At 70.1% G+C, this 54,357-nt stretch carries 46 protein-coding genes and 2 pseudogenes; 24 read left to right on the top strand and 24 right to left on the bottom strand.

The genetic code is table 11. The features are described 5' to 3' along the window. Positions 1-90: 90 nt before the first annotated feature. On the bottom strand, positions 91-348 hold the full coding sequence (locus STRIP9103_RS52250; protein WP_009329776.1) for a LamG domain-containing protein: 258 nt from the start codon (positions 346-348) through the stop codon (positions 91-93). Between the two features lie 16 nt (positions 349-364). Further along, positions 365-1,264 carry a sugar kinase gene (locus tag STRIP9103_RS35175; RefSeq protein ID WP_078614159.1) on the bottom strand — a complete coding sequence of 300 codons (900 nt, stop codon included), beginning with the start codon at positions 1,262-1,264 and terminating at the stop codon, positions 365-367. A gap of 179 nt (positions 1,265-1,443) precedes the next feature. Here STRIP9103_RS35175 and STRIP9103_RS35170 point away from each other — a divergent pair, with 179 nt between their 5' ends. Both STRIP9103_RS35170 and STRIP9103_RS35165 read left to right on the top strand, forming a co-directional pair. Continuing rightward, positions 1,444-2,715 carry an amino acid deaminase gene (locus STRIP9103_RS35170; protein ID WP_009329746.1) on the top strand — a complete coding sequence of 424 codons (1,272 nt, stop codon included), beginning with the start codon at positions 1,444-1,446 and terminating at the stop codon, positions 2,713-2,715. Positions 2,716-2,859: 144 nt separating this feature from the next. Continuing rightward, positions 2,860-4,500, top strand: coding sequence for an N-acyl-D-amino-acid deacylase family protein (locus STRIP9103_RS35165; protein WP_009329782.1), 1,641 nt, complete (start codon positions 2,860-2,862; stop codon positions 4,498-4,500). 34 nt (positions 4,501-4,534) lie between these two features. Here the strand turns inward: STRIP9103_RS35165 and STRIP9103_RS35160 are convergent, their stop codons facing one another. Beyond that, positions 4,535-5,458, bottom strand: coding sequence for a S1 family peptidase (locus STRIP9103_RS35160; RefSeq protein WP_009329714.1), 924 nt, complete (start codon positions 5,456-5,458; stop codon positions 4,535-4,537). A gap of 207 nt (positions 5,459-5,665) precedes the next feature. Continuing rightward, a complete protein-coding gene (locus STRIP9103_RS49375) occupies positions 5,666-6,316 on the bottom strand; it encodes a hypothetical protein (protein ID WP_158696936.1) in 651 nt (216 codons plus the stop codon). 269 nt (positions 6,317-6,585) lie between these two features. On the opposite strand from STRIP9103_RS49375, the gene STRIP9103_RS35150 reads away from it, so the two are divergent. The 6 genes from STRIP9103_RS35150 (at position 6,586) to STRIP9103_RS35125 (ending at position 13,119) form a co-directional block, all read left to right on the top strand. Next, positions 6,586-7,797 carry a pyridoxal phosphate-dependent aminotransferase gene (locus STRIP9103_RS35150; RefSeq protein ID WP_009329762.1) on the top strand — a complete coding sequence of 404 codons (1,212 nt, stop codon included), beginning with the start codon at positions 6,586-6,588 and terminating at the stop codon, positions 7,795-7,797. A 191-nt stretch (positions 7,798-7,988) separates the two neighbouring features. Beyond that, positions 7,989-8,417, top strand: coding sequence for an SCO4983 family protein (locus tag STRIP9103_RS35145; RefSeq protein WP_009329720.1), 429 nt, complete (start codon positions 7,989-7,991; stop codon positions 8,415-8,417). Between the two features lie 268 nt (positions 8,418-8,685). Further along, a complete protein-coding gene (locus STRIP9103_RS35140) occupies positions 8,686-9,765 on the top strand; it encodes a substrate-binding domain-containing protein (RefSeq protein ID WP_048821547.1) in 1,080 nt (359 codons plus the stop codon). A 21-nt stretch (positions 9,766-9,786) separates the two neighbouring features. Next, positions 9,787-10,968 (top strand): toxic anion resistance protein, encoded by a 1,182-nt coding sequence (locus STRIP9103_RS35135; RefSeq protein WP_009329751.1) that lies wholly within the window; start codon positions 9,787-9,789, stop codon positions 10,966-10,968. Then, a complete protein-coding gene (locus STRIP9103_RS35130; RefSeq protein ID WP_009329747.1) occupies positions 10,965-12,521 on the top strand; it encodes a substrate-binding and vWA domain-containing protein in 1,557 nt (518 codons plus the stop codon). The genes STRIP9103_RS35135 and STRIP9103_RS35130 overlap by 4 nt, the downstream gene beginning before the upstream one ends. Then, positions 12,508-13,119 carry a hypothetical protein gene (locus STRIP9103_RS35125; protein WP_009329784.1) on the top strand — a complete coding sequence of 204 codons (612 nt, stop codon included), beginning with the start codon at positions 12,508-12,510 and terminating at the stop codon, positions 13,117-13,119. The genes STRIP9103_RS35130 and STRIP9103_RS35125 overlap by 14 nt, the downstream gene beginning before the upstream one ends. A gap of 50 nt (positions 13,120-13,169) precedes the next feature. Here the strand turns inward: STRIP9103_RS35125 and STRIP9103_RS35120 are convergent, their stop codons facing one another. From STRIP9103_RS35120 to STRIP9103_RS35095, 6 genes are all read right to left on the bottom strand, one after another. Further along, positions 13,170-14,336, bottom strand: a complete 1,167-nt coding sequence (locus tag STRIP9103_RS35120) for a hypothetical protein (RefSeq protein ID WP_009329739.1) — start codon at positions 14,334-14,336, stop codon at positions 13,170-13,172. Next, positions 14,333-15,133, bottom strand: coding sequence for a PP2C family serine/threonine-protein phosphatase (locus tag STRIP9103_RS35115; RefSeq protein ID WP_009329757.1), 801 nt, complete (start codon positions 15,131-15,133; stop codon positions 14,333-14,335). Before STRIP9103_RS35115 ends, STRIP9103_RS35120 begins: the two co-directional genes overlap by 4 nt. Before the next feature lie 10 nt (positions 15,134-15,143). Next, the gene (locus STRIP9103_RS35110; RefSeq protein WP_009329726.1) at positions 15,144-15,905 is read right to left on the bottom strand and encodes a vWA domain-containing protein; all 762 of its coding nucleotides are present in this window, start codon (positions 15,903-15,905) and stop codon (positions 15,144-15,146) included. A gap of 227 nt (positions 15,906-16,132) precedes the next feature. Beyond that, positions 16,133-17,311 carry a hypothetical protein gene (locus STRIP9103_RS35105; protein ID WP_009329760.1) on the bottom strand — a complete coding sequence of 393 codons (1,179 nt, stop codon included), beginning with the start codon at positions 17,309-17,311 and terminating at the stop codon, positions 16,133-16,135. Between the two features lie 166 nt (positions 17,312-17,477). Then, a complete protein-coding gene (locus tag STRIP9103_RS35100) occupies positions 17,478-17,996 on the bottom strand; it encodes a hypothetical protein (RefSeq protein ID WP_009329712.1) in 519 nt (172 codons plus the stop codon). Continuing rightward, complete coding sequence (locus STRIP9103_RS35095; protein WP_009329787.1) at positions 17,983-18,981, bottom strand: serine/threonine-protein kinase; 999 nt, start codon at positions 18,979-18,981, stop codon at positions 17,983-17,985. The genes STRIP9103_RS35100 and STRIP9103_RS35095 overlap by 14 nt, the downstream gene beginning before the upstream one ends. Before the next feature lie 254 nt (positions 18,982-19,235). On the opposite strand from STRIP9103_RS35095, the pseudogene STRIP9103_RS52245 reads away from it, so the two are divergent. After that, positions 19,236-19,331 (top strand): annotated as a pseudogene (locus STRIP9103_RS52245) (PIN domain nuclease); the annotation flags it as partial. Positions 19,332-19,469: 138 nt separating this feature from the next. Here STRIP9103_RS52245 and STRIP9103_RS35090 read toward each other — a convergent pair. Then, positions 19,470-21,296, bottom strand: a complete 1,827-nt coding sequence (locus STRIP9103_RS35090) for a phosphoenolpyruvate carboxykinase (GTP) (protein ID WP_048821538.1) — start codon at positions 21,294-21,296, stop codon at positions 19,470-19,472. A gap of 348 nt (positions 21,297-21,644) precedes the next feature. On the opposite strand from STRIP9103_RS35090, the gene trhA reads away from it, so the two are divergent. The 6 genes from trhA to STRIP9103_RS35060 all read left to right on the top strand — a co-directional run bounded on the left by trhA (position 21,645) and on the right by STRIP9103_RS35060 (position 26,851). Further along, positions 21,645-22,394, top strand: a complete 750-nt coding sequence (trhA, locus tag STRIP9103_RS35085) for a PAQR family membrane homeostasis protein TrhA (RefSeq protein ID WP_048821544.1) — start codon at positions 21,645-21,647, stop codon at positions 22,392-22,394. A 166-nt stretch (positions 22,395-22,560) separates the two neighbouring features. Beyond that, entirely contained in the window at positions 22,561-24,126 is a 1,566-nt protein-coding gene (locus tag STRIP9103_RS35080) for an MFS transporter (protein ID WP_009329717.1), read from the top strand. A gap of 4 nt (positions 24,127-24,130) precedes the next feature. Then, positions 24,131-24,772 carry a TetR/AcrR family transcriptional regulator gene (locus STRIP9103_RS35075; RefSeq protein WP_009329758.1) on the top strand — a complete coding sequence of 214 codons (642 nt, stop codon included), beginning with the start codon at positions 24,131-24,133 and terminating at the stop codon, positions 24,770-24,772. Positions 24,773-24,805: 33 nt separating this feature from the next. Beyond that, positions 24,806-25,537 carry a Mut7-C RNAse domain-containing protein gene (locus STRIP9103_RS35070; RefSeq protein ID WP_048821536.1) on the top strand — a complete coding sequence of 244 codons (732 nt, stop codon included), beginning with the start codon at positions 24,806-24,808 and terminating at the stop codon, positions 25,535-25,537. A 48-nt stretch (positions 25,538-25,585) separates the two neighbouring features. Beyond that, positions 25,586-25,954 (top strand): hypothetical protein, encoded by a 369-nt coding sequence (locus tag STRIP9103_RS35065; protein ID WP_009329731.1) that lies wholly within the window; start codon positions 25,586-25,588, stop codon positions 25,952-25,954. Between the two features lie 354 nt (positions 25,955-26,308). Beyond that, positions 26,309-26,851: a DUF4232 domain-containing protein gene (locus STRIP9103_RS35060; protein WP_009329740.1), complete on the top strand. Its 543-nt coding sequence runs from the start codon at positions 26,309-26,311 to the stop codon at positions 26,849-26,851. A gap of 327 nt (positions 26,852-27,178) precedes the next feature. Here the strand turns inward: STRIP9103_RS35060 and STRIP9103_RS35055 are convergent, their stop codons facing one another. The 6 genes from STRIP9103_RS35055 to STRIP9103_RS35030 all read right to left on the bottom strand — a co-directional run bounded on the left by STRIP9103_RS35055 (position 27,179) and on the right by STRIP9103_RS35030 (position 37,030). Further along, a complete protein-coding gene (locus STRIP9103_RS35055; RefSeq protein WP_199790601.1) occupies positions 27,179-27,679 on the bottom strand; it encodes an SRPBCC family protein in 501 nt (166 codons plus the stop codon). Positions 27,680-27,932: 253 nt separating this feature from the next. Continuing rightward, positions 27,933-30,377 (bottom strand): galactose oxidase-like domain-containing protein, encoded by a 2,445-nt coding sequence (locus STRIP9103_RS35050; RefSeq protein WP_009329742.1) that lies wholly within the window; start codon positions 30,375-30,377, stop codon positions 27,933-27,935. Positions 30,378-30,489: 112 nt separating this feature from the next. Continuing rightward, a complete protein-coding gene (locus tag STRIP9103_RS35045; RefSeq protein ID WP_009329783.1) occupies positions 30,490-31,821 on the bottom strand; it encodes a glycosyltransferase in 1,332 nt (443 codons plus the stop codon). Beyond that, positions 31,818-33,470: an ArnT family glycosyltransferase gene (locus tag STRIP9103_RS35040; RefSeq protein WP_009329716.1), complete on the bottom strand. Its 1,653-nt coding sequence runs from the start codon at positions 33,468-33,470 to the stop codon at positions 31,818-31,820. Before STRIP9103_RS35040 ends, STRIP9103_RS35045 begins: the two co-directional genes overlap by 4 nt. Continuing rightward, complete coding sequence (locus STRIP9103_RS35035) at positions 33,467-34,729, bottom strand: glycosyltransferase (protein WP_048821535.1); 1,263 nt, start codon at positions 34,727-34,729, stop codon at positions 33,467-33,469. The genes STRIP9103_RS35040 and STRIP9103_RS35035 overlap by 4 nt, the downstream gene beginning before the upstream one ends. Positions 34,730-34,978: 249 nt before the next feature. Next, a complete protein-coding gene (locus tag STRIP9103_RS35030; protein WP_048821534.1) occupies positions 34,979-37,030 on the bottom strand; it encodes a thioredoxin domain-containing protein in 2,052 nt (683 codons plus the stop codon). Between the two features lie 383 nt (positions 37,031-37,413). On the opposite strand from STRIP9103_RS35030, the gene STRIP9103_RS35025 reads away from it, so the two are divergent. Further along, positions 37,414-40,614 (top strand): tetratricopeptide repeat protein, encoded by a 3,201-nt coding sequence (locus STRIP9103_RS35025; RefSeq protein WP_048821533.1) that lies wholly within the window; start codon positions 37,414-37,416, stop codon positions 40,612-40,614. A gap of 81 nt (positions 40,615-40,695) precedes the next feature. On the opposite strand, the gene STRIP9103_RS35020 is transcribed toward STRIP9103_RS35025, so the two are convergent. Both STRIP9103_RS35020 and mca read right to left on the bottom strand, forming a co-directional pair. After that, positions 40,696-40,947, bottom strand: coding sequence for a hypothetical protein (locus STRIP9103_RS35020; RefSeq protein WP_009329741.1), 252 nt, complete (start codon positions 40,945-40,947; stop codon positions 40,696-40,698). Between the two features lie 21 nt (positions 40,948-40,968). After that, entirely contained in the window at positions 40,969-41,841 is an 873-nt protein-coding gene (gene mca, locus STRIP9103_RS35015; RefSeq protein WP_009329756.1) for a mycothiol conjugate amidase Mca, read from the bottom strand. A 228-nt stretch (positions 41,842-42,069) separates the two neighbouring features. Between mca and STRIP9103_RS35010 the strand changes: the two genes are divergently transcribed. Further along, positions 42,070-42,468: a DUF4307 domain-containing protein gene (locus STRIP9103_RS35010; RefSeq protein ID WP_009329752.1), complete on the top strand. Its 399-nt coding sequence runs from the start codon at positions 42,070-42,072 to the stop codon at positions 42,466-42,468. A 210-nt stretch (positions 42,469-42,678) separates the two neighbouring features. Next, positions 42,679-43,179: a transcription elongation factor GreA gene (gene greA, locus STRIP9103_RS35005; RefSeq protein ID WP_009329780.1), complete on the top strand. Its 501-nt coding sequence runs from the start codon at positions 42,679-42,681 to the stop codon at positions 43,177-43,179. Between the two features lie 135 nt (positions 43,180-43,314). Here greA and STRIP9103_RS35000 read toward each other — a convergent pair whose 3' ends face one another. The 3 genes from STRIP9103_RS35000 to ilvA form a co-directional block, all read right to left on the bottom strand. Then, positions 43,315-44,160 (bottom strand): ABC transporter permease, encoded by an 846-nt coding sequence (locus STRIP9103_RS35000; protein ID WP_009329770.1) that lies wholly within the window; start codon positions 44,158-44,160, stop codon positions 43,315-43,317. Then, positions 44,157-45,173, bottom strand: a complete 1,017-nt coding sequence (locus STRIP9103_RS34995; RefSeq protein ID WP_009329713.1) for an ATP-binding cassette domain-containing protein — start codon at positions 45,171-45,173, stop codon at positions 44,157-44,159. The genes STRIP9103_RS35000 and STRIP9103_RS34995 overlap by 4 nt, the downstream gene beginning before the upstream one ends. Before the next feature lie 238 nt (positions 45,174-45,411). Next, positions 45,412-46,641 (bottom strand): threonine ammonia-lyase, encoded by a 1,230-nt coding sequence (gene ilvA, locus STRIP9103_RS34990; RefSeq protein ID WP_048821531.1) that lies wholly within the window; start codon positions 46,639-46,641, stop codon positions 45,412-45,414. 164 nt (positions 46,642-46,805) lie between these two features. On the opposite strand from ilvA, the gene STRIP9103_RS34985 reads away from it, so the two are divergent. The 3 genes from STRIP9103_RS34985 (at position 46,806) to STRIP9103_RS34975 (ending at position 48,244) form a co-directional block, all read left to right on the top strand. Beyond that, positions 46,806-47,300 carry a MarR family winged helix-turn-helix transcriptional regulator gene (locus STRIP9103_RS34985; protein WP_181800220.1) on the top strand — a complete coding sequence of 165 codons (495 nt, stop codon included), beginning with the start codon at positions 46,806-46,808 and terminating at the stop codon, positions 47,298-47,300. Between the two features lie 225 nt (positions 47,301-47,525). Beyond that, a complete protein-coding gene (locus tag STRIP9103_RS34980; protein WP_048821530.1) occupies positions 47,526-47,999 on the top strand; it encodes a sigma factor-like helix-turn-helix DNA-binding protein in 474 nt (157 codons plus the stop codon). Next, the gene (locus STRIP9103_RS34975) at positions 47,996-48,244 is read left to right on the top strand and encodes a hypothetical protein (protein WP_009329778.1); all 249 of its coding nucleotides are present in this window, start codon (positions 47,996-47,998) and stop codon (positions 48,242-48,244) included. The genes STRIP9103_RS34980 and STRIP9103_RS34975 overlap by 4 nt, the downstream gene beginning before the upstream one ends. Positions 48,245-48,298: 54 nt before the next feature. On the opposite strand, the gene STRIP9103_RS34970 is transcribed toward STRIP9103_RS34975, so the two are convergent. Continuing rightward, complete coding sequence (locus STRIP9103_RS34970; RefSeq protein WP_009329765.1) at positions 48,299-49,447, bottom strand: cystathionine gamma-synthase; 1,149 nt, start codon at positions 49,445-49,447, stop codon at positions 48,299-48,301. Positions 49,448-49,812: 365 nt separating this feature from the next. Here STRIP9103_RS34970 and STRIP9103_RS34965 point away from each other — a divergent pair, with 365 nt between their 5' ends. From STRIP9103_RS34965 to STRIP9103_RS34955, 3 genes are all read left to right on the top strand, one after another. Next, positions 49,813-50,931 carry a hypothetical protein gene (locus STRIP9103_RS34965; protein ID WP_009329754.1) on the top strand — a complete coding sequence of 373 codons (1,119 nt, stop codon included), beginning with the start codon at positions 49,813-49,815 and terminating at the stop codon, positions 50,929-50,931. 188 nt (positions 50,932-51,119) lie between these two features. Further along, positions 51,120-52,766 carry a M48 family metalloprotease gene (locus STRIP9103_RS34960; RefSeq protein WP_009329788.1) on the top strand — a complete coding sequence of 549 codons (1,647 nt, stop codon included), beginning with the start codon at positions 51,120-51,122 and terminating at the stop codon, positions 52,764-52,766. Then, a complete protein-coding gene (locus STRIP9103_RS34955) occupies positions 52,763-53,854 on the top strand; it encodes a hypothetical protein (protein ID WP_009329767.1) in 1,092 nt (363 codons plus the stop codon). The genes STRIP9103_RS34960 and STRIP9103_RS34955 overlap by 4 nt, the downstream gene beginning before the upstream one ends. Positions 53,855-53,939: 85 nt before the next feature. Here the strand turns inward: STRIP9103_RS34955 and STRIP9103_RS52240 are convergent. Beyond that, positions 53,940-54,357, bottom strand: a pseudogene (locus STRIP9103_RS52240) (site-specific integrase); the annotation flags it as partial.

The raw sequence follows: 54,357 nt of genomic DNA, 5'->3' as shown, positions 1-54,357 counted from the left end.
ATCGGTCCACGTGAGTTCACGCGGATCAGATCACGCGGATCAGATCAGGCCGATCAGTTCACGCGGATCAGATCAGTCGCGTACGCGGACTTAGACCTGCTCCGGGCTTGCCATCGCCCCCGCCCACAGACGGACTTCAGAGACACGGGCGGGCAGGTAGTGCTTCCATGTGCCGTTCGTGAAGCCCTTGCCGATGGCGAAGTCGCCGCTGCCCAGCTGGACGGTGAACGCCTTGGCGTCGCCGTTCTGCCCATAGCCCAGATAGAGGCTGATCGTGCCGTACACCGAGTCGTAGATGCCGGTCAGCCGTACCGGACTGTCCAGGGCGGCCACTTCGTCGGAGACCACGGAGGAGAAGGTGCCGTCAGCGTTCAGGCGGCAGAAGTGCCAGACGCCGACGGGCCTCGTGGTCTCCTCCAGCGTTTCCTCGTCGAGGACCGTGTCCTTGCCGGTCAGCTCGTACCAGAAGCCCCAGGCCGAGCCGTCCTCCGTGCGCTGGCCCAGGACCTGGCCGGTGTATCCGATGTCGTCCCCCGGCACACCCCCTTGCCGCCGTACGCGGGTGATCCGTGTGTGGGGGCGTGCGTTCGAACAGCGTGGCTCCCCTTGCGCCCTGCTTTACGACCAGTGTCGCCGGCTGCGGGAGCAGGGCGCGGATCGCTGTGGGGCCGCCCTTGATGCCCCAGGTCTCCTCGGCCTCGTCCTCTCCCACGAAGACGATGTCGGCGGACCGGGCGAGGTCCAGCAGGGTTTGTGGGCCCTCGTCGGTCTGCCACAGGGCCGGACGGTGGTTGACGTCGAAGGAGATGAGGGGGGCGCCGGTGGGGCGGGGGGCCGTCAGGGTTCGCAGCAGTTCGCGGCAGTTGTCGGACAGGGCGGCCGTGATGCCGGAGAGGTGGAGGACGCGGGCCGCGTGTATCGCGTCCAGGTCCATGTTCTCCGCCGTCATCGCGGAGGCGGCCGAGCCCGCGCGGTAGTACGCCACCTCGTGCGCGTCGGTGGCCCGGTCACCCGCCGTGCGGAAGTAGACACCTGTCGGGCGGGTCGGGTCGCGTCGTACGGCCGAGACGTCGACGCCGTACTCCCCGATCGCCTCGACCAGGTGGTCCCCGAAGCCGTCGGCGCCGACCCGGCTCACCCAGCGGACGGTGTGGCCGGCGGCGGCCAGTACGCAGGCCACGTTGGACTCGGCGCCCCCGATGGCGCGCTCGAAGGAGGGGACGTCGGCGAGGAGGCCGGGGCGGGTCGGGAGGAAGGTGACCATGGACTCGCCCAGCGCGACGACGTCCACGACGTCGGGGGCGGTGGTCACGATGGTCGGGGCTCCTCGTCGTCGGGGGCTGCGGCGCCGTTGACCCGGCGTTGGCTGGGATGTTAGACAGCAGTGAGCGACATACGCAATAAACGTTGCATATATTGCAAAATCCCTTGTCAGGAGGTTTCGTGGGTACCGAAGCGCTCGACCGTCTGGTCGCCGAACGCGTCGATCACCGGTTCAAAGGCCTCCCGCCGGACGCCGACGGGATGACGGTGGGGGAACTGGCCGCTCAGCGCCGGAACCTGTTCGACGGTGGATTCACGACTCCTGTGCTCGCGCTGTCCGCCGAGCGGCTCGAACACAATCTGGCGTTGATGGAGGCGTACGCCTCGCGGCACGGGCTGTCCTTCGCGCCGCACGGGAAGACGACCATGGCGCCGCGGTTGTTCTGGCGGCAGATCGAGCGGGGGGCGTGGGGGATCACGCTCGCCGTGCCTCATCAGGTGCGGGTGGCACGGGAGTTCGGGATCCAGCGGGTGTTCCTCGCCAATGAGGTGGTGGACCCGGCGGCGCTGCGCTGGATCGCGGGCGAGTTGGCGGCCGATCCGTCGTTCCGGCTCGTCTGTTACGTCGACTCCGTGCGCGGTGTGGAGCTGATGGACGCGGCGCTGAAGGGTTCCCCGCGTCCGGTGGACGTGGTCGTGGAGCTGGGGGCGGGCGCGGGCGCGCGTACCGGGATTCGCACGGAGGCGGAGTGCGCTGCGGTCGCCGACGCCGTGGCGGGCGTCGACACGCTGCGGCTGGTGGGGGTGGCCGGGTACGAGGGCGAGGTGCCGGAGGCCGATCCGGAGCGGGTGCGGGCCTGGTTGCGGCGGCTGACCGCTCTGGCCGTCGGCTTCGACAAGGCGGGACGGTTCGAGGGGCTGGAGGAGGTGGTGGTGAGTGCGGGCGGCAGCGCCTGGTTCGACGTGGTGGCGGAGGTGTTCGACGAGATTCCCGAGTTGTCGGTGCCGGTACGGAAGTTGTTGCGGTCGGGCGCCTATGTCTCGCACGATGTCGGGCACTACCGCCGGGTGACTCCCTTCAACCGGGTGCCCGATGAGGGGGCCCTGGAGCCCGCCTTCCGGCTCTGGGCCCAGGTCGTCTCCCGCCCGTCCGACGAACAGGCCTTCGCCAACGCCGGCAAGCGTGACGCCGCGTACGACCTCGGTCTGCCGGTGGTGGAGGTGGTGCGGGACGCCGACACGGGCGTGGTCCGGGACGCGGACGGCATCTCGGTGACGGCCCTCTCCGACCAGCACGCCTGGTTGCGCACGGCTCCGGGGACGAGCTTGGAGGTCGGCGACTGGGTGGGGCTGGGGCTGTCCCACCCCTGCACGTCGTTCGACAAGTGGCAGCTGATTCCGGTGACGGAGGGGGACGGGACGGTAGTGGACTACGTCCGTACGTTCTTCTGAGGCTGGGGGTGCGTACAGCGCTCCGGCCGCCGGCCGCGCGAGCGACCACAAAGAACCCGCAGCCGCAAAGCGTCCTCAGTCACCCTCCCCATTGGGCAAGTCCTTATCGGCACCCCAGGGCGCAGCCCGGAAAGGTGGCAGCACGTGGACCTGGTCTTCCGTGACGCCGAGGTCGTGGACGGCACCGGCGCCCCCTCCTACCGCGCCGACGTGGTCGTGGCCGACGGCCGCATCGTCTCGGTCGTCAAGGAGGCCGCCGCCGCGGGGTGCCAACGGCCCAGCTCCGGGCGGATGGTCGACGCCGAAGGCCTCGCGCTCGCCCCGGGGCTCATCGACATGCACGCGCACAGCGATCTCGCGCTGCTGCGGGACCCGGAGCACACCGCGAAGGTGGCGCAGGGGGTGACGCTGGAGGTCATCGGGCAGGACGGGCTGTCGTACGCCCCCGTGGACGACCGGACCCTGGAAGAGGTGCGCCGGGCGATCACCGGGTGGAACGGCTACGGCGAGGACATCGACTTCACCTGGCGCTCGGTCGGCGAATACCTGGACCGGCTCGACCACGGGTTCGATGGGGAGGGGATCGCGGTCAACGCCGCGTATCTGGTTCCGCAGGGCACCGTACGGATGCTCGCCATGGGCTGGGAGGACCGGCCGGCCACGCCCGAGGAACTGGACCGGATGCGGGAGTCCGTGGCCGCCGGGCTGCGGGAGGGCGCCGTCGGCATGTCGTCGGGGCTGACCTACACGCCCGGCATGTACGCCGAGGACGCCGAACTCACCGAGCTGTGCCGGGTGGTGGCGTCGTACGGCGGCTACTACTGCCCGCATCACCGTTCGTACGGGGCGGGCGCGCTGGAGGCGTACGAGGAGATGGTCGCCCTGACCCGCGACGCCGGGTGCGCCCTCCATCTCGCCCACGCCACCATGAACTTCGGCGTGAACGAGGGGCGCGCCCCGGAACTGCTCGCCCTCCTCGACGAGGCGCTGGCCGACGGCGCCGACATCACCCTCGACACATATCCGTACACCCCGGGCTGTACGACCCTCGCGGCGATGCTGCCCAGTTGGGCGAGCGAGGGCGGCCCGGAGGCGGTCCTCGCGCGGCTGGCCGACGAGGAGACCGCCGCGCGCATCCGGCACGACATGGAGGTGGTGGGGGCCGACGGCTGTCACGGGGTGCCCATCGAGTGGGACACCATCGAGATCTCGGGGGTCGCGGACTCGGCGCTGTCGTCGTACGTGGGCCGGACGATCGCCCGGTCCGCCGACGCCCGTGGCGAGGAGCCCTGGGTCACCGCGCGCCGGCTGCTCGTCGAGGACCGGCTCGGGTCCACGATCCTCCAGCACGTCGGCCACGAGGAGAACGTCCGCACGATCATGCGCCACCGCGTCCACACCGGCGGCTCCGACGGCATCCTGCGCGGCGACAAGCCGCACCCTCGCGCGTACGGCACCTTTCCGCACTATCTCGGCCGGTACGTACGGGAGTTGGGCGTGCTCTCCCTGGAGGAGTGCGTCGCCCACCTCACCTCACGCCCCGCCGCCCGGCTCCGGCTCCCCGACCGCGGCCTCGTCCGCGAGGGCCACCGCGCCGACCTCGTCCTCTTCGATCCGGCGACGGTCGCCGCCGGATCGACGTACGAGAACCCGCGCGTCCTGCCGACCGGCATTCCGTATGTCCTCGTCGACGGCCGTTTCGTCGTCGACGAGGGGCGTCGGACGGATGTGCTGGCGGGGCGGGCGGTCCGGAGGGCGGGGGATTCCCGAACGGCCGCCGGATGACCACCCGCCCACCGAGTGCTGCGGTTACCGCTGCTTACGGCTTGGGGAGTACGCAGCCGCTGCGGCTGAGGTCGAGCTTGTTGTCGAGGCCGAAGCAGGCGGGGATCTGGTAGGTCTGCTGGGCGTAGTTGATGCCCTGGCGGACGGTCACGGTGCCGTTCTCGGCGACCTCACAGGGGTTGTTGACGGTGCAGCGCTCGCCGTCCTCATTGCCGGTGTTGTTGACGGCGACGACCTTGCCGGTGGCCTGGTCGACGACCGGGGAGCCCGAGGTGCCGCCGATGGTGTTGCAGGCGGAGGTGTAGCGGAGGGAGTCCTTCCAGGTCCAGTCGCCCTCCTTCAGGCGGTACGCGAACCCGTCGACGCTGCAGTTGTAGATCCGCTTCCAGTAGCCGGAGACCACACTGATGGCCGTCCCGGCGGTCGGGTGCGTGTCGTTGAGGGTCAGCGCCTCGATGCCGTACGAGCTCCTGATCTGCGCGTACGTGGTGGTGAGCTGGTAGAGCGCGACGTCCGTGTCGGTCATCGTGCCGTACGCGATCTTGCTGGCGCGCAGTGTGCCGACGCGGGTGCCGGCGGAGTTCAGCAGGCCGAAGGTGCGGCTGGACGCCTCGTCGACGATCACCTCGCCCGGTTCCGGGAAACCGGCGGAGAGACAGTGGCCATTGGTCATGACCAGCGCGGGGTCGTTGTCCTCGGAGGCGGGCATGCGGACGACCGAGCCGGAGCAGTTGCTGAGCGAGACGGTGCCGGCGAAGTTCACGGCCTGGACGCTCGGGCCGGCCAGGACGCCGTTCACCAAGGAGGTCGCGGACTCGACCACGTCCGTCACCGCGCTCCCGGGCTCGGCCGACTTCCCCGGCGACCCGGCCGCGCCGTCCGGCGCCGCGACGGCGGGCGCCGCACCCGTCCCGGTGATCACCAGGGCGAACAGTGCGGCTACGAGAGGCTTTCTCATGTGGGGGTCCCCTCTTGCGACGTAGGTGACTTGAGTGACGGGAGATCGTCCTGCCACCGCAGTTTGTCATGCGCATTGTGAGGGTCATGTGATGACCGAGCAAGGAGTTGGTTCCGGCCGGGGGTCTTCGGCCAGGGGATCGCGCGGGTCGACTGGGCCGCCGGGCAACTTCCGCTCTTCCGGCCCTCCTTGGACGGCCGTATGGAGCTACCTGGGCTTCTTCGTGGCTCCTTGGCCGCGGCCTTGGCCGTTACCGGAGTTGCCGGGGGACGAGGTCGCGGTGGGCGTCGCGGCGGAGGGGGAGGCGGGAGAAGTGGTGGAGGGGGACGTGGGCGAGGTGGACGCGGTCGGGGACGGGGGCGCCTCGGAAGCACCCGGCGAGGTGGTGGGCCGTGCCGTCTCCGTCGTACCGGAGGACTCGGCGGTGGACGACGAGGGGTCGGCTCCCGTGCCGGCGGAGCGGTCGGCGGCCGGGGCCGAACTTCTGGACGCCGGGCCGTTCGGGTCCTCACGCTCCGAGGAGCCGAGACCGGCGAGGCCCGCGATCGTCACGCCCGCGAGCACGGCGACGCCGACACCGCCCGCGACGAGGGCCCTGCGCCGCCGGGCCCGACGCCGCCCGAGCGTGGCCCGCCGACCGCCCGCCGGGCGCGCACGATGCCCGAGCGAGGGGTCGGAGCCGCCGGGCACACCCGGGTCGCCCACCGCGTCCGAGCCACCGACCGTGTGATCGTCAACGACGATCTCGTCCAGTTGGACGGTGTCGTCGTAGGCGTTCACCCAACCGTGGGCGGTCGCCGGATCGTTGAAGATCTCGTACGCGGGTGTCGCGTCGGTCTCCGCGAGCGGGTGATACACCTTCGGCAACCCTTGGGTGTCACCGTCGCCCTGGCCCGTCCCACCGACACCGTTCACCCGGTCGGCCCCGTTCGCCCCATTCATTACGATCTGTCGCCCTCATGTCGTACACCGTGCGGCCATGTGTGGGGGAAAGGCCTCATCTGGGGGCGAATTCTAGATACCGAAGATGTCCGCGGGGCAGTCGGGGCGCGGATCGGAGTGTGACGGGCGTCCCACGTGAGCGAAAACACGACGCGGGAGTCGTTACCGGTCGTAAGCTCGCGGGCATGCAGGTGATCCAGTCGACCAAGCTCGCCAACGTCTGTTACGAGATCCGGGGCCCGGTGCTCGAGGAGGCGATGCGGCTTGAGGCGGCGGGGCATCGGATCCTCAAGCTGAACACGGGGAACCCGGCCGCGTTCGGCTTCGAGTGTCCGCCCGAGATCCTGGAGGACATCCTCCGCAATGTGTCGTCGGCCCATGGCTACGGCGACGCGAAGGGACTGCTGGCCGCGCGCCGGGCGGTCGTCATGCACAACCAGACCCTCGGCATCGAGACGGACGTCGAGCACGTCTTCATCGGCAACGGCGTCTCCGAGCTGATCGTGATGGCCATGCAGGCCCTGCTCGACGACGGCGACGAGGTGCTCGTACCGTCCCCGGACTACCCGCTGTGGACGGCGGCGGTCTCGCTGTCCGGCGGTACGGCCGTCCACTACCACTGCGACGAACAGTCCGACTGGATGCCGGACCTCGCGGACGTGGAGCGGAAGGTCACCGACCGCACCAAGGCGATCGTCATCATCAACCCGAACAACCCGACGGGCGCGGTGTACGACGAGGCGATGATCCGCGGCCTGACGGACATCGCGCGCCGCCACAACCTCCTCGTCTGCTCGGACGAGATCTACGACAAGATCCTCTACGACGACGCCACGCACACCCCGACGGCGGCGGTGGCCCCGGACCTGCTGACGCTGACCTTCAACGGCATGTCGAAGGCGTACCGGGTGGCGGGGTACCGGGTCGGGTGGATGTCGATCTCCGGGCCGCGCGCGCACGCCGACTCCTACATCGAGGGCCTGACGATCCTGGCGAACATGCGCCTGTGCGCGAACATGCCGGGGCAGCACGGGGTGGTCGCCGCACTCAGCGGGCGGCAGACCATCAAGGATCTGGTGCTGCCGGGTGGGCGGCTGAAGGAGCAGCGGGACGTCGCGTACGAGCTGCTGACGCAGATCCCGGGTGTGACGTGCGTGAAGCCGAAGGGGGCGCTGTACCTCTTCCCGCGCCTCGACCCGCAGGTCTTCAAGATCAAGGACGACCGCCGAATGGTCCTGGACCTGCTCCGACAGGAGAAGATCATGGTCGTGCAGGGCACCGGCTTCAACTGGACCGAGCCCGACCACTTCCGGGTGGTGACACTGCCGACGACCGGGGACCTGCGGTCGGCGATCACTCGGATCGGGAACTTCCTGGACGGGTACAGCCAGCCGTAGCGCCGCGCCGGCTTTGACCGATGGCCGGTCGTGCCCATGCGGCGGAGCCGCATGTCGACACAGACCCGCGCCCCCTTTCCGGGGCGCGGGTCTCGCCGTCCGGAGTCAGGGCCGAGCGAGAGCTTCGGACTTCGCTCAACTTTAGACGGAATCTAAGGTAGGCTGGTCTCCGAGAGCTTGGAGGCCATCCCATGTACGAACCGATCCGTACCAAGTCGGTCCACACGATGGCCGGCACCACCTCCTCCGACTTCCCTCATCGTTCGCGTGAGGAAGAGCTGGACATCCAGCTCGCGGGTCATCTGGCGGCGCTGCTGGCCGTGACCGACGAGCTGCGTACGCTGACTCCCTCCGCCGACCTCGACGTGGCCGCCGAGCGGCTGTCCGAGCAGGTCAGGCGGTTGCGGGGAGGGCGGGCGCCGGTACGTTCCCCGATGCCGGCCGGTGGTCGCGAGTCGGAGCCCGCCGGGCTCCACCGGCGTGCCCACGCCCTCGCGGGGCGTGCCCTTGTCGTCGCCGCGTCCCGAGCGGACACGGCGGTCGCGATCCTCGCCGCCGAGCGGATGGACGCGCACGCCGCCGCCGAGGCGGAGCCGCGGGAGCTGGCGCCGACCCGCTGAGCCCCGCTGGGTGAGGGGGTGGCTGCGGTGAGTTTGTCCGTGCGGGTTGTGTGTGGTTGCTCGCGCCCCCGCGACTTCCGGAGGGCCGGAGTACGGATGACGCGGAACCGCGTCGAGGGCCGGTTCGACGGGGGTCGGTCACGACAGCGCACACTCCCGCCGACCTAAGCGGCAGACGCCGTTCCGGTTGTGTTCCGGGACCGCCACTTCACCCGGCGTTCATCGATGACCGCCGGGAATGTTGGGTTCCGGGAGCACGCTCACCGATGTGAGACGTATCGCTGGAATCGTCCTTGCGGTCCTGCTGATCGGCGGCGTGGTGGCAGCCGTCGTGGCGGGGCGGCAGTCAGAGGACAACGGCACGGCAACGAAGACCGTGCGCGGAGTGATCGGGTCGGAGAAGGCGGAGTTCTTCGCCGACCCAGAGGTGGTGAAGGCCCTGGCCGCCAAGGGCTACACCGTGCGGACCGAGACATCCGGTTCCTGGGCCATGGACGGGCTGGATCTGAAGGGGTACGACTTCGCGTTCCCCTCCAGCCAGGCCCCCGCCGACGAACTGGCCGAGAAGTACGACGTACGCGAACCGCTGCCCCGGCCCTTCTACTCGCCGCTCGTCGTGGTCGCCCACAAGAACGCCGCCGAGGTGCTCGCGAAGAACGGGCTGGCCACGGTCGAGAAGGGGCGTGGCGTCCTCGACATGGGCGCGTACCTCAAGGCGGCCGAGGCGGACCGCACCTGGCAGGACCTCAAGGGCGCCGAGAAGTACGGCGAGTTGACCGGGCTCCTCTACATCGCCACCACCGATCCGACCACCTCCAACTCGGGGGCGCTCTATCTCGCCGCCACCTCCAATGTCGCCAACAAGGGGCGGGTCGTGGCGGGCGAGGCGGACATCGACAGGACCGCGCCGCTCCTGCACAAGCTGGTCAGCGTGCAGGGCGCCCAGCAGACGAGCACCGACGCGGCGTTCCGTGACTTCGTCAGCGGGGTCGGCAATCCGCTCGTCCTCGTCTACGAGTCGCAGGTCGCCGCCCTGCTCACCGAGAACGCGGGCCAGAACGCCGACGATCTGGTCGTCCTCTACCCGGACACCACGGTCAACAGCGACCACACCGTCGTACCGGTCACCGACGCGGGCCGGGAGCTCGGTGAACTGCTGGGAAGAGACCCGGAGTTGCGGAAACTGGCCGCCCGGCACGGGTTCCGGCCGCAGGGCGCGCCCACGGAGTTCTCGGCGGCGACCGCCGAGTACACGACCCATCTGATGCAGAAGCTGACCGTCCGGCAGGCGCCCGTGCCCACCTCCGAGGTGCTGCACGAGATGGCGCGCCGGGCACGGGGTCAGTAGGACTACGGGGGATCACCACACATGACTACCGAAGACAGCGGCGCCACCTTCACGCTCACTCCGCCCGAGCCGGTCGCGGCCGTGCCCCGGGAGAAGGCCGGCGGGCTCGTGCCCGTCGAGGAGTCCGTACGGTCGGACATGGCCAGGAAGGCCGGCGAGTACGTCCAGGGGCTCGCCGCCCTCGACGCGCGGTCCCCGGAGTTCGCGGGCCGCGTCAGGGAGATCACCGCGCTCGGCGCCGGTGAGATGCGTACGGCCGCCGCCCAGTCCAACCGCATGCTGGAGCGGACCGTGCGCAGCCTGCCGGACAAGGGCGGGGACGCCCAGTCGCAGGTCGCGGGCTCGCTCGTGGAACTGCGGCGGGTGGTGGAGGACCTGGACCCGCGCGACCTGCCCGCGAACAAGGGCCGCAAGTTCCTGTCCCGGCTGCCGGGCGGCAACAAGCTGCGCGACCACGTCGCCAAGTACGCCTCCGCGCAGGGCACCCTCAACAAGATCGTGGGGTCGCTGCGCGGCGGGCAGGACGAGTTGCGGCGCGACAACGCGGCGTTGCAGACCGAGCGCGTCCGTCTGTGGGAGACCATGGGCAAGCTCCAGGAGTACGTGGTCCTGACGGAGGCGCTGGACACGGCCGTCGAGGAGCACATCGCCGGCGTCGAGGCCACCGACCCGGCCGCCGCCGACAGCCTCCGCGCGGACGTGCTCTTCCCCGTCCGGCAGAAACATCAGGACCTGCTCACCCAGCTCGCCGTCTGCGCCCAGGGCTATCTGGCGATGGACGTCGTACGGCGCAACAACGAGGAGCTGATCAAGGGCGTCGACCGGGCGGCCACGACCACGGTGTCGGCGCTGCGCATCTCCGTGATGCTGGCCTCCGCCCTCGACAACCAGAAGAAGGTCGTCGACCAGGTCAACGCCCTGCGCGGCACCACCGAGGACCTGATCCGGGGCAACGCCGAGATGCTCGCCACGCAGAGCGGCGAGATCCAGCGCATCGCCGCCGACCCGGCCGTCGGCGCGGAGACGCTCCGCTCGGCCTTCCAGCAGATCTACCGCACCCTGGACGCCATCGACACCTACAAGGCCCAGGCGACCGAGACCATGGCCGCCACGGTGGAGTCCCTGACCAGCGAACTCCAGCAGGCGAGCCAGTACCTGGAGCGGAGCCGGTCGCAGGGGGCGCTGGAAGGGGGCCTCGGATGAGAGTGCGTACGACGGTCGCCGTCGCCCTCGTGACCGTGGCCGCCCTGCTGACGACGACCGCCTGCACCGCCGAGGAGAAGACGGACCCCGGCGAGGCGACCAAGTACGTCCCCGGCACCCTCCGCGTCCTCGCCTCCAGCGAACTCGCCGATATGAAGCCGGTGTTGGCCCAGGTCGAGAAGGACACCGGGATCAAGATCCGGCCCACCTACATGGGCACCCTCGACGCCGTCGAACTGCTCGCCGAGGGCCGCGCGAAGGGCTCGTACGACGCGCTCTGGCTCTCCTCCAACGACTATCTGCGGCTGCGCCCGGACGCGGCGAAGCAGGTGGTGTCGGAGACGCCGGTGATGTCCAGCCCGGTGGCGATCGGGGTGAAGTCCGCGACCATGCGGAAGCTGGGGTGGAAGCCGGAGGACGTCACCTGGGCGGACATCGAGGAGGCGGTGGCGGACGGCGACCTGACGTACGGCATGACCGACCCGGCCCGCTCCAACTCCGGTTTCTCCACGCTCGTCTCGGTGGCGTCGGGCCTCTCCGACGCCCAGTCGGCGCTCACGGACGCGGACGTCGAGCAGGCCGCACCCCGGCTGAAGGAGTTCTTCGAGGGCCAGAAGCTGACATCGGGCTCGTCGGGCTGGCTGGCGCAGGCGTACGACCGGCGCGGTGACGTCGACGCGCTGCTCAACTACGAGTCGGTGCTGAAGGGCAAGAAGGACCTGACGGTGATCCGCCCGCGCGACGGCGTGATCACCGCCGACTACCCGCTGTCCTCGCTGGCGTCGACGAGCCAGGACGTACGGGAGGACGTACGCCGTCTCTCCGAGGCCCTGCGCACCCCGGACACCCAGCGGCTGATCACCGAGGAGACCCTGCGCCGCCCGGTCGTCGCCTCCGTCCCGCCCGCCGAGGGCCTCGACACCACCCGGCGCCGCGAACTCCCCTTCCCCGGCACCCGCTCCGTCGCCGACGGCCTCCTCGACGCGTACGAGAACGAACTGCGCCGCCCCTCCCGCACCGTGTACGTCCTGGACACCTCGGGCTCGATGGAGGGCGACCGCCTCACCCGTCTGAAGACCGCCCTCACCGAGCTGACCGGCGACTTCCGCGACCGCGAGGAGGTCACCCTGATGCCGTTCGGGTCGGAGGTGAAGAGCGTACGCACCCATGTCGTACGGCCCGAGAACCCGAAGGCCGGCCTCGACGGCATCCGCGAGGACACCCGGGTGCTGTCCGCCGAGGGCGACACCGCCATCTACACCTCCCTCCAGAAGGCGTACGAGCATCTCGGCACCGCCGACCGGGACACGTTCACCTCGGTCGTGCTGATGACGGACGGCGAGAACACCACGGGCGCGGGCCCGGCCGAGTTCGACGACTTCTACCGCCGGCTCCCGGCCGCACAGCAGCAGATCCCCGTCTTCCCGATCCTCTTCGGCGACTCCGACAAGGACGAACTGGAGCACATCGCCGACCTGACCGGCGGCCGGCTCTTCGACGCCCAGCAGGGCTCGCTGGACGGCGCCTTCGAGGAGATCCGTGGCTACCAATGACACCAACCGGGTCCTGCGCTATCTGGAGTCCCGCAAGAACCTCACCGGCGGCGCCCTCGGAGTGGCCGGGCTCGTCCTGACCTTCGCGGGCGTGGCGGGACCGTACTGGCCGGTCGTGGTCGTCGGGCTGTACGGCGCGGGCGCGCTGATCGCCCCGCCGGAACGGCCGGCGCTGCCGGACTTCCCGGACCCGTCCGCCCAGCTGGACGAACTCCGCGCCGACTTCGGCCGGCTCGGCGACTATCTGACCGGCATCGACCTGCCGCCCGCCGCCGCCGGGCACCTCACCGAGCTGACCGAACTCCTCACCGCCCTCCTCGACCCCGGCTGGGTCTCCGAGGTCCTCGCCCAGGACCCGGAGGGCGTGCACGCGCTGTCGAGGGCGGTACGGCAGGACGTGCCGGAGGCGGTCGACACGTTCGTACGCACCCGGTGGTGGACCCGCCTGACCCCGGGCACGGAACCGCCTGAGCGGCACCTCGAACGCCAACTCGGCCTCCTGCACGACGAGTTGGGCGCCCTGGCCGCCGCCCTGCGCGACACGGAGGCCCGGCGCCAGGAGTCCCACACGCGGTACCTGGAGGACCGCTCGGGCTGAGCGGAGGGGCTGCACCGCTTGGCCGGGCGCCTGAGAGCTCGGCACCGACCTCAGCCGGCGCTCGCCAGGATCACGATCAGGAGGACCACCGCCACCACCACCGCCACCACCTTCAACGCGGCGTACGGGGCCGGAGGCTGTGGCGGCTGTGGGAGGGGCGGGCCGGCGGTGGTCCCCGGCGGCCGGGGGCTGTTGAACACGTCGTGGCCGGTCACCGCCGCCCGGGTGCACCAGGGGCAGGTCGGCAGATGGGAGCCGAAGGTGTGCAGGGGCCGTACCGTGCAGGACCGCACCTGTCCGCGCTCCTTGTCGAGGGCGCGCAGCCAGGCCTCGGCCGGGGGTCGCACGGTGGGGTCCTGGACGCCGGGGCCGAAGGCGGTCCTGGCGAGGGTGAGGAGTTCGGGCGGCAGGACGGACGGGTCGATGGTGCCGCGCGGGATGGTGACGATCTCCGGGCGGACGACGTACGAGATGCTGGCGGCGATGTTGTCCTTGACGGTCGACTCGGAGGGGCTTTCGTTCGGGACGCCGCCGAAGGGATGGTTGCCGGCGGTGAGCAGCTGGTAGATGAGGACGGCGAGGGCGAAGTCGTCGCTCTGCCGGGTCGCGGGACCGCCCGCCTGCCGCTCGGGGGACGAGTAGTCGGTGGTGTGCATCAGACACGGGAAGAGTTCGCCGGTGACCGGGTCGGTGAAGGCGATGGAGTCGCAGTCGAGGAACGTGACGAAGCCGTTGGCGTCGACGACGACGTTGCTGCTGGAGAAGTCGCCGATGACGAGGTTGTCGTAGTGCATACGGGCCGTCATGAAGGCGAGGTTCCAGGCGACGCCGAGGAGGAACCGCCAGTCGGCCCGGTCGGGGAAGAGCTTCAGACGCTGGACCCGGGTGAACAGGCCGACGAGCTGGACGTGTTGGGGCTCGCCGAAGCGGCGCATGGCGTAGCCGATGAACCGCCCGTTCTCGTCCCGGGCGATCGCGGTCGGCCAGGCCAGCTCGGGCGGCTGACTGGCGTCGGTGGGCCGGGCGGCCAGGGGTGACATGGTGAGCATGCGGGTGAGCCGCCGCTCCTGGTCCGCGCCGGGTGTCTCCCGGTAGATCTTCACGACGATGCCCGGGTCCCCCTCCACCGGGAACACGGCCGCCTGCCCGCCACCCTTCAACGGCAGCTCCGCCAGCGTGACCGCCCTGCCGTCGAGAAAGACCGTACGACCGCTCATCGTCCGTCCTCGTGTGCGTGTGCGTGGCGTCGGGTGCGTACCGCTCGCAGCAGGGTCTTGTCGTCGGCGTTCAGGGCCGTGAGCCGGTCCGAGCGTAGGAGGGCCGCGAGGCCGCTGTCCCGGCCGTCCTCGGGTGCGGTGTCGAGGGAGCGGAACACGGCGTCGGCGAAGGACGTGTTCGGGGCGGGCGCCCCGCTCGCCGACCGGTTGAGCATGGCCTGCGCGAGCCCGTCCGTGGACAGCAGCACCCCGTCGACACCGTCGTCCGCGACGCACTCGGTGTGGACCCAGCGGGCCATGTCCGGCGAGGTCAGGAACACCGTCTCGTTGCTGTACTCACTCGCCGCCGCGGCCTGCGGCAGCACATGGAACTGCCGCTCCCCGTCCTCCGTCCCGGCCCGTACGACGACGAACCCGTCCCCCACGCTGAGATGTCCGAGCCACCCGGGCGCGAGCACCACCACGGTCAGCGTCGTCGCGAAGTCCTGCGCGTCCGGGCCGGTCCGGTCCAGGAACTCCTTGCTGACGTCGTGCAGCGCGTCGCGCAGCAGCTCGTGCACGGCCTCCCCCGGCCGCACCTCCACCGCCGCTCCGGCCCGCCGCGCGAAGTGCTCGGCGGCGAGCTTCACCGCGAGCTGCGACCCCTCCTCCGAGCGCGGCCGGCTCCCGGCCCCGTCGGCGACGGCGAGCACGGCGACGGAGGAGGTGGTGGCGTAGGCGCAGGCGTCCTGGCAGGGCAGGCCCTGGCGGCGGTGCCGATAGCCCTCGACACTCAGCCCGTGGATACGCCACGGCACGGCGGTCAACTCACGCCTCCCAGGCGGGGCGTTGCGTCTTGAACTGACTGAAGATCTTCTCGAACACCTCGTCCCCCGCCCCCTTCTGCTCGGCGTTGGCACTGGCGGACATCATCTGGAGCAGCTCCCGGAACGGAAACCCCTGCAACCGCGCGTTGAACTTGGGCGCGAACGCCCGCAGCACCTGCTCCCCCATGTCCGTGATCCCGCCGACCCCGATGGCGTACAGCCGGAACCGCCGCGCCCGCTGCTCCTCGGCGAGCACGGGGACCAAGCGGTGCCAGGAGTCGGTGAGATGACCGGTCGGGTCGGTCGGCAGCCCGTCCGTGACCAGGCAGATCTGCGGCCGGTAGTACTGCAGCCCCGAGGCCCGCAGCTCCGCCTTCCGGGCCGCGACGATGTGCATCGACAGCTCCAGCGCCTCCGTCATCAGCGTGACCCCGGCGGCCGTGAGCAGCGGCGCCTGGAACGCGTGCGCCGGGATGAACGGGCTCGTCCTGGTGCGCGGATCGAGCAGGTGAGGCCCCCGCCAGGCAGCCACGCCCTGCCCGCCGAAGGTGACGACGGCGACCTCCACGCTGTAGCTGAGGCTGACGTCGTCGTGCAGCTCCCGGGTCCACTCGACCAGCGCGTTGTTGAGCGTCTGTATCGGCGGGCCCGCCATCGAGCTGGATGTGTCGAGGCACAGGACGAGCGGCATGCGCTGCGCGTTGTTCTCGAACTCGATGTCGGCGTACTCCGCCGGCACGGTGGGCGGGTATTCGCTGTGCATCGCTCGTCCCCCTGGTGTTTCTGGTGTTCGTGGTGCGTGTGGTGTGGAGCTCGGCCGCTGGTGTGCCTGGGGCCTCTGGTGTTGCCGGTCGTCCGCCGGTGCTCTGGTGTTTCCGGTGTGCTGCCGGCCGTCCGCCGGGGCCTGTGGTGCTGCCGGTCGTCCGCCGGTGTTTCTGGCGTTTGCCGGTCGTCCGCCGGTGCCTCTGTCGCTCGTCCGCTCGTCGTCCGCTAGCGGGGTGTGCCCTTGGCGTGCCTCGCCGCGGTGGGCGGGAAGGCGTACAGGACGTCGGAGTCGCGTTCGCGCGCCTCGGTGACGTCGACGAGTCCGCCGGGCGCCGGTGGCGGCCGGCCGGGCTCGGCCCACACCGCCCGGTAGAGCACGCGGTCGAGTTCGACATAGCCCTGGGGGTGCAGTTCGGTGCGTACGACGCCGGTGCGTGCGTGGGCCGGGCGCCTGCCGACCTGCCGTCCGTGCCGGGTCGTGGGCGCGACCCGCAGCCGGGCGGTGGCCTCCTCGCCGCGGGCCGCGTGGGCGGGAGCGGCGGTGACGGTGGTGGCCGTCGCGGTGGCGGTGGCGGAGCCGGACGCGTGCGCGGGCCGTCCCCCGGCCCGCCGCCCCGGCGATGCCCGATGCCCTACGGCGACCGGGCCCCGCGAATGCCGGATGACGATCACGAAGGCGAGCAGCAGCAGAGCGAGCAGCAGCCCCATCCAGAGGGCGGCCCAGGTGGTGCCGCTGTAGCCGGAGGCCTGTTCGTCGGTGGGACCGACGTTGTTGTTGCCGCCCCGACCTTTGTCCCCCTTACCGCCCTTGCTGTCTTCGTTGCCCTTGTCGCCCTTGTCGTCGGGCCTGTCCCTTTCGTGGCCGGTGGTCGGGGGCTGCGACACAGGAGCGATGGCGCCGACATGGGTGGACAGGTCGGCGACAAGCCCCTCGGTGATCAGCTCCCGCCCCTCCAGCGGCTTCGGCTGACTGTCGCTTTCGACGATCAGTTCGCACAGCCGCTGCGGGACGCAGACACCCGCCGCGTCCAACTCGTCGACGGCCCATCGCGGTATGCGGTCGATCCGCGCATCGGGGTGCACCATGCGGCCCCCGGCCAGGACCAGCAGAGCCGTACCGCCGTCACCCGTCCGCTCCCCCTTCGGCACCTCCACCACAAGCTGGTGCCGGCGCTTCTCGACGTCCTTCTTGAGGATCTGGTGCTGCTGCTGCCCGGGTCCGACCAGCGACAACTCCTCGTTGATCGTGACGACGTAGGGCGTGCCGTTGTCGAGGTTCGCGGTCCAGCAATCCAGCCACTGGGCGAGGGGGCCGGCGCAAGGCCCCTCCGCCGAGGCCGTTCCCGCCGGCACCACCGCGACCAACAAGCCCACCAGCACGCCGAGAAACGACAAACGTCCCATGGCCCCCATCGCACCAACCCCCCGTGGCCTGAAAGGCACGCCCCCGCGGCCCCTGAAAAGCCCATCCAATAGTGGGGCAGGCGACCGGACGGCGGAAGGGTTTCGGAAATTCCACCGGCGAACTTCCGGTGATTTCCGCTTGGTTGACGTTTCGCTTCTACAACTTCTACAACTTGAACACCTGATGGCAACGACTGAACATCTGCCGCGCCCGATCCACCCATTCATTGGCCAGTGCGTCGAAGTCCGCCTGAGTGATACGGCAGGTCAGCGGCAAATCGCAGACACCGGCGAGACAGGGGCGCGGTCCGCGTACGTCCCACACGGAAAGCATGGGGTTCAGTTGTTCGGTATTCCATGCGTTCGATGCCGCGGCGGCGATGGCGAGCTGGTCCTGCCGCAGGAAATTCCCGTCCGTGGCGAAGGCCACCAGCAGTTTCTTGGTGGTCATGAATCTCACCGTGACCATCCGCCCCGCCTCATGCAGATCGAATTGCAGCGAGACGGACACGGTGTCGTGAACCGTGTGGTAATTCCGTCGGGCCACCCAGCTCTGCACCAGCTGCCGCCAGTGCGTACCGACGTCATAGATCTCGGGGGCGCGCCCCGAGCAGGAGTCCCGCCCGGGAAAGGAGTCACGACCGGCGTACGAGTCCCAGCCGGGGTAGGCGTCAGGAGCCGTCACGGACCACCGCCCCGGCGACCATGGCGTCGGTCAACCCGGCGTCGAGCAACGCCTGGGCGTGCAGCAGCAGACACGAGGGCACGGACTCACTCGTCCCCGTACGCCGCCGATGGCGCTCCTTCAACTCCTCGTACCGCACCTCGATGGTCCGCGCCACCTGGGGCGGCGGCCAGGACGCGACCACGGTGGGGGCGGCGTCGCCCACCAGCTCCCGCAGGATCTCGTCGAGTCGGGGCCGGTCCTCGGGCCGCTTGGCCAGACAGCGAGCGATGAGCGGCCGCAGTCCGACCGGCACGCCGTCGAGTCGCGGCTTCCCGCGTACGACCTCTATCCGCACCCCTTCCCCACTGCCGTGCGGCGGCCGTCCCGTGAGCGCGTACACCAGCACGCCGCCCAACGCGAACACATCGCTCGGCGGACCGACCTGGGCCCCCCGGATCTGCTCGGGCGACATGAACGACGGTGTCCCCACGACGATGCCGACGCGGGTGAGCCCAGGAGCACCGTCGACCCGCGAAATGCCGAAGTCGATGACGCGGGGCCCGTCACTCGCGAGCAGCACGTTCGCGGGCTTGAGGTCGCGGTGGATCACATGGGCGGCGTGAATGGCCTGCAACGCCTCGACGAGCCCGGCACCCAGCCGACGGACCTGGTCCTCGGGCAGCGGACCGTCCGCGCGGACCGCCTCCGCGAGGGAGGGGCCGGGTACGTAGAGCGTGGCCAGCCAGGGCAGTTCGGCCTCGGGGTCCGCGTCCACCACGGCGGCGGTGTACGCGCCGCTGACCACGCGGGCGGCGGCGACCTCGCGGGCGAAGCGTTCGCGGAACTCCGGTTCGGCGGCGAGTTCGGGGCGGGCGACCTTCACGGCGACCTCGCGGCCGGACGGCGAGCGCCCCAGATAGACCCAGCCCATACCGCCCGACCCCAGTCGGCCCACTATCTTGTACGGGCCGATCTTCATGGGGTCACTTACGGGTGTACGCACCCCGCTCACCTCATTTCGGGGTTCGGTGCGGATGTCCCGAGTGTCCCGCGAAATCCCCACCGAGGCAGCGGTTTCGCTCCCGCCGCCCCCACTCATCCCTCCCCCGCTCTCGGCTTCGCTCAAGCAGGGGACCCCCACCCGGGGCTACGTCCCTTCGACCCCGCCGATGCGGCCGCGCCCCTGAGTCGTCATCCCCTGGATTCCCGAGCTGCCGGGCTCATCGCCACCTGCCCGATCACCGAGCCGGAGTTCTTCTGCAGGGCGCGCTCCGCCGCGACCGGGACTTCGAGTGCGTCGCCGCCGTCACCGGCCAGGCACTCCAGTGGTACGGCCCAGAAGTCGGCAGGTGAGCCGGGAACGGCAAGAATCCGCGACCGGTCGAGGAGATGTCGCTGGTCAGGGCAACCCATAGACGACCGGCCGCGGAGTGAAAGGGGGGCATCAGCCCCGGCAGGCGTAGCCCGAGCGGGCATCGGCCCAGGAGAGTGCTAGCCCAGGCGCTGGACCAGTGCCTGGTACTCGTCCCACAGTTCCTTCGGGGTGTGGTCGCCGAAGGTGTTGAGGTGGTCGGGGACCAGGGCGGCCTCCTCGCGCCAGACCTCCTTGTCGACCGTCAGGAGGAAGTCGAGGTCCTCCGAGGACAGTTCCAGGCCCTCCGTGTCCAGGGCGTTCGACGTCGGGAGGATGCCGATCGGGGTCTCCACGCCCTCCGCCTTGCCGTCCAGGCGGTCCACGATCCACTTCAGGACGCGGCTGTTCTCGCCGAAGCCCGGCCAGACGAACTTGCCTTCGTCGTTCTTCCGGAACCAGTTGACGTAGTAGATCTTCGGCAGCTTCGCCGGGTCCTTGTCCTTGGCGACGTCGATCCAGTGCCCCATGTAGTCGCCCATGTTGTAGCCGCAGAAGGGGAGCATCGCGAAGGGGTCGCGGCGCAGCTCGCCGACCTTGCCCTCGGCCGCCGCGGTCTTCTCCGAAGCCACATTCGCGCCCAGGAACACGCCGTGGTTCCAGTCGAAGGACTCCGTCACCAGCGGGACCGCCGTGGCGCGACGGCCGCCGAAGAGGATCGCCGAGATCGGCACGCCCTTCGGGTCCTCCCACTCGGGCGCGATGATCGGGCACTGCGCGGCGGGGACCGTGAAGCGGGCGTTGGGGTGGGCGGCCGGGGTCTCGGACTCCGGCGTCCAGTCGTTGCCCTTCCAGTCGGTCAGGTGGGCCGGAGTCTCCTCCGTCATGCCCTCCCACCACACGTCACCGTCGTCCGTCAGCGCGACGTTCGTGAAGACGGAGTTGCCCCACAGCGTCTTCATCGCGTTGGCGTTGGTGTGCTCACCGGTGCCGGGCGCGACGCCGAAGAAACCGGCCTCGGGGTTGATGGCGTAGAGCCGGCCGTCCTCACCGAAGCGCATCCAGGCGATGTCGTCGCCGATCGTCTCGACGGTCCAGCCGGAGATCGTCGGCTCCAGCATCGCGAGGTTGGTCTTGCCGCAGGCCGATGGGAAGGCCGCCGCGACGTACTTCGACTCGCCCTGCGGCGGGGTGAGTTTCAGGATCAGCATGTGCTCGGCCAGCCAGCCCTCGTCCCGCGCCATCACCGACGCGATGCGCAGGGCGTAGCACTTCTTGCCGAGCAGCGCGTTGCCGCCGTACCCGGAGCCGTACGACCAGATCTCGCGGCTCTCGGGGAAGTGGGAGATGTACTTGGTCTCGTTGCAGGGCCAGGGGACGTCCGTCTGGCCGGGCTCCAGCGGGGCGCCGAGCGAGTGGACGGCCTTGACGAAGAAGCCCTCGGAGCCGAGCTCGTCGAGGACCGCCTGACCCATACGGGTCATCGTGCGCATGGAGACGGCGACGTAGGCGGAGTCCGTGATCTCGACGCCGATCGCGGAGAGCGGCGAACCCAGCGGGCCCATGCAGAACGGGACGACGTACATCGTGCGGCCCCGCATCGAGCCGCGGAAGAGGCCTTTCTCCCCCTGGAAGATGGCCCGCATCTCGGCGGGCGCCTTCCAGTGGTTCGTCGGGCCGGCGTCCTCTTCGTTCTCCGAACAAATGAACGTGCGGTCCTCGACCCGGGCGACATCGGTCGGGTCGGAGGCCGCGTAGTAGGAGTTCGGGCGCTTTATGGGGTCCAGCTTCCGGAAGGTGCCCTTCTCGACGAGCTCCCCGCACAGGCGCTCGTACTCGGCCTCGGATCCGTCACACCAGACCACGTTGTCCGGCTGCGTCAGTTCGGCGATCTCGTTCACCCACGCGATGAGTTCTCCGTGGGTGGTCGGGACGGTTGAGGGGGGAGCCACGATGTCGCGCGCCACGATTGCTCCTAGATGAGGGATTTTGTGTTGGAGGCCCCGTGGGGGCTGCGACCCGGATGCTTCACGGATGGATCTTCGGCGCTCATCCGGTGCCGACCGCACTCATTTGATCATCCGACGGTAGTGCCCATATGTCCAGAGGACCGCACACGTGAGCATCGTGAGCATCGCCACTCATCAACCTCCCCCGGGGAGGTTTCCTTGCGTCACCATTGCTTCACCCGGGGTGTCCGGGAATTCACCCGACCATCCCCAATCCGGGTCCGGCGTGAGACGATGGCCACTTCCGGGTGGGTGAACGGGCCGCGATGACCCGTAACTTACGGTTCCGTAGGTACGATGCCGGACATGACTGCGTCCGCCCCCGACGCGCCCACGGACACGCCGGCCGACGGCCGTGATTCCGGCGCGCCCTCCCTGCCGCATCAGATCGCCCGCGAGATCGGGCACCACATCTCGGAGCCGATCAAGCCCAAGCTCCGGGGCTGGCTGCATCTCGGCATGTTCCCGGCCGTACTCATCGCGGGCCTGGTGCTGACCGCGCTCGCCGACTCGACACGCGGGCGCATCGCCTGCGGGATCTACGTTCTGACCGCCTGCCTGCTGTTCGGCGTGAGCGCGCTGTACCACCGGGGCGACTGGAGCCCACGCATGGACGGCATCCTGCGCCGTCTGGATCACGCCAATATTTTCCTGATCATCGCGGGCACCTACACCCCGCTGACCCTGCTGCTCCTGCCGGAGACGAAGGGCCAGTGGCTGCTGTGGGGCATCTGGGCGGCGGCGCTCGCCGGGATAATCTTCCGGGTCTTCTGGGTCGGCGCCCCGCGCTGGCTCTACACCCCCTGCTACATCGCCATGGGCTGGGCGGCCGTCTTCTTCCTCCCCGACTTCATGCGCACCGGCGGCATCGCCGTCCTCGTCCTGGTGATCGTCGGCGGCGTCCTCTACAGCGCGGGCGGAGTCATCTACGGCCTCAAGCGTCCCGACCCCTCACCCAGGTGGTTCGGCTTCCACGAGGTCTTCCACTCCCTCACCCTGGCGGCGTTCGTCGTCCACTACGTGGGGATCTCGCTGGTGGCATACCAGCACGCCTGACCTTCCGGGGCCGACCCGGAACCCTCCGGGCCCGACCCGGACGCCTCTCTTCAGTGGCCGCGGCTGTCAAGCCGCGGCCACTTTCGCATGCCCGGCCACCGAGCACCCACCCATCCCCATGGCGATCAATTGACAGTCGCTATTTTTTGAGAGCTACTATCAATTCATGTCTACTCTCACTCAACAGGACGCGGTCGGGCGTGACCCCCGCCGCTGGTGGGCCCTCGGGGCCCTGGTCGCGAGCATGCTGACGCTCGGCTTCGACACGACGATCCTGAACGTGGCGCTGCCCACCATGGCCGGGCAGCTCGGCGCCGGCACCGGTCAGCAACAGTGGATGGCGGACGCGTACGTCGTCGTGTTCGCGGCGCTGATGCTCCCGGCCGGGCTGCTCGGCGACCGGTTCGGGCGGCGGCGGATGCTGATCGCCGGACTGGGGATCTTCCTCGCCGGCTCGCTGGTCGGCGCGCTGGCCGCGGACGTGAACGCGGTCGTCGCCGCCCGTGCGGTGATGGGCGTCGGCGCGGCGCTCGTGACGCCGCTCGCGCTCTCCGTGCTGCCCTCGCTCTTCGCGCCCGACGAGCGCACCAAGGCCGTCGGCATCGTCTCCGCGGGCTCGACGCTCGGCCTGCCGCTCGGCCCGATACTCGGCGGCTGGCTCCTCGACCACTTCTGGTGGGGCTCGGTCTTCCTCGTCAACGTGCCGATGGCCGGGCTCGGCATCGCCGCCTGCGTTTTCCTGCTGCCGGAGACCAGCGACCCGGCCTCCCCGAAGGTCGACGCCATCGCCACCGCGCTCACCGTGACGGGCCTCGGCGCCCTCATCTACGCGATCATCGAGGCGCCCGACCGCGGCTGGGGCGCCCCGCTGATCCTGGCCATGCTCGCGGCGGCCGTCGTCGTGATCGTCGCCCTGGTGCTGCGCGAACGACGCACCGCCCGCCCCATGCTGGACATGGCGCTGCTCGCCCATCGGGGGTTCCTGTTCAACACGCTGGCGGCGACCCTCGTCATGTTCGTGCTGTCCGGCCTGCTGTTCGTCCTGCCGCCGTACCTCCAGACGGTCCTCGGCCACGACGCCCTCGGTACGGGGGTGCGGCTGCTGCCGCTGATGGGCGGTCTGCTGGTCGCCGCGCGGGCCGCGCAGCCGGTCGTCGCCCGTTTCGGTGCGCGTGCCGTGGTGAGCACGGGTCTGGTGGTGCTGGCCTTCGCCGGGTTCCTCGGCAGTCGTACGACCGTCGACTCCGGCTACGGCTTCACCGCGCTGTGGCTGTCGCTCGCCGGGGCCGGGTTCGGGTTCTCGGTCGTGCCGGCGATGTCCGGTGCCCTCGGCGCCCTGCCCTCGGACCGGGCGGGCAGCGGTTCCGGACTGCTGATGACGTTGCGTCAGGTGGGTGCCGCGATCGGTGTCGCCGTGCTCGGCAGTGTGCTCGCGAGCGCCTTCCGGGACCGGCTCGACGTCACCGGGCTGCCCGCGCGGGCCGCCGACACCGCCGGGGAGTCGGTGATCGCCGCGCACCTCGTCGCCGAGCGGGCGGGCGCGGCCGATCTGGCGGCCTCCGCCAACGGTTCGTACGTCCACGGCATGGGCCTCGTCCTGCTGGTGTGCGGCGTCTCCGCCCTGGTCGCGGCCCTGCTGGCCGCCGCCTTCCTGCCGGGCGCGCCGACCGCCCGGAGCAGCACGGGCGTCGCCCCCGACCTGGCCGCCCCGAAGTCCGATGCCCGACAATGACGGCATGACGGCAGCACATTCCCCCACCTCCCCCGCCTCTCCCACCGACCGCCCCGCGCTCGGGCTCCGTGAGCGGAAGAAGATCAAGACCCGTGAGGCGATCCGCACCGCGACCTACGCCTTGGTCAGGGAACAGGGGTACGACGCCACGACGATCGAGCAGATCGCCGACCGCGCCGAGGTGTCGCCGTCGACCGTCTTCCGCTACTTCCCGACCAAGGAGGACATCGTCCTCACCGACGAGTACGACCCGGTCCTGCTGGAGGACCTCCGGTCCCGGCCCATGGACGAACCGTGGCCGGACACCATCCGCCATGTGATGCGGGAGGCCGTCCGTACGGGCGTCGAGGAGGACATGGAGGTGGCGAAGCTGCGCACCCATCTGATGGTCCAGGTCCCGGCGGTGCGGTCCCGGATGATGGAGAGCATGTCGGTCACCGGCCGCATGCTGTGCACCGCCATCGCCGAACGCACCGGCCGGGACCCGGAGAGCCTGGAGGTACGGGTCTACGCGATGTCCCTCGTCGGCGGTCTGATGGAGACCTCCCTGTACTGGGCCGAGAACGACCACCGCGACGACTTCGTCTCCCTCGTCGACCGCACCCTGGAAGTCCTCCAGCACGGCCTTCCCAGGAAAAACCCCTGAGCCCGGCTCCCGCTCCCATGCGATCCTGACCGGGTGAACGGTCCCGTGATCCGCGTCGAAGTCACCCCCGAGCTGGCCCTGTTCGTCCCGCCCGGACGCCGTGGGAGCGCCACCGCGCTGGTCATCGACGGAGTCTCCACCCTCGGCCATGTCATCGAGTCCCTGGGCGTCCCGCTGACCGAGGTCGGCGCGCTGGTCGTCGACGGCCGTGAGGTGCCGGTGTCGCACATCCCGGCGGACGGCGAGTCCGTGACCGTACGGACGGTCGAGCGCCCCCAGCGGGTGCCCGGCGCGCCGCTCCGCTTCCTCCTCGACGTCCATCTCGGGACGCTCGCGCGGCGGCTGCGGCTGCTCGGCGTCGACGCCGCGTACGAGTCGACCGACATCGGTGACCCGGCGCTGGCCGCGCGTTCCGCCGCCGAGCGGCGGGTCATGCTCAGCCGTGACCGGGGGCTGCTGCGGCGACGTGAGTTGTGGGCCGGGGCGTTTGTCTACAGCACGCGGCCGGAGGAGCAGCTCCGGGATGTGCTCGATCGGTTCGCACCCGAGTTGCGGCCCTGGAGCCGGTGTACCGCGTGCAACGGGATGCTGAAGGCGGCCACGAAGGAGGAGGTGGCCGATCGTCTTGAAGACGGTACCCATCGCTCGTACGACGTGTTCGCCCAGTGTGAGGAGTGTGGACGGGCTTATTGGAAGGGCGCGCACCACGAGCAGCTGGAGGCGATCGTGCGGGATGCGATGAGCATGCGCGCCCAGACGGGTTGAGTAGCGCAGCCGATCACCAGGGCCGGGGCGGGCCCGTTGAATCGTGGCATGGACACCGCGCCCCAGACCACGAACCCGTCGGACCCCGTGAACGCTCCGCGCCCGGCCCCCTCGAACCACGATCGTGTCATCAATCTCTGGTCGGCCCTGGGCCTGATCCTGCTGCTGCCGATGACCCTCGGCTCCTGGATCCTGCGCCTCTCGACCGAGCGAGGCAGCCGCTGCCTCGCCTACGGCGAGAACTGCTCCACCATCCCCGGTGGTGTCCTCCATGGCTTCTTCTGGGCTTCCATCGCGTTCGGTCTCGTAGCGGCCGCATGGCCTCGCACCCGGTGGGCGTCCGCCAGGTACGGGGCCGTGGTGTTGCAGTGGTGCGCTCAGGTCGTGCTCTGCGCGTTGATCGTGAGCGGTGCTTGAGCCATCCGGACCGAACTCGGACCCCTCGGGCGCACGCCTTGAGCATCAGCTCGGGAAGCTATGGAAATTCTCCACCTTTCGGAAGTCGACAAAAACGAATCGGTCGACTGTTCCTACGAGCCGGCGGTGACCAGGTTGCTTCGCCGCAGCAGGTTTTTCGAGCCTGCCCTTCAGAGCGACTTCGACGGCGGAACGGGCATCAACAGTTCTCGTACGCGGCCATGGTCGGGAGCCCGGCTGTCGGAAAAGGTTCTCCGGCACACCGAACCTCCCCCGGCCATTGCACATCTTCAGGTGCGTAGGCGCGCACTGACCTCGCGCCCCGATTCGTATTCGAGGGGAACCCGAGACTTCATGAAGAGCAAGCTGACCGCCGTGGCCCTTGCAGCGATCGTCGTCGCCGGCACTGCCGCTGCCGCCGTCCCGGCCTCGGCCGCCCCTGCCAAAGCCAAGCCGACCCGCTGCCACACCGCCGACCTGAAGGCCGGCTTCGCCATGGGGGATGACGCGAAGCCGGAGATGAAGCAGACCAAGAAGCAGACCCAGGCGTACATCTGGTTCACCAACCGGAGCAAGCGCACCTGCACCCTGTCCGGCTTCGCCGGTGTCGACATGATCGGTGCTCAGAAGACCGACGGCACCTGGTCGCTGGCGCGCTCCTCCAAGAAGCCCGTCAAGATGACCCTGAAGCGGGGGGACACGGTGGACTTCAGCATCACGCTGCTCCCGGTGGCCAAGTCCACGCCGCGGAAGAAGAAGTTCGTTCCGGCGAAGTTCCTGGTCACCCCGCCGAACGAGACGAAGCACTTCACCCTGAAGTGGCCGTTCGGCGGCCAGATCCTCAAGCAGGACGGCGCCACCCGCCCGGCCACCTACCTCAACCCGATCGGACTGTAGCCGCACGCGGGGGCTGCCACGAGCGCGCCGCTGAGGCGACCCCCACGGCGAAGGGCGGGGCCGAAAGCCCCGCCCGTTTCCACAGAAGTCCCGGCAGACTTCGTCGGGGGGACGGTGAAGCCGAGGGCTCTCCCCGGCGGGCATACTGCTCCTCCGGGCAAAGCCACAGGTCAGCGTCCCTTCTGCTGGCCGACCCCGAGGCATGCGGCGAGAGTTCGTGCCCTCCGCGTGCCCCATCTCTTCGCGGCTGAGGACCCTCGACGTCCGTGGCGGAGGCTCCGACACCGTTGGGGCAGCCCGAGACCATGGATCATGTGACGGCAGACGCTAGTCGCCGGGCTTCCAGGCCTGGGACGTCGGTGCGGCGAGCTCGGCCAGATGGTGCAGCGAGTTGGTGAGGTGCTCGGGGCCGAACGGCGGGAACTGGATGTACGTCCGGATGGGCTGCGGCACCGCCGACCAGTCGTAGGTGAGCGTGACCTCAGTCTCGGACGGACCGAGCGGCGCAAGGTCGTAACGCCAGAGCCAACCGCCGAACTCCAGGTGACCGTCGTCCTTCTCCTGCCCCGTCAGCCAGCCGATGGCGCGCGGCGGGTCGAGCACCTGGACCTTGTTGGCCACCTGGTAATCACCGTTCGGATGGTTGGCGTGATACATGTCCATCCGGAAAATCTGCCCCACCTCGGTCAGCGGAGCCCGGTCGACGGATTCCTGAACCCAGCCGGTGCCATCGATCGCAGAATGGGTCGCCGGGTCCGCCAACACCGCGAACACCCTCGCGGCGGGCACGGCGACAGTCAGGGTGGCGCTCACGTTCTCCTGGTCCACGGTGTGCACGCTCCTCGTCATCTCGTCTCGGGTCTCCCGCAGGCGCGGATGGGGGACGTTCCCACCATGCAGACCACGCGGCGAGACGAAACTCATCGGTCGTGTGGGCGGAATCCGCACCCGTGCCATCCTCAACGAGGACGTACGCAACCCCGGCGACCGCTGACACGGCCCCGTACCCGGTGGGCATCCGCCGGGTACGGGGCCGTGGTCCCGTGGTGGAGCGATCAGGCCGGGCCGTGCGCCCCCAACGTCAGCGGCGCTTGACGTCACCCTTTCCGCAGGCCAGGCCGTCCCTGTTCGGGTCCAGCCTCAGTGGGTCGTCCTTGCCGTTGACCTTCAGACGGCCGTAGTCGTTCTCCTTCAGCCAGGCGCAGCGGGACGCCGTCGTCTTCTTGACCTCGGCCGGGAAGGCCGTGGGCACGCAGACGTTGGCCGAGCCGTAGTGGCGGTCGCAGCCGGAGACGGTCGGGCTGACCTTCTGGGACTCACGCTTCTTCTGCGGGCCCGTGACCTTGCCCTTCGGGGCGCCCGCGAAGTCGTGGACGTGGGCCGAGGGGGCTTCGTCGGAGGCCTTCGCCAGGGCGGACGGGCCCTGGAGGTGGACCCATTCGGCCACCGAGGGGACGCCGTTGGCGTCGACCGCGAAGAGCATGTACCAGCCGGGCGGGGCCAGGTTGGGGTTGCTCGTCACGTTCAGGTCGACGTTGTTGCCGTCCACCGAGAGGGGGAGGTCCACGAAGCGTTGGTTCGGGTCCGACGAGTGGGTCACCGCCGCCGGGCGGATCAGTTCCGCCTTCGCGATGGGGCGGTCCACCGTGATGCGTTGCGTGTCCCCGTACACCCACTCCTTGTCGATCACGGAGGTGATCTTCGGGCGGGCGCCCTTCAGCAGGTAGGGAGGTGTGTAGATCGAGACGTTGTGGTTCCAGGTGCCGTTGCCCGGGTTGTCACCCGTCGCCATCACCCGGCCGTCGGGGAGCAGGAACGCCGACGAGTGGTAGCCACGGGCCTCCGGGTCCACCGCCACCGGGTCGAAGGTCTCCGTCGCCGGGTCGAAGATCGACGTCTCGAAGACGGGGTTCGCTCGGTTGTGCAGGGCTCCGCCCGTCTCCAGGACCTTGCCGTCGGGAAGCAGCACCGCGGACACGTACATCTTGCCCTGGTTGCCGGTCTGGGCGACCTTCCCGTTGCCCAGGTCCACCGTGCCCTGCGGGATCGGCGGGCCCGCGACGTACGCCGGGTTCGCGGCCTTCAGGTCGATGATGTCCGTCAGACGGTTCGCCTCGGGGTTGGAGTCGATGTTGCCGCCGCCGATCGTCAGGACCCTCTGGTCCTGGGCCGGGGGCAGCAGCACGCTCGCCGACTGGTCGCGCTCGTCCTTGTTCTGCAGACCGGGCACAGCCGTGGTCGTGTTGGCGCCGTAGTCGTAGATCGCCGAACCCGTGCCCGGGATGTTGTTGCCGAAGACATGGCTGCCGGAGTAGAAGAGGCGGCCGTCCTGCATGAGGATCATCGACGGGTACAGGCCCCAGTACGACCAGGTCTGGTTGACCTTCCAGAGCTCCAGCCACTTCTGCTCGGCGTCCGACCACAGCTCGGCCGTCACCGAACCCGTGGAGTCCTCGCGCAGACCGCCGAACGAGATGACGTCACCGTTGCCGAGGATCGTCGCCGACGGGTACCAGTGGCCGTCGTTCATGTCGTTGGTCTTGCTGTAGGTCTCGGTGACCGGGTCGAAGATGTACGAGTCCTTGTAGCCCTCGTAGCCGTGCCCGCCCACGACCGGGTACGCCTTGTTGCCGCTCATCACCAGCACACGGCCGTCGTCCAGCTGGACGTGGCCGGCGCAGAACATGTCGTCCGGGGTCGGGATCTGCTTGTACGTGCCGTTCTTCGGGTCGTAGACCGCGCTGGTGAACGTACCCGCCTCGAACATCTCCTCGCTGTTGCCGGAGCCGGCGATCAGCAGCACCTTGCCGTTGTTGAGGACGACGGAGTGCATGGAGCGGACGGGGTTCCGGGTGGGGAGGACATCCCAACGGCCGTTCTGGCATTCCTCCGGCGTACCCGTGCACCCAGGCTCCGGGACGGGGTCGGCGACCTGCTCCATCGTGTAGTCGTCGGTGGTGACGGAGCCGGTGCCGTAGACGGATGCGCCCCAGGTGATGCGGTCGGTGCCGGCCGGGACCTCCGGCGTGCGGACCGTCGCATGGGTCCAGTCGGCGGACATTTCCAGCGTCTTGAGGTCGGTCCAGTACTGCCAGCCGGCCGTCGTGTCGTGCCGGAAGAGGGTGAGGGACACATCCGGGGTGGTCGACTTGTACCAGAGGCCCAGGTCGTACTGCTTGCCCACCGAGACCGGCGGCGCGCAGGTCGCCGACTCGGTGATCAGGGCCTTGCGGTCGCCGGAGACCCGGCGGGTCAGCTCGACCTTCATGGCCTTGGTGCCCGAGTGGGCGTCGGCGACCGTGGAGAAGGTGAAGTCGTTGTCGCCCCAGCCGGACTTCTCCCAGCAGTACGGCATGTCGCCGGTACCGGCGGTCTCGAAGCCGGGGTTCTGGACGAGGTTGGCGGCGGACGCGGGCTGGGGCGAGATCAGCAGCAGGCCGGAGGCGAGGGCGCCCACCGCCAGCAGGGCTGTTCTGCGTCTGGGTCTGATACGGATCTTCCAACGGCTGTGCACGCGGTTGTTCACGCGAATCTCCTTGCTGTGCGGCTCCCGCTGTTCGGACGAGTACCGCTGGACGCGGTCCCCGCTGCTCCGACAGGCGCCGCCCCCGCCGCTGGGCGAGGGCGACTGCCACGGGTCATGCGGCCTCCTCGGCCGCATGACTCCCGCGCTCTGTCGGCTCTGTCGGCTCTGTCGGTTCGGCCTCATCGGCCTGACCGGCCTGACCGGCCTGATCGGGCCGACGGGACCGACCGGCCTGCCCGGCCCGCTGCTGCTCGCCGCGCTCCCCACGGCGAGGCTTGGTGCGCGGCAGATAGACCAGCGCCTCGGTTCCGACGAAGCGCAGGACGAACGTCGTCACCAGGGCGAGCGCGGTGGCGGGCAGCGCCCCCATCCCGAACTGGGCGACGAACAGGGCGATCAGCGGGATGCGCAGCACCAGGTCGGCGTTGGCGAGCAACGCGAACCGGCCGACGCGGTCCCACCCCTTGCGGTGCTTCCGTCGCTCGCGGAAGCACAAATGCTCGATGAGGAAGAAGTTCCAGAGCACCCCGAGCTGGTTGGCGAGGATCTCGGCGGGGACGTAGTGCATGCCGAGGACATGGGTCAGCGTCCACAGGCCCGCCAGGTTGGGAATGAAGCCCGTGACCCCGATCAGACCGAAGACGATCATGCGGGCGAGGGGGGAAGCCGTACGCAGTCCCACCAGGTGGCGCAGGAATCTCAGGCCCTCCTGCGCGGTCGACTTGGACTCGCCCGCGAACCGGTCCTGGAAGACGAACGGCACCTCGGTGACCTGGCGCGGGCGGCTGCGCACGGCCAGCTCGAGGAGGATCTTGTAGCCGAGCGGCTGGAGGACCTCGGCGGTGACCGCGCTGCGGCGGATGGCGAAGAAGCCGCTCATCGGGTCGCTGATGCCGTGCAGTCGGCGGGGGAAGAGGGACTTGGTGAGCCAGGTCGCACCGCGTGAGACGGCGACGCGGTAGCTGCCCGCGAGTCCGGCCCGGCTGCCGCCCTTGATGTAGCGACTCGCGACCACCAGACCTGCTGACGACCGCTCCCCCGTCGCCACCAGCTCCGGTACCAGGGACGGCGGATGCTGGAGGTCGCCGTCCATGACGACGATCCAGTCCGACCCGGCCGCCTTCATGCCCTCCACCACCGCGCCGCCGAGCCCGCCGACCGGCTTGTCGCGGTGCAGCACGGTGACCGGGAACGGGCAGTCCTGCGCGGCCTCGTTGATCACCTCGGGGGTGTCGTCGGTGGAGTCGTCCACGAAGACGACCTCGCAGGGCAGCCGCGAGGGCACCGTCTCGGTGATCTGGTGCAGCAACTCCCGTACGTTCGCGGACTCGTTGAAGGTCGGTACGACGATGGTGACGGCCCCGGGCTCGGGCACCTCCGCTCCTCGCACGGCCGGATCACCCAGCTCCTCGGGGACGGTGGACTCATGACTGCCGCTGTTCATCGGTCGCCTCCCGCGGCCTGGATCTTCCGGATCTCGATCCGGTCCTCGCCGGTGCCGAAGGTCACCACCGGCGTCGAGTGCTCCATCGCGGCCCGCACATTGGGCAGGTCGACCGCGTCACGCCGTACCGTCGGGGAGGCGACCACGTAGTCGAGGTCACGCCAGCCGCGCGGCATCGTCTTCGTCACCGCCGGGTCGAGGTCGGCCTTGTAGAACCAGATGACGCCGAGCCCCGGCTCGTACCCCTCGTGGACGAGGTCCAGCCAGAGCGCGTCGTCGACGAGGACCCGGGTGCCGCCGGGGTCGTCCACCTCGCTGCCGAGCCACTTCGCGGCCTGCTGGTAGGGGGCGTTGGCGTCGAACGTCATCGCGGTGCGGTTGCCGTCGTACCAGCGCGGTACGACGTACGCGGCCGACGCAGCGACGAGGGCGGCGGCGGCCGCGTACCGCGCCCAGGTCAGGGGCCGTTTCTCCGCCATGCTGCGCCGGCGCCGCAGTACGGCGTGGGCGACGCTGGCGGTGCCGCCCGCGAGGACGAGCGCGAGGAACGGCAGGGCCTGGATGACGTACATCGCGGGCAGATAGCCGGGGCGCAGGGCCATGCCGGCGAGGATCGCCACGGCGAGCGCGGGCCCGGCGAGCGCCCGTGCGGTCACCGACCAGCGCCAGGTCAGCAACAGAAGCAGGGCGCCCGCGAGACCGCCCAACGGCAGCACGCGGTCGTAGTACAGCCAGGACTGCAGGACGCCGTGGGAGCCGGTGCCCTCGGTGAGGATGAAGCCGGAGCCGGGGCGGCTCATCTGGTAGACGATGCCGTCCCAGAGGGAGACATGGCCGTCGCCCGGCAGCAGCTCACCCTTGAGCAGGGCGAACAGCGGGTACGAGACGCCGATCAGGGCGCAGGCGGTGACGGCGCCGGTGATGGCGAACTTCCGGGTGTCCCGGTGGCTGTGCCGCCACATGGTGAGCAGCACGGCGGGCAGGACGAGGAGCATCGTCTCCTTGGTGAGGACGGCCGTGGCGGCGGCGATGCCCGCGCCGAAGTGGTGCCAGAGGTGGCGGCTCGGGGACGCGGCCAGGCAGAAGGCCAACAGCGTCCACATCACCGCGAGGTTGTCCAGGAAGATCTCCCGCTGGAGGACCACCGACAGCGGGGAGAGCCCGAAGAGGGCCATGCCGAGCCCGGCGGCCCAGCGGGGCAGCGCGAGGCGGCGGCCGAGGACGTAGACGAGCACGGCGCTGACCGCGCTGATGACCAGCATCACCGCGCGCATCGAGCCGACGGTCATCGACTCGGGGGCGAAGTGGGCGGGGATCCAGGTCAGCAGGGCGATCTGGATCCAGCCGAGGGGCGGGTGGTCGTACCAGTAGGTGTAGTGGGCGAGGCCTCTGCCCTCCTGGACGGCCCAGGCCTGGGCGAGGTAGGTGCCCTCGTCGTCGCTGAGGGTCGGGTAGTCGGCGATGTTCCAGCCCTGGACGACCATGATCGCCACGAGCAGGACTCCGCAGAGGATCAGGTCGGTTCTGGAGTCGCGCAGACGCTTCGGCGGGATGCTTGTTCGACTGGTCGAACCGATTTTGGGCGCAGCTGTCCGTTGCGCGGGGACCTTGATCTGTGTCTTGGTCGCCGCGGGAAGTGTGGAGGTCACGCAGGAACGTCCTCTCGGTTCACGTTCGCGAGATGTGCGCCGACGTGACTGGTCAACTCCCAGTCGTTACGGCCGCGTTGCTCACGCCATACGGCGCGGACGGCGGCGAAGGCGAGGAGCACCTGGTAGAAGGGGCCGCCCACGATGAGCTTGAAGTAGTGGACGAACCGCACGCGCAGGCCGTACTGCTTGCCGAAGTCATGCAGCCCGACGACCTCGAACACGAAGGTGACGAGGGCGGTGACGGCCGGCAGGAAGGTGATGAAGGCGACGCCGACGGGCACGTCGAGGAAGAGCGCGATGGCCACGTTGAGCGGGATGATCACGCCGGAGACGGCCTGGAGATAGGGCGTCATCAGCGTGTAGCGGGCGAGCAACCGCTGCCGGAAGCCGGGCAGTTGCTTCCAGTCCTTCTTCCGGTAGACCTGGAGGAAGCCCTGGTTCCAGCGGGTGCGCTGCTTCAACAGCGACATCAGGCTGCCCGGGGTTTCCTCCCGGGTGACCATGGCGGAGTCGTACGCGACGACGACCTTCTTGCCGACGCTGGACAGCCGGACGCCCAGGTCGCAGTCCTCGGCGAGGCAGTCGGGGTCCCAGCCGTCGGCCTCGCGCAGCACCTGCGTGCGTACGAAGACGGTGTTGCCGCCGAGCGGGATGAACCCCTTCTGCGCGTGCAGATGCAGCCGGGAGCGGAACCAGAAGAAGTACTCCAGGCAGTTGCGCAGGCTGTACCAGCTGGAGTGGAAGTTGATGAGCTGCACGCCGCCCTGCACGACGTCCGCGCCGGTGGTGCGGAAGGCGTGGTCGACGTGGGACAGCAGCTCCGGATGGACCTGGTCCTCGGCGTCGAAGACCCCGACGACATCGCCACGGCAGTGCGGCAGCGCCGTGTTCATGGCCTTCGGCTTGTTCTTCTTCGCGTGGGTGTCGACGACGACGCGGACGCGCGGGTCGCGCTCGGCCGCCCGTTCGGCGACCGCGGTGGTCTCCGGGTCGTCGTGCCCGACGATCACGATGATCTCGAAGTCGTCGTGGCTGGACTCCAGGAGTCGTTGGATGGTGTGGTCCAGCACGGCCTGTTCATGGCGTGCCGGCAGTAACAGCGAGAAGGAGACATGGTCGTCCCCGTCCGGTCTGGTGAACCGGGTGGAGGCCAGCACTTCGGGCGTACGCCACGCGTGCATCTGCCACCACAGCGTGAAGGCCGCCATCCAGAACAAGGCCAGAGAGACGACGGCGATGAAGACAGACGTCAACAAGGAAGATCCCCCCAGATCTCATTACCCCCTGTCGCGACAGGCGCCACCCCATGGCAATCGGACACACCGATGACGGTGTGTCACTCCTGTCGCGTCACGGTGGAGAGACTAGGGGGAAACTGTGAATTGCACAGGCTCTTCCGATAAATAGAGTGTTTCCGTTCGAGGGACACGTAAGCGGATGTATCCGAACACGCACCTAATTCCAGCCGGTTGTTCGATCTTGCCCCATCTTCACAGGGGCACGTTTCAGCCGTTCAGGGCCGTTTGAGGCCGGTTCAGGGCCGCCCTCAGGCGCTCGACATCTGTCGTGGGGGCATCACATGTGAAGTTACGGCAGACGTACGCCGCCGGTTCACCGCCGACGAGGGGGCGGTCGGCCAGCAGCGGCAGTTCGTCACTCTCCGCAGTCCCCACGGCGACCACGGCCCCCGGGGCGGTCCCCAGCAACGCCGCCCGATGCAGCGCCCGCGTCCCCGGATGCCCCTCCGGTCCGACGACCGCGACCTCCCGCGGCCCGTCCAGCAACGCCTCGGCGGTGGCCAGCCCCCAGCCGATGAACCGGGGCACCCTCGGCCCGAGCGCCTTCACGATCCCCAACGCCCGCTCGGCGGCGGCCCGATGGGGCTCGGACCCGGTGTGCGCGGTGTAGCTCAGCAGAGCCCCCGCCGCCGCGCTCCAGCCGGAGGGCGTGGCGTTGTCCGTCGGATCCTGGGGCCGCCGGATCAGCTTCTCGGCATCGGCGGCGGTGTCGTACAGAGCCCCCGACTCCTCGTCGACGAACCGGACGAGCACATGGTCGAGCAGGAACCCGGCGAACTCCAGCCACACCCCCTCCCCCGTGACCGAGGCGAGCGCGAGGAACCCCTCGGCGACGTCCGCGTAGTCCTCCAACACCCCCGCGTTGGCGCCCACTCGCCCGTCCTTGCTGGTGCGGGCGAGCTGCGCCTTCTCGTCCAGGTGCAGCCGTACGAGGAGGTCGGCGGCGGCGATCGCGGCCTCCACCAGATCGGGCCGGTCGAAGTAGGCGCCGGTCTCGGCGAGCGCGGCTACGGCGAGCCCGTTCCAGGCGGCGACCACCTTGTCGTCGCGACCGGGAGCGGGCCGCTGCGCACGGGCCCGATTCAGCCGGTCCTTGATCGACGCGATCTTTTCGGCGTCGAACACGCCCTCGTGCTGCGGAAGTCGGAGAACGGACTGGCCGTGCTCGAAGGTGCCCTCCTCGGTGACGCCGAAGAACTGGGCGGCGAGGTCGGCGTCCTGGTCGCCGAGCACCTCACGCAGCTGCGCGGGCGTCCACACGTAGTACGCGCCCTCGACGTGCTTCCCAGTGCCGTCATCACTATCGGCATCCAGCGCGGACGCGAACCCGCCCTCGCCGGTGCCCAGTTCACGGACCATGAAGTCGGCGGTCTCGAGGGCGACGCGGCGGGCGAGCTCGGAGCCGGTGGCCCGCCAGAGGTGGGCGTAGACGCGGCAGAGCAGGGCGTTGTCGTACAACATCTTCTCGAAGTGGGGCACGACCCACTCACGGTCGACGGAGTACCGGGCGAAGCCGCCGCCGAGCTGGTCGTAGATCCCTCCGCGTGCCATGCGCTCGCAGGTGTCCTGGGCCATCTGGAGGGCGCCCTCGGAGCCGGTGCGCGCGTAGTGCCTGAGCAGGAACTCGATCACCATGGAGGGCGGGAACTTCGGCGCCCCGCCGAAGCCGCCGTGCACGGCGTCGTACTCCCGGGTGAGCCCGAGCAGAGCCCGTGCGAGGTCTTCTTCGCCGGGCACCTCGACGGCGGCGAACTGCAGCTCCCGCCCCGCCAGGTCCCGCACGATCTTCCCGGCGACCTCGGTCACCTCGTCCCGCCGGTCCGCCCACGCCGCCCGCACCCCCTCCAGCACCTGCCGGAACGAGGGCATGCCGTGCCGGGGCGCCGGCGGGAAGTACGTACCGAAGTAGAAAGGCTCCGCATCCGGCGTCAGAAACACGGTCATGGGCCAGCCGCCCTGCCCCGTGGCCGCCTGCACCGCCTCCATGTACACCGCGTCCACATCCGGCCGCTCCTCGCGGTCGACCTTCACACTGACGAAGTGCGCGTTCAGGTAGTCGGCGGTTTCCCGGTCCTCGAAGGACTCGTGCGCCATGACGTGACACCAGTGACACGAGCTGTAACCAACACTGAGCAACACCGGCACGCCCCGCTCACGCGCCTCGGCGAACGCCTCCTCCGACCAGGGCCACCAGTCGACCGGGTTGTCGGCGTGCTGGAGAAGATAGGGGGAGGTCTCGTGAGCGAGTCGGTTGGTCATGGGTTCCATCATTCCCGAGTACCCGTGTAATCGCCGGACAGCACGAACGCCCCGAAGGGGCGCGGGACTGTCACATATGCGGCTCCGCCGCGATGGGGGTCCCCCCGCTCATGGGGGTCCCTCCCGCTCGAGCGAAGTCGAGAGTGGGGGAGAAGCCGAGAGTGGGGGAGCGACCAGCCACGACGAAGCAGCAGTCGGCCGACAACCTCAGTCACCCACGACGACTGGCCGCGACCACCGGCCCAGTGGGTACCGGCCCAGCGCAAAAACCCCGGCCCAGTACAGCCCCAGGCCCTCCCGGCAGGGCGCACGCCCTCTCGCCAGTGCGCCCCGATCGGCTCACACTGGCAGAGGCAACCGTTACGGCGAAGGGGGACGTTGTGATGCGGGACAGCCACCGGGGGGACGCCGAACGGGTGTTGATCCGGGCGGTAGAGGAGGAGGTCCGCAGGTCGGGCGGCCGTGTCGACGGCGTGGTCCTGCTGGGCAGGGCGCGCGCGGCGCTGGACACGATGGCGCAGAACGCGGCGGAGGAGTACGAGGCGTACACCCGCGCACTGGACGAGTCGGAGGCGGGCCGTCTGACTTTCGCGCAGCGGTACGCGAGGGAGGGCGCCGGCACTCCCCTGCTGGTCGCGGCGGTCGCGGCCGGCACGGCGGTCGTCGCGGACCTGTCGTTCGGCGTGGACCCCGGCACGGCCGTGAGTACGGGCGTGATCGTGGGCGTCGCCAGTGCCGTGGCGACGGTGCTGAAGGTGACGGCCTCGCACCTCCCCGCGGCCCACCACCACGCGGGCGCCCTGAGCCAGCCCGGCGGGCCGGAACAGCTGCGGTTGCAGTGGCTGACGGCGCTGGAGGTGCGCGGGATCCGCCCGTTCCTGGACCAGCAGCGCGTACTGGCCGCCTCGACGCCGAAGAAGACGGCGCCCCGGCTGCGCGGCGCCGACAAGAGCGCGGCGGCCCGCCGGCGCAACGTGCTGGAGCAGTCGTTCACCCAACTCCCGGAGACGGACGACCGTTTCGCGGACCGGCGCTCGGAGATGGCGAAGATCCGCCAGTGGGTGCAGGCGGCCCGCGCGGAGACGGAGACCCGGCCGACGGTCGTCGTCCTGCACGGCGCCCCCGGCTCCGGCCGCACCGCCCTCGCCGTACGCGCCACCCACGACCTGCGGGACTACTTCCGCGGCGCCTGTGTCGTCGACCTGCGCGCCGACAGCCCGGGCGAGACCCCGCTGTCGACCCGCGACGCGCTGATGCATCTGCTGAACCGTCTCGGCGCGCCCCGCGACCAGCTCCTCTTCCGTGAGCGCACCTCCCAGGACCAGCAGGTCAAACGGCTGAGCGAGCTGTACCACCAGCATCTGACGGCCCTGCCGGTCACGATCGTCCTGGACGACGCCTCCGACCCCGAGCAGGTCCGGGCCCTCGTCCCCGAACGCTCCGACAGCCTCGTCCTGGTCACCGCCCGGGGCCCCCTCGCCCTGCCCGCCGACCTGCCCGCCTGGGTGCACCAGCTACCCGTCGACGCGCTCGACGGCGAGGGCACCCAGGAACTGCTGACCATGGCGGCGAAGGACCCCTCGGCCTCGAACGACGCCGAATCCGTCGCCCGGATCCGGCAGTTGTGCGGCGGTCTCCCCCTCGCGCTGCGCATCGCCGGCTCGTCCCTGGGCCCGCGCACACCCCACCGACTCGCGGCGGATCTCAGCGCGTACGGCCCGGTCGAACCGATCGAGCGGGCCCTGTGGCTGCGCTACACCGACCAGTCGGAACCCTCCCGCCGACTGCTGCGCCGCCTGGCACTGGCGGGCCGGGCCTCCCTGGGCGCGGCAGCCGCCGCCTCCCTCCTGGCCACGGACGAGACGGAGGCGACCCGCCACCTCACCGCGCTCGCCCGCGCGGGCCTGATCGACCATGTCCACGGCAACCGCTACCGGCTGCACGACCTCGTCCGCGCCTTCGCCCAGGCCCGCCTCCTGGACGAGGAGGAGCCGAGCGAGCGTACGTCCGCGCAGGAGCGCCTGATCGTCACATACGCCGATCTCGCCGACTCGGTGCTCCGCCTGGTCGACGGCAACATGTCGACCCGCTCGGACCGCTTTGGCTCGCACGGCTTCGTGTCCCTGGACGAGGCGCTGCGCTGGCTGGACGACGAGACGAGCTTCATCACCTCCACGCTCCGGCACGCGGAGGGCGTGAACCAGGCGGCCGTCCTGAGCCTGCTGGGCGCCCTGTGCGACTACTGCCTGCTGCGCGGCGACCTCTACCGCCTCGGTGAGCTGAGTGAGCTGGCCCAGTCGGTGGACCAGGGCCTGCTCACGCGTTCGGTCCAGTGGCGTACGGGGATCGCGGCCCGTCAGCTGGGTGAGCTGGACAAGGCCCGTACGACACTGTCGTCGGTGGTCGACCTCTACATGGAGACGAACCACGACGCGGGCGCCGCCCGGGCCCTGTGCTCCCTGGGCATCACCCTCCACCACCAGGGCAACCTCACCGAGGCGGCGGACAAGCTCATCGAGGCCCTGCACATGCAGTCGGTGCCCCAGCTGGCGGCGGACCGCGCCTGGACGATGCACGCCCTGGCGGCAGTGGAGCGCGACCGCTCCCACCTGGCCGACGCGCTGGACCTGCTGAACCGTGCCCTGGTCATCCACCGCCAGCAGGACTCCCTGCACGGCGAGGCCTGGGCCCACTTCCAGCTCGGCCAGCTCCTGCTCCGCATGGGCGACGTCCCCGGCGCCGAGACCGAACTGCGCACGGCGTCGGACCTGTTCGGCCGTACCCGCGACCCTCGTGGCCAGGCCTGGAGCATGACCCAGCTGGCCCGCGCCCGTATCGTCGCCGGCGACCCCTCCACCGCCATCGACGGCCTCCGTCAGGCCCTCTCCCAGCACCGCGACAACGAGGACGCCCGCGGCGAGGCCTGGACCGGCTACTACCTGGGCCAGGCCCTGGAGGAAACGGGCAACCTGGACCAGGCGGTGCGGGAACTGGAACGCTCCCGCACGATGTTCTCCCGTATGCGCGACGTCTACGGTCTGGCCTGCGCCCGCCATCACTCGGCCCGGGTGACCCGCGACCAGCGGGCGGTCCAGACGGGCTCCTTGCGGAACTCCGGCTTCGCCCGCCAACTGCTGGTCGACGCCCGAGCCGACTTCCAACGCATCGGCGTCGCCCACGGCGAGGCGTGGACCTGCCTGGAGCTGGCCGTCGTGGACGCCGGCAACAACCGCACCCCGCAGGCCCTGGCCCTCTGCGACGAGGCGGCCCACCTGTTCACGTCCTACGGCGACCGCAGAGGCGAGGACTGGGCCCGCTTCCTGCGCTGCACCATGCTCCCCTACGCGGCCCCGGGCGGCGTGGAGATCGGCACGGCCGTGGCCCAGGAGGAACTGGCCCAGCTCGCGCGTACCTCCCACCCCTTGCGCGACGAAAAGCTCGACGAGTACGTGGAGGCGTACCAGCTGCTGCTGGAGCGCGGCGTGAACCTGGAGGGCGGCTGGCGAGGCTGGACCCTCGGCATGGTCCCCAACCGCCACGCCCGGGAGGTGATGGGGGTACCGGTGACGGCTCAGCAGAGGTGAGGAGTGGTTCTCCGAAGGCGAGCCCCAGCCGCCCGTACGTCAGTCCTCGTATTCATGCCGTCAAGCCATCGCTGTCGGCGCTCACCCCTTCGCGGGCGTCGCCTTCCCGCCCGCGCCGGAGGTGTCGGCGGCGGAGACGCCGGATTCCTCCTCCGGCGTCTCCTTGAAGTCGACCTTGCCCATGTGCTTGGTCATCGACTTCATCAGGCCCCAGACGGCCAGGGCCATCACCGCGAAGACGATGAAGCCGAGGACGCCGGGGGTGACCTTGTCCTTGTCCAGCTCCTTGGCGAGAGGGACGAGGTGTGTGGTGACTGCCAGGCTTACGCTCATGCCTCGCATTGTCCCCCAGGGCTAACGGATGCCCGCAAAGAGGTCGTCCTCGGGGAGGGAGGTGTCCACGAGCGACTTCGCCAGCTCGTACTCCTCGGTCGGCCAGACCTCCTTCTGGAGCTCCATCGGAACCCGGAACCAGCCGCCGTCGGGGTCGATCTGCGTGGCGTGCGCGATCAGCGCCTTGTCACGGATCTCGTAGAAGTCGGCGCACGGGATGTGCGTGGTGAGGGTGCGCTCCTTGCGCTCGAACTCGTCCCAGCGCTTGAGCCAGTCCCCGTACGGCGATTCCAGCCCGCGCTCGATCATCGCGTTGTGCAGCGCCTCGGTGCGGGGGCGGTTGAAGCCCTGGTTGTAGTACAGCTTCTGCGGCTGGAAGGCCGGGCCGTACTCCGCCTCCGGGTACTTCTCGGTGTCCGCCGCTCCGTCGAACGCCACCATCGAGATCTTGTGGGTCATGATGTGGTCGGGGTGCGGGTAGCCGCCGTTCTCGTCGTAGGTGGTGATCACCTGGGGGCGGAACGAGCGGATCTTCCTGACCAGCTCACCGGCCGCCTTGTCGACGTCCTCCAGGGCGAAGCAGCCCTCGGGGAGGGGCGGGAGGGGATCGCCCTCCGGGAGGCCGGAGTCGACGAAGCCGAGCCACTCCTGCTCGACGCCGAGGATCTCGCGGGCCTCGTCCATCTCCTTCTTGCGCACCTCGTGAATGTGCTCCTCGATGTACTTGTCGCCCTGGAGCTTCGGATTGAGGATGGAGCCGCGCTCCCCGCCCGTGCAGGTCACGACCAGCACGTCCACCCCCTCGGACACATACTTCGCCATGGTGGCCGCACCCTTGCTCGACTCGTCGTCGGGGTGCGCGTGCACGGCCATCAGTCGCAGCTGGTCAGTCAAGACTCATTCCCTCGTAAGTCGGCGCCCGGCCTGAACTTCGGTGACTCGGCCCGGCGCTGTCCGGTGAGTCAATACTGCCGTCCCTCGCGGACACCCGTGCGGGGCGGCCGTCAGGCGGTGGGCGGGAGGCTTCTATAGTGACCGAATCGGGGGGCGGAATATTTCCGGTCCGGACCCTGGACACCCTTACGGGACCCGCGCCCCAGGCCCTTTTCCGAGAGGACGATCATGAGTACGGCGAGCACTCGGCTGCCCGAGGGGCGCTATGGCCGCTCCTCGGACGAGCGCGCCGACCGCAAGCTCAAGGTCATCGGCGCCGTCCTGGGCGCGGCCCTGCTCGTCCTCATCGGCTGGTTCGCGTACCACTACGTCGTCGGCAACAGGATCAGCGTCGAGGTGTACACCTTCGAGGCCTCGGCCACCTCGGTGAAGGTGCACCTCAGGGGGGACAAGGACGCCGGCGTCAAGGGTTACTGCACCGTGCGCTCCCAGGCCGAGGACGGCGCCGAGGTCGGCCGCGCCGACTTCCACTTCGCCGCCGACACCACCGACATCGACGAAGTCGTCACCCTCCATACGACGTCCCGCGGCACCACCGCCGAACTCGTCAGCTGCCACGCCGGCTGACCCGACCGCCGCCGCCGTCGCCGCACCCGCCGGATTGACGAACGTCACTCGCCGACGCACTGCGCTGACCTGCGTTGACGTAATGGTTGTGGTTTATGTCCTCCCCCTTCCGCCACTGAATTGTTAGGCTCGTGGTTTCGCCCACTCGTGAAGGAACAATCTTCTGGGTAGGGCGATGCTTTGTATTCCCAGTACCTACGAGGAGCACCTGTGACCCAGACCAGCGAGAACGTCACCTGGCTGACCCAGGAGGCGTACAACCAGCTCAAGGCCGAGCTGGAGTACCTGTCTGGTCCTGCGCGCACGGAGATCGCCGCCAAGATCGCGGCCGCGCGCGAGGAGGGCGACCTGCGTGAGAACGGCGGGTACCACGCGGCCAAGGAAGAGCAGGGCAAGCAGGAGCTCCGTGTGCGCCAGCTGACCCAGCTCCTGGAGAACGCCAAGGTCGGTGAGGCGCCCGCGTCAGCGGACGGAGCCGTTGCGCCCGGCATGGTCGTGACGATCGCCTTCGACGGTGACGAAGACGACACCCTGACCTTCCTGCTGGCCTCCCGCGAGTACGCGAGCTCGGACATCGAGACCTACTCGCCCCAGTCCCCGCTCGGTTCGGGCGTGATCGGCAAGAAGGTCGGTGAGGACGCCCAGTACGAGCTGCCGAACGGCAAGCTCGCCTCGGTGCGGATCCTCAAGGCCGAGCCCTACCAGAGCTGAGTGGCACCGGAGCAGGGCCGCGCTTCCGCGCCGCCGTCTCCGCCCGCCCACGAGCCCCCGGCGCCCCTCGGCACCGGGGGCGTCGTCATACTCGCGCGGGGTCGCCGCTCATGCCGTCGCTCATGTCGTCGCCGCTCACGCCGTGGCCGAGCGGTACTTCCGTACCGCCAGGGTCCGGAATATGACGATGATGAGGACCGAGTAGATCAAGGAGGCCCACACGGGGTGCTCCATGGGCCAGGCGCCCGAGTTCGTCACACCGGGGTTGCCGAACAGCTCGCGGCAGGCCTGCACGGTGGCGCTGAACGGGTTCCAGTCGGCGACATGCCGCAGCCAGGGCGTCATCCGGCTGGAGTCCACGAACGCGTTCGAGATGAACGTGACCGGGAAGAGCCAGATCAGCCCGCCGGACGTGGCCGCCTCGGGGGTGCGCACGGAGAGGCCGATGAGCGCGCCGACCCAGGTGAACGCGTATCCGAGCAGGAGCAGCAGGCCGAAGGCGCCGAGCACCTCGCCGATGTTGGTGTGCGTGCGCCAGCCGACCAGCAGCGCGACCACGGCCAGGACGGCGAGGGTGAGCGCCGTCTGGACGAGGTCCGCGAGGGTGCGCCCGGTCAGGACGGCCCCGCGTGCCATGGGCAGCGACCGGAAGCGGTCGATGAGCCCCTTGTGCATGTCGTCGGCGATGCCCGCTCCGGCGCCCGCGGTGGCGAAGGTGACGGTCTGCGCGAAGATGCCGGCCATCAGGAACTCGCGGTAGACACCGGAGTCCGTGGTGCCGTCGATGTTCATGGAGCCGCCGAACACATAGCTGAACAGCACCACGAACATGACGGGTTGGATGATCCCGAAGATCACCATCTCCGGTATCCGGGACATGCGGATCAGGTTTCTCTTGGCGACGACCAGTGAGTCCCGGATGGACTGAATGATCGGATTGCCGGGCGGTGCGACCCGCCCGGTGTCGGTGACGATGCTCACCTGGCCCCCTCCTTCCCGCGTCCCCGCCCCTTGGCGTCGGCCATGTCGCCGTTCTCCTCGGCTTCGTCCTTCACCTCGGCGATGCGTCCTGTCAGGGAGAGGAACACATCGTCCAGGGTGGGTCGGCGCAGGCCGATGTCGTCGATCTCGATGCCGCGGGTGTCGAGCTCGCGGATGATCTCGGCGAGAAGCTTGGCGCCGCCGGTCACGGGCACGGTGAGCTTGCGGGTGTGCTCCTCGACGGTGGTCTCACTCTTGCCGAAGCCGGTCAGCACCTCCACCGCGGTCGCCATGTGCTCGCGGTCGTGCACGACGACCTCGACGCGCTCGCCGCCCGTACGGGCCTTGAGCTGGTCGGAGGTGCCGCGGGCGATGACGCGGCCGTGGTCGACCACGGCGATGTCGTGGGCGAGGTTGTCGGCCTCTTCGAGGTACTGGGTGGTCAGCAGCAGGGTCGTGCCGCCGGAGACCAACTGCTTGATCACGTCCCACAGTTGCTGGCGGTTGCGGGGGTCGAGGCCGGTGGTCGGCTCGTCCATGAACATCACCGGTGGTGAGACCACCAGCGCCGCCGCCAGGTCGAGCCGGCGGCGCATACCGCCGGAGTAGGTCTTGGCGGGCCGGTCGGCGGCGTCGGCGAGATTGAACTGCTCCAGCAGCTCGCCCGCGCGCGCCTTCGCGTCCTTGGCCCGCATCTGGTAAAGCCGGCCGACCATCTGTAAGTTCTCACGGCCCGTCAGATATTCGTCCACCGCGGCGAACTGGCCGGAGAGGCCCACCGAGCGGCGTACGGCGTCGGGGTGCTTGAGGACGTCGATGCCCGCGACCACGGCCTTTCCCTGGTCGGGCCGGAGCAGGGTGGTGAGACAGCGGACGGTGGTCGTCTTGCCCGCGCCGTTCGGCCCGAGCAGACCCAGGACGGTGCCCTCGGGGACATCGAGGTCGACGCCGTCCAGAGCCCTTACGTCACCGAAGGTCTTCACCAGGCCTTCGGCATAAATGGCGCCTGGCATGTGATTTCTCCACGTCGTTGGGGTTCCTTCGCAAAGCTTGGATGCGCACTTTCGCTCCACCCGAGGGGCGGCACGGGCCGCACCGCGAGCGAACACACGAGATACGATATCGCGATGTATCGCGTCTCTCGATGGAAATGGGCCAGTGCCCCTCGATCGGGTGATCTCAGGGCTCTGACCTGGTCCGATGACGTCTGATGACGTCTGATGACGCCGGGCGCCGGGCGCCGGGCGCCGGTCAGTCGATAACCGTGTAGCCCGCCTCGCGCAGGGCGTGACCGACCTCGACGCAGTGCGTCGGCCCCCTGGTCTCCAGGTGCAGCTCGACCTCCACCTCCGTGAGTCCGAGCCGGGGATCGGTCCGGACATGGCTCACGTCGAGGACATTGGCGTCGGCCGCTGACAACACCCCGAGCAGAGTCGCGAGGGCGCCGGGACGGTCGGTGAGACGGAGGCGGACCTGCAGGTAGCGGCCACCGGCGGCCATGCCGTGGCGCAGGACGCGCTGCATCAGCAGCGGGTCGACGTTGCCGCCGGAGAGCACGGCGACGACCGGGCCCTCGAAGGACTCCGGCGCGCGCAGCAGGGCGGCGACGGGGCTCGCGCCGGCCGGTTCCACGACCAGCTTGGCCCGCTCCAGGCAGAGCAGCAGGGCGCTGGAGAGGTTGTACTCCGAGACCGTGCGGACCTCGTCGACCAGCTCGGCGATGATCTCGAACGGCACGTCACCGGGGCGTCCGACCTTGATGCCGTCGGCCATCGTCGCCGGGTTCGGCACGGCCACGGGTGTCCCGGCCGCGAGCGAGGGCGGATACGCGGCGGCGCCCTCGGCCTGGACGCCGATGATCCGTACGTCCGGCCGCAGCTCCTTCACCGCGACCGCGACGCCCGCGGCGAGCCCTCCGCCGCCGATCCCCACGACGATCGTGCGCACCTCGGGGCACTGCTCCAGGATCTCCAGGCCCACGGTGCCCTGGCCCGCGATGATGTCGTGGTGGTCGAAGGGGTGGATGAACACCGCGCCCGTGTCGGCCGCGTACGCCTCGGCGGCGGCCAGTGTCTCGTCGACCACCGTGCCGTGCAGGCGCACCTCGGCGCCGTACTCCTCGGTGGCGCTGATCTTCGGCAGTGGGGCGCCCTTCGGCATGAAGACCGTGGAGTGGACGCCGAGCAGCGAGGAGGCGAGGGCGACGCCCTGGGCGTGGTTGCCGGCGCTCGCGGCGACGACCCCGGCGGCGCGCTGTTCCGGCAGCAGGCCCGCTATGCGCACATACGCGCCGCGCAGCTTGAACGAACCCGTCCGCTGGAGGTTCTCGCACTTGAAGTGCACCGGCGCGCCGACGAGCTGCGACAGGTGCCTGCTGCCCTCCATCGCGGTGACACGTGAGATGCCCGTGAGCATCTTCTGGGCGCCTCGCACGTCGTCGAGCGTCACCCGCGGCAAGGAGTCAGCCGTGCTGTAGCTCATGCCCACCAGTCTCCCAGTTCACAGCGGGCGGCGACGGGTGTGATCAAGTACCGGGACGGGTTTGAGCGGCATCGGTACACCCTGCTCCCGGTCCGCGTACTCTGTCCCCCAACCCAGCGCCCCACGCATGAATTGAGCCTTTGGCCATGCCCACAACACCTGAAATGTCGATGGACATGACGACCGTCGGTGACACCGGTCTTCTCGACACGCTGCAGCACGAGGTCGCGTTGTTCGCACGCCGTGCCGAACAGACCCGGCTCGGCGGTGTCGGGCAGGTGCGCAACTCCATGGACCGTGCCGCGTATCTGCTGCTCAACCGCCTCGACAAGGAAGGCCCGATGGGCGTCAAGGCGCTCGCGGCGAGCATGGGGATCGACTCGTCGACGGTCACCCGGCAGGTGGCGCCGCTCGTGGACACCGGTCTCGTCAAGCGCACCTCGCACCCGGAGGACGGCCGCGCGGTGGTGCTTCAGCTCTCTCCGCGCGGGCTCTCCCGGCTGGAGGAGGTGCGTTCCTCCAGGCGCCAGTTGATGGCCGAGCTGACCCAGGACTGGGAGCCCGAGGAGCGTGAGGCGTTCTGCTCCCTCCTGACGCGGTTCAACGTGGCGTTGTCGGCCCGCATGGCCGCCGCCCCGGAGGCCCCGTCGCCGTCCTGAGGACCGCGACCGTACGGGCACGCGCGTGTGCGCACGCGTTGCCGACCGGCACGGGTACGCGCGTGTGCCGCCCGACCGTGCGTGCGGGCGAACGCGCGTGCCGCGCGGCTCTTGACCGCGCACCCGCTCCTGGCCTCATATGAGACCGGGCCCTCGTCGTACCCGGCCGGGGCCCGTTTCCCTCAGGATCGGCCTCAGGCGGGAGGCGCGGTGCGAGAACGGCGCATGACCCAAGACGCCCGCCGGGCCCGGGAGTTCGAGGCGTTCGTCGCGGGTGCGGCGGGGCGGCTGTTACAGACCGCCACCCTGCTCACGGCGGAGCCGCCGGACGGCAACCCGCGCGCGCGGCGGCTGCTCGTCCACGCTCTCGCCCACACCTACGCCGGCTGGGACCGGCTGCGCGGCGAGGACCCGTACGACCGGGCGCGTCAGCGACTGGCCCTCCGTTTCGCGCGCGGGGCCTGGCACCAGCACACGCTGTTCCGCCCCGCTCCGAGCGGTGTGCTGGGCGTGCTCAACCCCCAGGAGCGGCTGATCCTCGTCCTGAGGCTCTACGAGGGCGTCGCCGAGGAGCAGACGGCGGCGCTGCTCGGGCTGCCCGTCGAACGTGTACGGACGATCTGTCTGCGGGCGATGGCGACGGTGCTGCATCCGCCGCGCAAGGCCGTCCCCAAGGTGGTGAAGGTGGCACCGTCATGAGTCTGCGGGAGCGGGAGTCGGCCGTGCGGCAGATCCTGGAGCACAGGCCGCCGCCGGTGCCGCCCGAGCTGTGCGCGGAGGCGATGCGGCGCGGTGGCCGCATGCTGCGGCGCAGAACGGCGGCCCGGCATCTGTTGTGGCTGGTGCTGCTGGCCGCCGTGGTCGCGTTCGTCGTCTGGGCGTCGATCGCGCGCCCCTGGGTGGAGCCGCCGTCGCAGACGACTCCACCGTTGACGGGCTGGTGAGCGCCCCCCTTCGGCAAGGCCCTCTTCGCCGGCGAGGTCCCCCTTCGGGGAGACCTAGCCCAGGGCCTGCTGGAGGTCCTCCAGGAGGTCGTCGACGTTCTCGATGCCCACGGAGAGGCGTACGAGGTCGGCGGGGACCTCCAGGGCGGAGCCGGCCACGGAGGCGTGCGTCATGCGTCCCGGGTGCTCGATCAGGGACTCGACGCCGCCCAGGGACTCGCCCAGGGTGAACACCTTGGCGCGGTCGCAGACCTCGACGGCCGCTTCCTCGCCGCCCTCGACCTGGAACGACACCATGCCGCCGAACGCCTTCATCTGCTTGGCGGCGACCTCGTGGCCGGGGTGCTCGGGCAGGCCCGGGTAGAGCACGCGCGTCACGCGCGGGTGCCGGGTCAGCATCTCGGCGACCTTGGTGGCGTTCTCGCTGTGCCGGTCCATGCGGACGGCGAGCGTCTTGGTGCCGCGCAGCACCAGCCACGAGTCGAAGGGCCCGGCGACCGCGCCCATCGCGTTCTGGTGGTAGGCCAGTTCCTCGCCCAGCTCCTGGTCGTTCACGATCAGGGCGCCGCCGACGACGTCGGAGTGGCCGCCCATGTACTTGGTGAGCGAGTGCACGACGACGTCCGCGCCGAGCGCGAGCGGCTGCTGGAGGTAGGGGGTGGCGAAGGTGTTGTCGACGACCAGCTTCGCGCCGGCCTCGCGGGCGACCTGGGCGACGGCCGGGATGTCGGTGATGCCGAGCAGCGGGTTGGAGGGGGTCTCGACCCAGACGGCCTTGGTCTTCGGCGTGATGGCCGCCCGTACGGCCGTGGGATCGCTGGTGTCGGCCACCGACCAGTCCACGCCCCAGCGGGAGACGACCTTCGCGAAGAGACGGAACGTGCCGCCGTACGCGTCGTTGGGGATGACCACGTGGTCGCCGGGACTGAGCAGCGTGCGCAGCAGGCAGTCCTCGGCCGCCAGCCCGGACGCGAACGCGAGGCCGCGACGGCCGGCCTCCAGGGCGGCGAGGTTCTCCTCCAGCGCGGTGCGGGTGGGGTTGGCGCTGCGGCTGTACTCGTAGCCGCCGCGCAGGCCGCCTACGCCGTCCTGCTTGTAGGTCGAGACCTGGTAGATCGGCGGGACGACCGCGCCGGTGAGGGGATCCGCGGTGTTGCCGGCGTGGATCGCGAGGGTCTCGAAGTGCGGGTTGCTTTCGCTCATGGCCCCGAGAGTATGTGGTCCGGCGGGGGCACCGTGTGCCTTGGCGCTCCGCTGGGGGCGCCGGGGACCTAAAGGGGGTGGTGGGGTGTGGGTCGTGTGGCGGGCGCGGGTGGGGGCACCTCATAGCTCGGGAGGTGCGGTTGTTCGGCGGGTGCGGGTGGTTTGTGGCTGGTCGCTCCCCCACTCTCGGCTTCGCTCGAGCGGGGGGACCCCCATCGCGGCGGAGCCGCATATGTCACAGCCCCGCGCCCCTTTCGGGGCCGCGCCCCGCTCTGAGGGGCTGTGCCCCGTCATGGGCGCAGGGGTTTTCCACAGGGTCTGGGGCGGGTTGGGCATTTGTCAGTCGGGTCTGGAACCCTTGACGCATGGAGATTCTCTGGGGGCTGATGGCTCTGCTCATGATCGGGTTTGTGGTGTGGCCGATCGTGGCGCGGCGGCGGGCCGGGATTCAGCAGGTGGAGGCGGGGCATCCGGACGCCGCGGATCCGGCGGACTACGGGTTCGTGCGGCAGGAGCTACTGGATGTGCGGATGCCGGGGCCCGACCAGGATCTGCTGGATGTACTGGACGTGGTGCAGCGGTCGCAGGACTATCGCGCGGCGAAGCAGTTGCTGGCCGGGACCGAGGCGGAAGGTGAGGTCCGGTGGCAGCGGGTGCAGGCGTTCGCGGGGGCCGCTGCGCTGGAGCTGGCGCAGCGGCCCGGCGGGGTGAGCGACACACCGGGCGGGCAGTGGCTGCGGGTGTGGCGCACCGAGGCGCCCAAGGACGCGGGCGGCGCGCAGGTGCACGCGGAGTTCCTGGTGCAGCAGGCGTGGCGGACGTCGACGCCGGGCACGGACGAGTTCCGGATCATCATGGAGGAGGCCAGGTCGGCGTGCGGCGACGCGGCGCTGCTCGCCCCCGGTGACCCCATCCCGTACATCATCGAGCTGTCGGTCGCGCGCGGACTGAGCTACTCCCGCGAGGAGTTCGAGCAGCTCTGGCTGAAGATCCTCGACCGCGCCCCGGCCCACATGGGCGCGCATCTCGCGGCCCTGCACTACTGGTGCGAGAAGTGGCACGGCTCGCGCGAGCTGGCGTACTCCTTCGCCGAGGCAGCCGCGGCCCGTGCCCCGCAGGGCTCGCTCCTCGCCGCCATGCCCCTCTTCGCGGTGTTCGAGCACCTGCCCGAGGTGAACCTGGTGCAGGGCTTCTACCAGAGCGAGGTCGTCACCAAGGCCATCCACGGCGCCCTGTTCGCGGTCCACGCGGCCCGCCCCGACGACCCGATGCTGGCCCACGTCCGCCACCTGCTGGTCCTCTTCCTGGTCCGCGGGGAACGCTGGGCCGAGGCCATGGACCAACTGGTCCACGTGGACGGCCACGTGGGCGCCCTCCCCTGGACGCTCACCTCCGACCCCGCAGCGGACTACGCGATATACCGAGCCCTGGCGGTGGCGGGTTACGAGGCGAACGGGGGCAGCCCGGCGACACTGCTGCACTGAGGGCTGGGCACAGCAACCCCACAGCCCCGGATCCATCCCCAGTAAGCCCTTGCCACCCCCCACACCCGTGAGAAATACTCCGCCCCCGCACCTCTTGGTCATGGACACATCCTCGACCGCCCGATTTCACCGTTTTGTTGATCGTTCGCGATCGTTCGCGATCTTTCCCGTGGGGGGACCTCTGCCCGATGGGCGCGACCCTGCGCGCGCTGCGCGCTCTTGTGTTGCTCGCCGGCTTCTATCTGCTCGGCGTGATTCTGCTCGCGGCGCTGGCCGGCGCCGACTATCTGCTGTACCTGCACGCTCCGTCGGGCGTCGCGGCGAAGTTGTACGTGGTCTCGGTCCTGCTGGCGATCCCGCTGGTCCGTGGTCTGTTCATGCTGCGGACGCCGAAGGGTGAGGAGCCGCCGGGGCTGCCGGTGACGGAGGCCGACGAGCCCGCGCTGTGGCGGACGGTGCGGGAGCTGGCCGACCGGGTCGGCACGCGCGCGCCGGCGCGGATCGTGCTGACGCCCGATGTCAACGCGGCGGTCAGCGAGGACGCCCGGCTGCTCGGTCTGCTGCCCGGACCGCGCCGTCTCTACCTCGGCGTACCGCTGCTGCAGGGGCTGACCGAGGCGCAGTTGCGCGCGGTCCTCGCCCATGAGCTGGGCCACTACTCGAACTCCGACACCCGGCTCTCGGCGATCACCGTGCGCGGCCGGGCCCAGGTGCTGCGCACCATCGCGCACTTCGAGGAGCGGGCCGACAAGACCGCCGGACGCGAGCGGGCCCGGCAGGAGAAGAAGAACGCCAAGGCGGTGGCCAAGGGGAAGAAGGCGAAGGAGGTCGACACCGGGGCCGCGGGCATCACCTACCGCGCGATGGCGAAGATCTACGTGGGTTACGCCAAGCTGTACTTCCGTGCCACGCTCGCCGGTTCCCGCCGCCAGGAGTACGCGGCCGACGCCGCTGCCGCGCGGATCGCCGGGCGTGACGCCACCGCGTCGGCGCTGCGCGAGATCCCGGCGCTGGACGCCGCGTTCGGGTTCTACATGAACAGCTACGCCACTCTCGGCTCCGAGGCCCGGCTGCTGCCGCCGCGCGGTGAGTTCTTCGGCGGCTACGGCCGGATGCTGACCGCCCGCCAGCTCGAACTGGTCGGGCTGCGCACCGAACTGCCGACCGAGCCGTCGTCGCCGTACGACTCGCACCCGCCGATCGCCGACCGGGTCCAGCGCATCGAGGCGCTGCCCGCCGACGGGCGCGTCGACGAGGCCAGGGGGGTCGCGCTGTCCCTGCTCGCCGACCCGGACCGGACGCTGGCGGCGCTGGAGGACGCGGTGCTGAACGAGGAGGTGCTGCGGTTCCGGCGCACCGGCGACTGGCAGGAGCTGCTGGACGGTTCGATGGCGGCGAACTTCGCCTCCCTCGACACCGCGCTGCACCGGGCGCTGGCCATGTACACCAAGGACCACCCCAGTCTGCCCGCCCTGCTCAAGGTGATCGACGACGGTCAGCTGTGGCAGCTGGCGCGGCGGCTGCCGCTGTCGGACCAGGCGGCCGAGGCGCAGGGCCGGGCCTTCCGTGAGTTCGTGCGGCCCGCGCTGGCGGACGCGTTGCAGAGCATGGTGCTGGCCGAGCTGAGCGCCCATGGGCGACTGCGCTGGGAGTTCTCCTGGTCCGAGCCGGCGTCGGTGCGTCTGCCGCCCGCCCCGGACGGCAACGAGACCGACCTTGCCGCCGCGATCGAGGCGGCCGTCGCCGACCACCCGGACACCGGACCGGTGCGCGCGCTGCTGCCGCCTGCCGCTCCCCATGGCCCCGCCGCGCGAGAAACGGACGCCCCGCGATGACCGTACTGCTGTGGATCCTGGCCGTCCTGGCGGTGCCCACCCTGCTGTTCGGGCTGTGGATCGCCGGGGTGTTCCTGAAGGAGTTCTTCCGCCCCAGCCCCGACGAGGCCGACCCGGACGCCGCCGAGGCACTGGGTCTGCTGCCGGCCGAGCGGCAGAACACCAAGTACGCCGGTCCGCTGCCGGCCGGCATGGACGCGACGCTCGCGGCCGTGCGCGGCGGTGACTGGAAGGCCGCCGCCAAGCTGCTGCAGGACATCGGCCGGGACTGGGAGCGCCGGTCCTCGGCCGCGTACCAGCTGGCCGAGCTCGCGGCCAAGGAGGACGACTGGCTGCTGGCCTGGGAGGCGGACCGTCCCGACGACCCGGACGCGGCCGTCGTGCGGGCGCGCAGCACGGTGATCCTGGCCTGGGACCTGCGGGGCGGCAAGCGGGCCAAGCACACGACGAGCGAGCAGTTCGTGGGCTTCCACCGGATGCTGGAACGTTCCCGCGAGGAGATCGCCCGCGCTGCGGCGCTCAACCCCGACGACCCCACCCCGTACATCACCGAGATCTGGGTGGCCCTCGGGCTCGGCTACCCGCACTCCGAGATGGACAGGCTCTGGGCGGAGATCACCGCGCGCGCCCCGCACCACTACGAGGCGCACTTCTCGGCGCTGCAGTACTGGTGTGCGAAGTGGCGTGGCTCGGAGAAGCTGGCGACCGAATTCGCCGAGCGGGCCGCGGCGGACGCGCCGCTGGGCAGTCTGCTCACCGTCCTGCCGCTGATCGCCCACTTCGAGCACGACACCTCGGACGACGGCAGCGTCGACCGTACGCCGAAGATGATCGGCCGGGTCGACGCCGGTCTCGCCGACGCCGCCGCGGCCGACCCCGCCCACCCCCGTCTGCCCGAACTGCGGCACCTCCTCGCGTACTACCTCACCCTCCAGGACCGGGACGCCGCCGCCCTCGAACAGTTCAAGCTGGTCGACGGCTACGTGAACGCCCTGCCCTGGCGCTACCAGGGCGACGGTGCCGACATGGCCGCGTACTACTGCCGCATCCGCAATGCGGCGGCGCAGGCGGTGGCAGCCGCGGAGTAGGCGGCAGCTGCGGAGTGGGCGGCAGCCGGACGCGACAGGCAGCCGCGCCGGATGCGTCAGGCCGCATCCGGAGGCCGGAATTCGGGGCGACGTCGACGAGCTTCGCGCCCTGGTGGCCTCCGTTGCGAGCGGCGCCCTGCCCCCGGAAGACGTAGGTCCTGCCGTGACACGGGCAGGGTGTCGGCCTCGTGCGGGCGACGTGGTTGGCGATCAGGGCCGACAGCCAGTCCATCGCGTCGATGGCGCGGTAGCTGTCGTCCTTGGGCGGACAGCGCACGAGCTCACCCGTGTCGAGTTCGTACAGCTGCCACTCGACGCGGATCGAGCCGGGACGGGCGTACTCCGTCTCCAGGCCGACGATTTCGCCCCAGCGCATGCCGGTGTAGCCCTTGAGGACCACTGCGACGAACTCGTCGTCGCGACCCGAGAGTAGGGCGGCCCGTTCAGCCGTCAGCAGATGCCGAGCGCGTCGGTGACCACCTTCTCCGGGCCGCGGTCGCGGG

Origin of the sequence: Streptomyces ipomoeae 91-03 (genome assembly GCF_000317595.1) — a bacterium.
Classification (GTDB): domain Bacteria; phylum Actinomycetota; class Actinomycetes; order Streptomycetales; family Streptomycetaceae; genus Streptomyces; species Streptomyces ipomoeae.
Note: the sequence above shows the minus strand (reverse complement) of the source record. Positions and strands in the feature narration are given on the sequence as shown.

What these genes read in the sequence shown, in the direction of transcription:
- STRIP9103_RS35130 (WP_009329747.1), top strand. Translation starts at nt 10,965, where the DNA reads ATGAGAGTGCGTACGACGGTCGCCGTCGCCCTCGTGACCGTGGCCGCC.
- STRIP9103_RS35060 (WP_009329740.1), top strand. Translation starts at nt 26,309, where the DNA reads ATGAAGAGCAAGCTGACCGCCGTGGCCCTTGCAGCGATCGTCGTCGCC.
- STRIP9103_RS35175 (WP_078614159.1), bottom strand. Translation starts at nt 1,264, where the DNA reads ATGGTCACCTTCCTCCCGACCCGCCCCGGCCTCCTCGCCGACGTCCCC.
- STRIP9103_RS34995 (WP_009329713.1), bottom strand. Translation starts at nt 45,173, where the DNA reads ATGCCAGGCGCCATTTATGCCGAAGGCCTGGTGAAGACCTTCGGTGAC.
- STRIP9103_RS35030 (WP_048821534.1), bottom strand. Translation starts at nt 37,030, where the DNA reads ATGACCAACCGACTCGCTCACGAGACCTCCCCCTATCTTCTCCAGCAC.
- STRIP9103_RS34955 (WP_009329767.1), top strand. Translation starts at nt 52,763, where the DNA reads ATGACCGTACTGCTGTGGATCCTGGCCGTCCTGGCGGTGCCCACCCTG.
- STRIP9103_RS35145 (WP_009329720.1), top strand. Translation starts at nt 7,989, where the DNA reads ATGTACGAACCGATCCGTACCAAGTCGGTCCACACGATGGCCGGCACC.
- STRIP9103_RS35025 (WP_048821533.1), top strand. Translation starts at nt 37,414, where the DNA reads ATGCGGGACAGCCACCGGGGGGACGCCGAACGGGTGTTGATCCGGGCG.
- STRIP9103_RS35150 (WP_009329762.1), top strand. Translation starts at nt 6,586, where the DNA reads ATGCAGGTGATCCAGTCGACCAAGCTCGCCAACGTCTGTTACGAGATC.
- STRIP9103_RS35045 (WP_009329783.1), bottom strand. Translation starts at nt 31,821, where the DNA reads ATGAACAGCGGCAGTCATGAGTCCACCGTCCCCGAGGAGCTGGGTGAT.
- ilvA (WP_048821531.1), bottom strand. Translation starts at nt 46,641, where the DNA reads ATGAGCTACAGCACGGCTGACTCCTTGCCGCGGGTGACGCTCGACGAC.
- STRIP9103_RS35075 (WP_009329758.1), top strand. Translation starts at nt 24,131, where the DNA reads ATGACGGCAGCACATTCCCCCACCTCCCCCGCCTCTCCCACCGACCGC.
- STRIP9103_RS35135 (WP_009329751.1), top strand. Translation starts at nt 9,787, where the DNA reads ATGACTACCGAAGACAGCGGCGCCACCTTCACGCTCACTCCGCCCGAG.
- STRIP9103_RS35160 (WP_009329714.1), bottom strand. Translation starts at nt 5,458, where the DNA reads ATGAGAAAGCCTCTCGTAGCCGCACTGTTCGCCCTGGTGATCACCGGG.
- STRIP9103_RS35065 (WP_009329731.1), top strand. Translation starts at nt 25,586, where the DNA reads ATGGACACCGCGCCCCAGACCACGAACCCGTCGGACCCCGTGAACGCT.
- STRIP9103_RS34960 (WP_009329788.1), top strand. Translation starts at nt 51,120, where the DNA reads ATGGGCGCGACCCTGCGCGCGCTGCGCGCTCTTGTGTTGCTCGCCGGC.
- STRIP9103_RS34985 (WP_181800220.1), top strand. Translation starts at nt 46,806, where the DNA reads ATGTCGATGGACATGACGACCGTCGGTGACACCGGTCTTCTCGACACG.
- STRIP9103_RS34980 (WP_048821530.1), top strand. Translation starts at nt 47,526, where the DNA reads ATGACCCAAGACGCCCGCCGGGCCCGGGAGTTCGAGGCGTTCGTCGCG.
- STRIP9103_RS35110 (WP_009329726.1), bottom strand. Translation starts at nt 15,905, where the DNA reads ATGCACAGCGAATACCCGCCCACCGTGCCGGCGGAGTACGCCGACATC.
- STRIP9103_RS35105 (WP_009329760.1), bottom strand. Translation starts at nt 17,311, where the DNA reads ATGGGACGTTTGTCGTTTCTCGGCGTGCTGGTGGGCTTGTTGGTCGCG.
- STRIP9103_RS34970 (WP_009329765.1), bottom strand. Translation starts at nt 49,447, where the DNA reads ATGAGCGAAAGCAACCCGCACTTCGAGACCCTCGCGATCCACGCCGGC.
- trhA (WP_048821544.1), top strand. Translation starts at nt 21,645, where the DNA reads ATGACTGCGTCCGCCCCCGACGCGCCCACGGACACGCCGGCCGACGGC.
- STRIP9103_RS35010 (WP_009329752.1), top strand. Translation starts at nt 42,070, where the DNA reads ATGAGTACGGCGAGCACTCGGCTGCCCGAGGGGCGCTATGGCCGCTCC.
- STRIP9103_RS35080 (WP_009329717.1), top strand. Translation starts at nt 22,561, where the DNA reads ATGTCTACTCTCACTCAACAGGACGCGGTCGGGCGTGACCCCCGCCGC.
- STRIP9103_RS34975 (WP_009329778.1), top strand. Translation starts at nt 47,996, where the DNA reads ATGAGTCTGCGGGAGCGGGAGTCGGCCGTGCGGCAGATCCTGGAGCAC.
- STRIP9103_RS35120 (WP_009329739.1), bottom strand. Translation starts at nt 14,336, where the DNA reads ATGAGCGGTCGTACGGTCTTTCTCGACGGCAGGGCGGTCACGCTGGCG.
- STRIP9103_RS35020 (WP_009329741.1), bottom strand. Translation starts at nt 40,947, where the DNA reads ATGAGCGTAAGCCTGGCAGTCACCACACACCTCGTCCCTCTCGCCAAG.
- STRIP9103_RS34965 (WP_009329754.1), top strand. Translation starts at nt 49,813, where the DNA reads ATGGAGATTCTCTGGGGGCTGATGGCTCTGCTCATGATCGGGTTTGTG.